Here is a 57,159-nt window from a genome sequence, read left to right on the forward strand (position 1 = left end):
TGCCGACGCTGCAGCCATCCCGCATCGAGGTGCTGACCACGCCCGCACCGCGACTCTCTCCCCTGGTTCTCACCTCCCCACCCGATGACTGGGCGGCGTTGGCCGGCCGCTGGGTGCGCATCGATGCGCCGCTGACCCTGACCGGCCAGCACGATCGCGCACGGCGGGGAACGTTGATCGCGAGCTTCGACGGCCGGCTGTACTCGCCGACCGAGATTGCGCGGCCCGGACGCGACGCGGCGATGGTGCAGGCCGCCAACGCCCTCAACCGCGTGCTGCTCGACGATGGCCGCGACGCGGCGCCCGACGCCGGCCTGCCCTGGTACCTGCCCGCGCATGCGCGCGCGCTGCGCACCGGCAGCGTCCTGACCGGCGTCGAAGGCATCGTCGACCATCGCGAGGGCGCATGGCGGCTGCAACTGACCGCGCCACTGCAGGCGCAGCCGGCGCCGCGTCCACCGGCACCGATGGTCGAAGGCGATGTGCGTCTGGCCGCCTTCAATCTGGAAAACCTGTTCAACGGCGATGGCCGCGGCGGCGGCTTCCCCACGCCACGCGGCGCGCGCACACCGGCCGAACTGGTGCGCCAGATCGACGGCCTGGTCGCGACGATCAGCGCGCTGGATGTCGATGTCGCCGCGCTGATGGAACTGGAAAACGACGGCTACGATGCGTATTCGAGCATCGCGCAACTGGTCGATGCCCTGAACGCTGCAGGCCCGGCGCGCGACTGGCGCTTCGTCGACACCGGCACGGGCCCCGGCACCAATCCGGTCCGGGTCGGCCTGATCTACCGCAACACCCGCGTGCGCCCAGAGGGCGCGCCGGCCATGCTCGAAGGTGGGCCCTTCGTCGAACTCAGCCGCGTGCCGCTGGCGCAGGCCTTCGTGCCGCTGCGCGATGGCCGCGCGGATGGCGCCGATTTCAGCGTCGTCGCGGTGCACCTCAAATCCAAGGGCTGCCGCGATGCCGCCGGTGCCGATACCGACGGGGGCGACGGCCAGGCCTGCTGGAAGGCAACACGCACCGAATCGGCGCAGCGCCTGCGCGATTGGCTGGCCACCGCACCGACCCCGGCCGCCGAGCGCATCGCCGTGGTCGGCGACTTCAACGCCTATGCGATGGAGGATCCGGTGCGCGTGTTCATCGATGCCGGCTGGCGCGACCCGTTCGCTCGTGCCGAGCCGCCTGCCCACAGCTTCGTGTTCGACGGCCAGGCCGGTCGCCTGGACCATGTGATGCTGAGCCCGGCGCTGGCCACGCGCCTGGCCGGAGCTGCGAAATGGCACAGCAATGCCGACGAGCCGGTCGACACCCGCGAGCGCGAGGCGAGCGGCCCGTGGCGCAGCTCCGACCACGATCCGCTGGTGATCGGGCTGCGCCTGCGTGCGCACTGACGCACGCGGCGAATGTCGGGGGAGCGCCAGGCATGCGGACATGCGGGCTGCGCATGTCCGCCACAGTGCCATCGCGGCGGCCCCGGTATCATCAGCGCCATGATCTCCCCCACGTTTCCCACGCAGTCCGGCCCGCTGACGCTGGCCGGCCCGGTCGGCGCACTCGAGGCCGCCCTCGATCTGCCCGACGCCGATGTCCCTGCGCTGCCGCTGGTGGCGGTGGTCTGCCATCCGCTGCCCACCGAGGGCGGCACGATGCACAACAAGGTCGTGACCATGGTCGCGCGCTCGCTGCGCGAGCTCGGTGCGACGACCCTGCGCTTCAATTTCCGCGGCACCGGAACCTCCGAGGGGCAGTTCGACCGCGGCGATGGCGAGACCGACGACCTGACCGCGGTGGTCGAATGGGTGCGTCGGGAGCGGCCCGGCGATGCGCTGTGGCTGGCCGGTTTCAGCTTCGGCGCCTACGTGTCGCTGCGTGCCAGCGCTGACTTGAAGCCCGACCTGCTGATCTCGGTCGCACCGCCCGCCGGTCGCTGGGATTTCGACCGCATCGTGCTGCCCGACTGCCCGTGGCTGGTGATCCAGGGCGAGGCCGACGAGATCGTCGACCCCGAGGCGGTCTACCGCTGGCTCGAGGAACGCGACGCCCAGGCCGAGCTGGTGCGCATGCCGGACACCGGCCATTTCTTCCACCGCCGGATGATCGACCTGCGCGGCGTGGTCAAGAACGGCGTCCGCGGCTATCTGCCCACTGCACGATGAGTCGGGTCCGCCATGCCCGGCCCGGCCACGCACTGACGCGAGGCCGGCGATGAGCCTGCCGCCGCTGCCTTCCGAGCGCTACGCCGCGGGCGTCGCGCGCGGCGACTGGCAGCACGACCCGGCGCAGCAGCCGGCGCTGGCCGAGCTCGACCGGCTGCACCGGGCCCTGCACGAGCCGCCGCCCAGGCGCGGCCTGCTCGGTCGCCTGTTCGGCGGTGAGGGCCACAGCGACGGCATTCCCGGGCTGTACCTGTGGGGCGGCGTGGGGCGCGGCAAGACCTTCATGATCGACCTGTTCCACGATGGCCTGGCGCTACGGACACTCAAGGGCGAGGCGCGCGCCGACGCGCCGGCGCCGACCGCGCCGCGCGATCCCGAACGCAGCCCCGAGCCCGATCCCCGGCTGGGCGGCAAGCGGCGCACGCACTTCCACCGCTTCATGCGCGAGGTCCACACCGCGCTGCGCGCGCATGCCGGCGAGCGCGACCCGCTCGCCGCGATCGTGCGCGGCTGGCGCGACGCCGGGTTGCGCGTGCTCGTGCTCGACGAATTCTTCGTCAGCGACATCGGCGATGCGATGCTGCTGGCACGGCTGCTCGAACGCATGGTCGCCGACGGCATCGTGCTGGTGACCAGTTCCAACGCCGCGCCCAGCGACCTGTACAAGGACGGCCTGCAGCGCGCGCGTTTCCTGCCGGCGATCGCCCTCATCGAGCAGCTTTGCCATGTGGTGTATCTGGAGAGCGACACCGACTATCGCCTGCGCGCGCTGACCCGCTCGCCGGTCTACCGCGCGCCACTCGATGCAGGCGCCGACGCCTGGCTCGACACACGCTGGCGCGAGCTCGGCGGCGACGATGCGCATCGCGATGCCGGCATCGAACTCGACGGCCGCCGCATCCCGGTGCGCGCGCGCTGTACCGGCATGGCCTGGTTCGATTTCGACGCACTGTGCGAAGGCCCGCGCGGCGCCAGCGACTACATCCAGATCGCGACCGAGTTCCACACGGTGCTGCTGGGCGGCGTGCCGACGATGGACGGCCGCCGCGACGATGCCGCGCGCCGTTTCGTCACGCTGATCGACGAGCTCTACGATCGCAGCGTCAATCTGGTGTGCACCGCCGACACCGAACCGCCACAGCTCTACACCGGCGAGCGGCTGTCGGCGGCCTTCGAACGCACCGCCTCGCGTCTGATCGAGATGCGCAGCGCCGAGTATCTGCTGCGGGCACATCGCACATAGTGGTCACCGCCCGCGGTGTCGCGCGGGCCCCATCGGATCACCCACGCGCCCGACTGGCCAGCCGGCCCGGGCCGGCGTGCTGCGCGCGGACATTCCATCTCGCCATACCGCCAGTCCGGATGACCATTTCTGTCGCTCCCGCGGCCATGGCCCACTGCCTGCCCCTCCCCGTATTGCAGTGCAGCAGATGTCCAGCCCCTCGCGCCTTGCGGCCGCCCTCCTGGCGGCCCTGTCTGTCCCCTCTCTCGCCGCCGCACAGGACGCGGACGGTCATGCAGACGCCGGAGCGCACACGCTGGGCACGGTGACCGTGACCGGCTCCCACATCCGCCGTGCGGACGCCGAGACGGCGAACCCGGTGCAGGTCATCGACCGGCAGGCGCTCGAAACCTCGGGCAAGGTCACCGTCGCCGACGTGCTGCGGTCGATCTCGGCCCACACCGGCAACGCCGCCAATGAGACCAGCAACAGCGGCTGGGCGTCGGGCTCGGCCGGGATCGGGCTGCGCGGCCTGTCGCAGAAGAACACGCTGGTGCTGCTCAACGGCCGCCGGCTGGCCAACTACGGTTTTCCGGCCGGCGGGCTGTCGGACACCTTCGTCAACCTCAACGCGCTGCCGCTGGTCGCGGTCGAACGCATCGAGGTGCTCAAGGACGGCGCCTCGGCGGTCTACGGCTCGGACGCGGTCGCCGGCGTGGTCAACATCATCACCCGCCAGAACTTCCAGGGCCTGGACGTGGGCGGCAGCCTGGGTACGTCCGATGCTGGCGGGCTGGACACGCAGCGTGCGCGGCTGGTCGGCGGCATCGGCGACCTCGACACCGACGGCTACAACCTGCTCTTCAGCCTGGAGGCCTACGACCGCGACCGGCTCGACCAGGACCAGCGCGCGCTCACCCGTTCGGGCATCTACACCGACAAGCCCGGCGGCCGCTGGAACGGCTGGTCGGCCAAGGGCGCGCGCTTCCTCGTCAACGGGGCCTCGGTGCCGCTGCTCGATGCCGCGGGCCACTGCCCGCAAGGCATGGTGCTGACCGCGAGCGCGCCGATCGACGGACTCGCCGGCGACACCTGCGCGATCAATCTCGCGCACTACACGACGCTGATTCCCGCAACCGAACGCTACCAGGCTTACGTCAACGGGACGGTCCGCATCAACGACACCACCGAGGCATTCGGCGAACTGGTGGTGAGCCGGATCCGCGGCGCATCGCTGTTCGGCTCCAGCCCCTACTTCACGCTCGAGGGCGGGCGCTTCGCGCTCAACGCGCAGAGCGGACTGGCCGAGCCGGTGTCCAACCTGCTGCCGGCCGGCAACCCCTACAACCCCTACGGCGTCGCCACGCCGATCGAGTACACGTTCTTCGACCTGGGCCAGTCGCTCAAGACCAACCGCTCGACCGCCTACCGCGTGCTCGGCGGCGTGCGCGGCCAGCTCTCCGAGACCTGGGACTGGGAGGCCGCGGCCTTCGCGGCGCGCAGCAAGGAGGAAGAAACCGTCGCCGGCGGCTTCGCCAACCGCTGGACGCTGGCGCAAGCGCTCACCGATGGCAGCCTGAACCTGCATGCGCCCTCGACGACGCCGCAGGCGGTGCTCGACGCGATCGCGCTCAGCACGCTGCGACCGGCCGACTCGCGGCTGACCGGCGTCGACTTCAAGGTTTCGGGTAGCCTGTTCGAGCTGCCGGCGGGCACCGTGGGCTTCGCGGCCGGCGCCGAATGGCGGCACGAGTCGCTGGTCTCGCGCAACCCGTGGCAGATCGATGCCGGCCTGCAGGTGCGCCCGGCGATCGCGGCGGTCGACGGCGACCGCGATGTCGCCGCGCTCTACGCCGAGGTCAACGTGCCGGTGACCCCGACGCTGGAACTGCAACTGGCCGGACGCGGCGATCATTACAGTGACTTCGGCAGCGCGTTCTCACCCAAGGCCGGGCTGCGCTGGCAGCCGCTCGATGCGCTGCTGGTCCGCGCCTCGGCCTCGCGCGGCTTCCGCGCGCCCTCGCTGTCGGAAAACTCGGCCTCCACCAGCATCGCCTACGGCTCGGTCGTCGATCCCTATGATCCCGATGTTGCCGATTCGCGCCAGACGCCGACGTTCTTCACTGTCGGCAACACCGATCTCGATCCCGAGCGCACGCGCAGCTACAACCTGGGCGTCGTCGTCTCGCCGTGGGCCGACACCAGCCTGAGCGTGGATTGGTACCGGGTGGAGCTCGACAACCTGGTGGGCACCGGCAACACCACCACGATCGTGCAGACCAACGACCCGGCCGATGTCGTGCGCGACGCCCGCGGCAAGCTGGTGGCCGTCTACAACCGCTACCAGAACTTGAGCGAGTTGCAGACCTCGGGCCTGGATGCCGAGCTGCGCCAGCGCTGGCACACCGGCAATGCGGGCAGCTTCGGGCTGTCGAGCGTGTTCACCCACGTGCTCGACTACAAGCGCCCGCAAACGATCGGCGGTCCGCTGGTCGACTATGCCGGCAGCAACCTCGGCCCCTCGCTGCCGCGCAACAAGGCGACGACGACGCTGGACTGGAAGATCGGCGATTTCGACACCGGCCTGACCTGGTACCGCACCGGCGGTTACGACCAGAAGGCCAGTGCCGCGGCGCGCGCGGCGCAGTCGCGGGTCGACGCCTATGACCAGTTCGATCTCTACCTCGCCTGGTCGGGCATCGAGCGGCTGACGCTCTACGCCAAGGTCGAGAACGTCAGCGATGAGACGCCGCCGCATGACGCGTCCTTCCCCGGCATCCGCGCGCCCTACGACTTCAGCCAGTACGACCTGCGCGGGCGCTACTTCCAGGTGGGTTTCGACTACCGCTTCTGACCGTTCGCCGCCGATCTCACCGCACCCGCTCCCCGCGCCCCGACGGCGCTCCCGCAACGCGCGCTTGCGCGTTGCGCAGGCGCCGCCCCACACCGGATACGCCGATGCCCGACGCTCCCCTCCACCGCGCCCCCGGGCGCGGCCGTCTCTTCCGCAGTGCGCCGATGCGGCTGCTGCTGGCCTTGCTCGCGCTGCTGCCGCTGGTCGCGGTCGCGCAGAACGCCTACTACTTCCCCCAGGCCCAGGCCGCGGACTTCGACCCCGACGTGCCCACGCCCGAGCAGTTCCTCGGCTATCCGCTGGGGACCCACTACACGCGGCACGACCGCATTGTCGATTACTTCCGAGAACTGGCGCGCGTGTCCGATCGGATCACGCTGCAGCAGACCGGGCGCAGCTACGAGGAGCGCCCATTGGTCGCCGCGATCGTCACCTCGGCCGCCAACCACGGCCGGCTCGAGACGCTTCGGGCCGCGCACGCGACCCAGCGCGATCCCGCGGCGGCCGTGCCCACGCAATTGCCGGTCGTCGTCGGCCTGTACTACAGCGTGCACGGCAACGAGACCTCGAGCGGCGAGGCCGCGCTGCTGACCGCCTACTACCTGGCCGCGCACCGCGGCGCGGAGACCACGCGCTGGCTCGACGAGGCGATCGTGCTGATCGACCCGGCGCAGAACCCCGACGGCCGCGACCGCGCGGCGAACTGGCACAACGCGTGGAAGTCGAACCCGCCGGTCGCCGACCCGCTGGACAAGGAGCACGTCGAGCCGTTCCCGATGGGCCGCACCAACCACTACTTCACCGACCTCAACCGCGACTGGCTCGCGGTCACCCAGCGCGAGACCCGGCCCAAGATCGCGCTGTTCCACCAATGGACGCCGAACGTGCAGATCGACTTCCACGAGATGGGCGCCGGCAGCACGTACTACTTCGAGCCGTCGCCGTCGAGCATGCACAGCCCGCTGCTGCCGCAGGCCTCCTACGATTTCAACGTCACGTTGGCGCGCTACCACGCGCAAGGTCTCGATGCGCTCGGCTCGCTGTACTACACGAAAGAGAACTTCGACAACTTCTCGCCGGTCTACGGCTCGACCTATCCCGACTTCCACGGCGGGGTCGGCGTCACTGTCGAGCAGGGCAGTTCGCGCGGCCTGGTGCAGGACACCGCCGGCGGCCCGCTGGAATTCCGCTTCACGATCCGCAACCAGGTCGCGACCGGGCTGGCGACGCTGCGCGGCGCGGTCGCCGAGAAGCCCGGGTTGCTGGCGCTGCAGAAGGACTTCTTCCGCTCGGCGCTCAGCCAGGGCCGGCGCCACGACGCGGCCGCGTTCGTATTCGGCGACGCGCACGACCCGTCGCTGACCCGGCGCCTGCTCGACCTGCTGCTGCTGCACCGCATCGAGGTCCATGCGCTGGCGCGCGAGACCACGATCGACGGCACCACGTTCTCGCCCGGCAGCGCCTACGTCGTGCCGTCGGCGCAGCCGCAGTTCCGGCTGGTGCATTCGATCTTCGAGACCACGCCCGAGGTGAAGGAGAGCGTCTACGGCAGCACCTCGTACGCGATCGCGCACGCCTACGGCATCGCATTCGCACGCGCGCGCCGCGCACCGGCGCTGGGCGAGCAGGTGCAGGCGTTGCCGCCAGTCGAGGCCGGCATCGTCGGTGGCCAGGCGCGCTACGCCTATGCGATCGACTGGCGCGACCAGGCCGCACCGCGCGTGCTCGCCGCGCTGCTGGCACAGGACATCCGCGTGCGCAGCGCGTTCCAGCCATTCACCGCGCGCACCGCGGACGGCGAGACCGCGTTCTCCTACGGCACGCTGGTGGTGCCGCTCGCCGGCCAGACGCTCGCGGCCGAGGCGCTGCACGCCGCGGTCGATGCCGCCACGCGCGAGGCCGGGGTGCGCGCGCATGCGTTGTCGACCGGGCAGAGCGTGGCCGGCATCGACCTGGGCAGCGACAGCGTGCGCCCGCTGCGCAAGCCCAGGATCGCGCTGGTCATGGGCCAGGGCGTCAACGCGACCGAGATCGGCTCGACCTGGTTCGTGCTGAGCGAGCAGTTGCGCTGGCCGGTGACCCGGCTCGATCCGACGCAGCTGGCGCGTGCACCGCTGGGCGACTACACCAGCCTCGTGCTGGCCGGCGGCCATTACGAAGACTGGAGCGAGGCGACGATCGAGACGCTGCGCGGCTGGATCCGCGCAGGCGGCTCGCTGGTGACCTTCGGCAGTGCCTCGCAGTGGGCGATCGATCGCAAGCTCGTCGACGGCCTGGGCCCGGCCCCGGCGCGCGACGCGGACGACACCGCGCGCGCGGATTTCGGCCAGCGCCGCGACCTGCTGGCCGAGGACCGCATCTCCGGCAACCTGGTCTCGGCCGATGCCGACATCAGCCATCCGCTGGCCTTCGGCGTGCCGCGCCGCGCGCTCTTCGTCAACAAGGAGACCGCGGTGGTCCTGCCACCGGCGCGCGACCGCTTCTCGACCGTCGTGCGCATCGACGATGCGCCGCTGGTCAACGGCTACGTTTCGGCGCGCAACCGCGCCCGGCTCGGCGGCGCGCCGTGGGCGGTCGTCGCCGCGACCGGGCGCGGGAGCGTCGTGCTGTTCGCCGACGACCCGGCGCACCGCAAGTACTGGCACGGCACCGAACGGCTGCTGCTCAACGCCTTGCTGCTGTCCGACCAGTTGGTGCCGGCCGGGCGTCGCTGAGCCGCCTGCGATGGGCGGGGCGCGGCGCGGCCCGCTTCGCCTGATCGCGGTACACAGTGTTGTCGCCCATGGGACATGCCGGTCGCCGCCGCGGGCGACCATCGGCCATCCGGCTTTTTTTGTCCCTCGCATCGGCCAGGCATGACCCTCACCCAACTGCGCAGCTTTGTCGCCATCGTCGAGTGCGGCCATAACATCACGCTGGCCGCCCGCCGCCTGCACGCGACGCAGTCGGGTCTGTCCAAGCAGCTCGGGCAGCTGGAGAACGCGCTGGGGTTTCTGCTGTTCACCCGTCGCCAGCGGGCCCTCGCCGCGCTGACCGACGAGGGCCGGCAGGTGCTCGCGCACGCCCGCCGGCTGCTGGCCGAGGCCGGCAACATCCAGGCGCTGGCCGACAACCTGCGCCGCGAGGCCCAGGGCCTGCTGCGCATCGCCGCCACCCACACCCAGGCCCGCCACGCGCTGCCGCCGGCGCTGCAGGCACTCAAGCGCGACTGGCCCGAGGTCGCGGTGCATGTGGTGCCCGGCGGCGATGCCGAGTCGCTGCGGCTGCTGGCCGAACACCATGCCGACCTGGCGATCCTCAGCGGCACCGGCGCCCCGCCCGCGGGCCTGGTGGCGATTCCGCTCTACCGCTGGGGCCGGCGGGTGCTGGTACCGGCCGGTCATCCGCTGGCCGCGTTGCCGCGCCCGATCGGCCTGCGCGATCTGGTCGGCGTGCCGCTGGTGAGCTACGAATCGAGCCGGCAGCCCGCTTCGTCGCTGCAGCGCGCGTTCGCGGCCGCCGACCTGCGCGCCGAGCTCGCGGTGACCGCGCGCGATGGCGCACTGATCCGCACCTATGTGCACGCCGGCCTGGGGGTCGGGATCGTCGACGAGATGGGCGCCGACCTCGACGACGGCCTGGTCGCGCCGCCGGTCGAGGACGGCCTGCTGCCCGAATGCATCACCTGGGTGCTGCTGCGCCGCGACCGGGTCCTGCGCGATTTCGGCTTCGCGCTGGTCCAGGCACTGGCGCCGCACTACGCCGCGGTGGACCTGCGCCGGCTGCTCGATCACGACCAGCCGCTGCCGATTCCGGCCCCCGACTGGCGGCGCTGGTCGCGGGCGACGGCGACCGCCGGGGCGGCCCGAATGGCGGTCGCCGAGGCTGAATAGGCGTCTTGCAGGGTTGCCTGGCGCAGCCGGATCTGCATCGCCCCGCACCCGGCCGGCTGCTGAGACCGCGCGATTGCCGGCCTGACGCGGCTCCGCGCCTTCGCCCCACATTTAGCGTTGACGCTGCGGGGGGACCCCACTATCTTGGGCCCGTCGGTTCCGCGGCCCACAAAGCCTGTGGATGAAAAACGGGAAGCCGGTGACGCCCCACGCCAGTCCGGTGCTGCCCCCGCAGCGGTAATTGGGAACGTCCCCGCCCAGCACCGGAGCGATCCGGTACGCGGTGGGACCGAAGGCCTGCCTTCGCCCATGAGTCCGTACCCTGCCGACAGCCGCGCGAAAGCACGACGCGCGGTTCGCGGCTGTGGACGCTCTGCACAGGGGCGGGTCCGCGGCGCGGAACCCGACGGCACCGCCGTCGCCGTTTCGCGACGCACCCGTCGCAACCGAGCCGTCCGCAGCCACCGGACCCGACGCGGGCGGGCCGGGGCGTGCGCGAATGCACTGGACACCAAGAGAGAGGACGCATGACCAGCCACGACACCGTCTCGACCGCCCCTTCGACGCCCGCAGACGCGCCCCCGACCCCGATCGCCTCCCCCACCCCTGTGGCGCCGTCCGCCGTCGACGCCGACGACGTGGTGCCGCCGCCCCCGAGCGCTGCCATGCATACCGCAACTGCTGAAACCCCCGACGTCGACACCGACGTCTCCACCTGGATCACCAAGGAAGCCGGCAACCGCCGGATCCCGTACGACCGCGCGCGCCTGGAGCGCAGCATCGACCGCGTCCATGGCGAGTTCCCGCAGCTCGACATCACCGACTACAAGCGCAGCGTGTTCGGCTTCGTCGAGCGCAAGGACGCGGTCAACGCCGACGACCTGGTGGACCATCTGATCCGCGAGGCCGAGGCCCGCGTCGATGTCACCGCACCGGAGTGGGAGTTCTTCGCCGCCCGCCTGTACCTGCACCGCCTATACAAGCGCGCCAGCCGCAACCGCTTCTACGACGCCGAGCAGAAGTACGGCTCCTACGTCGGCCTGCAGGAGTCGCTGGCCGACCGCAACATCTATTCCAACGACATCCTGCGCGCCTATTCCAAGGAAGAGCTGCAGGAGGCCGGGCGCATGATCGAGCCCGAGCGCGACAAGCTGTTCGCCTACAACGGCCTGTACCTGCTGGCCACGCGCTATCTGGCCACCGACACCTCGCGCGCCGTGTTCGAGCTGCCGCAGGAACGCTGGCTGACGATTGCGCTGTACCTGATGCAGAACGAGACCCGCGGCGGCCGCGAGCGCCGCATGCAGCTCGTCGGCGAGGCCTACTGGGCGCTGTCGAACCTGTACATGACCGTCGCGACCCCGACGCTGCAGAACGCCGGCAAGGTCGGCGGCCAGCTGTCATCGTGCTTCATCGACACCGTCGACGACTCGCTGCAGGGCATCTACGACTCCAACACCGACATCGCCCGCGTCTCCAAGGGCGGCGGCGGCGTCGGCGCGTACCTGGGCTATGTGCGCTCCTCGGGCTCGGCGATCCGCGGCGTGCCCAATTCCTCGGGCGGCGTGGTGCCGTGGATCAAGCAGCTCAACAACACCGCCGTCTCGGTCGATCAGCTCGGCCAGCGCAAGGGCGCGGTCGCGGTGTACCTGGACGTGTGGCACCGCGATATCGAAGCGTTCCTGGACCTGCGCCTGAACAACGGCGACCAGCGCCTGCGCGCCCACGACGTGTTCACTTCGGTGTGCATCCCCGACGTGTTCATGGAGGCGGTCGAGCGCCGCGGCGACTGGTACCTGTTCGACCCGCACGAGGTCCATCGGGTCAAGGGCTGGTACCTGCAGGACTTCTTCGACGAGAAGAAGGGCGAGGGCACGTTCCGCAAGAAGTACGAGGAAGTCGTTAGTGACGAGCGCATCTCGCGCAAGACCGTCAAGGCGATCGAGATCTTCAAGCGGATCATGGTGTCGCAGCTCGAGACCGGCAACCCGTTCATGTTCTACCGCGACGAGGTGAACCGGAAGAACCCGAACAAGCACGTCGGCCGTGTCTATTCGTCGAACCTGTGCACCGAGATCCTGCAGAACATGAGCCCGACGAAGATGATGCAGGAGATCATCTCCGGCAATCAGATCGTCACCACCAAGCAGGCCGGCGACTTCGTCGTGTGCAACCTGTCGTCGGTGAACCTGGGCCGGGCGATCGTGCCGCAGGAAGGCCAGAGCGATCTGATCACCGACGTGCTCGAGCGCCTGATCCCGATCCAGGTGCGGATGCTCGACAACGTCATCGACCTCAACCAGTTGCCCGTCCCGCAGGCCACGATCACCAACCAGAAGTACCGCGCGATCGGCCTGGGCACGTTCGGCTGGCATCACCTGCTGGCGCAGAAGGGCATCCACTGGAACACGCCCGAGGCCGAGGACTTCAGCGACACGCTGTATGAGCGCATCAATTTCCTGACCGTGCAGGCGAGCATGGAGCTGGCCAAGGAAAAGGGCGCCTACTCGGTGTTCGCCGGCAGCGACTGGCACACCGGTGCCTACTTCCGCGACCGCGACTACAACTCGCCCCCATGGCTGGAACTGGCCGCCAAGGTCGGCGTCAACGGCATGCGCAACGGCTGGCTGATGGCGGTCGCGCCGAACATGTCGACCGCGCAGATCGCAGGCTCCACCGCGTCGATCGATCCGATCTACTCGGCGTTCTACTACGAGGAGAAGAAGGACTACCGGCGTCCGGTCGCCGCCCCCGGGCTGTCGCTCGAGACCTGGCCGTTCTACGAGAAGGGCGCCTACAAGGTCGACCAGTTCGCGTCGGTGCGCCAGAACGCACGCCGCCAGCGCCACGTCGACCAGGCGATCAGCTTCAACCTGTACGTGCCGAGCACCATCCGCGCCAGCACCCTGCTCGACCTGCACATGACCGCCTGGCGCGAAGGCATCAAGACCACGTACTACGTGCGCTCCAACGACATCGACATCGCCGAATGCGAGTGGTGTTCGAGCTGACAGCGCATTCGCGCTATCAGCTTCCACGGTTTGCGTTGCAAACCGTGGACCCTACTCATCAGCACCCACACCCCTGCGCCTTCGGCGCGCCCCCCTGACTTAAGGGGGGCTTTCCACCCGATGAAAACCGGGGTCAGAGTGCATTTTTCACCCACTGACCCCGGCTCGAGAGTGCACCGGAAAAATGCACTCTGACCCCGGTTCTGCCGATCGCCCGCGACACGAAACACGAGAAACGAACATGGCCACGACTTCTACGCCCCTCGATCGCATCAAGATCCTCGAGCCGCGTCACCCCAACCGCTCGACCGGCATCATCAACGGGCGCACGTCCGGCATCCTCAACTGGAACGACATTCCGTATCCGTCGTTCTATCGCGCCTACAAGGAGCTCTCGACCAACTTCTGGATTCCCGACGAGGTCGACATGAAGGGCGACGCCAAGCAGTACGGCGAGCTCTCGGCGCGCGAGAAGAACGCCTACGATTCGATCATCGGTCTGCTGGCCACGCTCGACTCGCCGCAGACGCGCTTCATCTACAACGTCGCCGAGTACATCACCGATCCGGCCGCGCACGCCAATGCCGCGATCATCGGCCAGCAGGAAGTGATCCACAACGAGAGCTACAGCTACGTGCTGGCCTCGATCACCGATCTGTCGAACCAGAACCGCGTGTTCGAGATCGCGCGTACGCATCCCACGATCCAGAAGCGCAATGCGCCGATCATGGAGTCTTACGACGACTTCATGCGCGAGAAGACCGCCGAGACGCTGCTGCGCTCGCTGATCCAGTCCTCGATCCTCGAGGGCATCAACTTCTATTCGGGCTTTGCGTACTTCTACAACCTGGTCCGCCAGAACCGGATGACCGGCACCGGCAAGATCATCAGCTTCATCAACCGCGACGAACTGGCCCACACCAAGTTCATCAGCGAGGTGATCCGCGCCATCGTCGGCGAGAACCCCGAGCTGCAGACCAACGAGCTCACCGACTACGTGCACAAGGCCTTCGCGCACGCGATCGAGCTGGAGACCCAGTGGACCGGCGAAGTGCTCGACGGCATCGATGGCATCGACGTCGACGAGATGATCCGCTACGTGAAGTACCGCGCCAACAAGATGGCCGGCATGCTCGGCATCGAGAAGCTCTACACCGAGACCACCGACAACGTCATGCCGTGGATCAAGGCCTACGCCGACAACTTCACCGAGACCAAGACCGACTTCTTCGAGATGCGCAACGCGTCGTACAAGAAGACAAACTCCGATAACGGCTTCGACGATCTTTGAGGCATTGCAAAACCAGGGTCAGAGTCGATTTTTTGTGTCCGGCGGCCTCGCCGTCTGACCATCCGATGATCGAAAATCGACTCTGACCCCGGTTACCGAGTCTGCTCCTGTGCGCATTCTGCTCGCCTACTGCTCGCTCAGCGGCAACACCCGCGACGTCGCCCGGATGGTGCGGGCGCGGTGCGAGGCGCTGGGACACGAGGTGACCTGGGTCGAGACCGACATCCAGACCCTGGCCTCGGTCTGCCCCGAGGGCGCCGCGCACGATCTGTATGTGCTCGGCGCCTGGACCGACAACGCCGGCCGCACGCCGAGCGAGATGAAGCGCTTCATCGCCGATCTGGTCGACGCGGTCGGCAAGCCCGAGCACGTCGCGGTGTTCGGCACCGGCGAGACGCAGTGGGGCGCGGAGTACTACTGCGGCGCGGTGCATCGCATTGCGACGTTCTTCGCCAGCCCCTATCCGCGGCTGGAGATCGAACAGATGCCGCACGGCGAGCGCGACGCGCTGAAGATCGAACGCTGGACCGATACCATTGTGAGCCGCCACGAGATTTCGCCCCATGCAGACCCTGCACGCCTCCACGCCTGACGACTACGCCGCGGCCCTGGCCGCGCATCCGCGCCTGCTCGTCGACTACTACAAGGACGACTGCCCGGGCTGCAAGATGCTGGACATGTCGCTGGCCAAGTTCGCCGCGACCGACGACGCGAACGGCCTGGTCCTGCTGAAGGTGAAGCTGGAGATCGTTGGCGAGGACTTCTTCCGGGGCCTGGGGCTGCGGCAAACGCCGACGCTGGCGCTGTTCCGCGACGGCGAGGAAGCCGCGCGCCTGCCGGGCTTCCAGGCGCCGGGTCAGATCGCCCAGGCCGCCAGCCTGCATCTGGGCTGATGCGCCGTGACATCGACGATCCGCGTCGCCTCGCACGCTGAGGCGGATTGGGTCGCGGCCCGCCTGTTCGCGTTCAACCGCACCACCGTGCCTGCACTGGAGATCGTGCCGCTGCAGTGGGTGATCGAAGACGCGGGCGTGTTGATCGGCGGCCTCTCTGCGGAGCTCTATCTGGGCTGGCTGTCGATCCATGTCCTGTGGGTCGATGAAGCAGTGCGTCACCGCGGCCTGGGCACACGCCTGCTCCGGCACGCCGAAGACGCCGCGCGCGCCCAGGGCGCCCACTCGGCGTTCCTCGACACCTTCGACTGGCAGGCGCTCGCGTTCTACCGGCGCCACGGCTATGCCTGCTTCGGCACCCTGGACGATTTTCCGCCAGGCCACGCGCGGCACTTCCTGCGCAAGTCGCTCGTTGCGGTCGACGCGCCGCTATGAGCCGGGCGCGACGTTCTTACAGCAGCCCACGCCATGGCAGTCGCCAGGGCCTGTGATGCCATCGCGCTGCATGGGGAGCGGCCACGCTGGAACGTGGCCATCCGCATCACCAGGCGCCAGCACATGACCAGACCGGTGCCGCTTTGGTGCGATCAACCGCCGCCGACCACGTCCTCGCGAGGAATCCGCAGGTCGTCGAGCGAGTAGATCTGGATCTCTTCGAGCGGCTCGGTCTTGTCGCGATACTTGTCCGCGCCGCTTTCGTGCGTGATCCAGATCTCGCCGTTGATGATGTTGAGCTCTTCCCCGTAGTACGGCACGTCGGCGGCGACTTTCGACGCGCCGTCGGTCTCGAAGCGGGTTGCGGTGTCGATGGTCGGCTGGAACACCAGCTGCGCGGTCGCCACCCCCGGCACCGAGCCATAGGACGTGGAGAACAGCACGCCGGTGTCGGTCACTGCCGCGCCCTGCGCATTGTGGGGCGCATCGATCGAGTCGAAATCGCTGGCGTTGAACAGCCCGGTCTCCGGATCGATCTCGTAGCGCCGCAGCTCGGCATCGTGCGTGGGGAAGTCGTTGGTGAACGAGGCAGGATCGAGCGGATCCTGCGTGAACTGGCCCACGTACAACTGGCCCTCATGCACGGTGACGTAGCTGGCGCCGAACGGACCGTTGCCGCATTCGCCAATCGCGATCTTGGCGATCGCTTTGACCGGAGTCTCGGGCGTGGTGTAGGCCTCGAACACGGGCTCGCCGTCTGGACCGACGACCGGCTCCCCGGCGTCGAGATAGGGCGTGGGCACCGTGGCCTGGACCTCGTTCGCCGCGACCGCCGCGTCGACATCGGCGCGGTTGTAGACGTACACCTCCCCGCCGTCGGCGACATAGAGGTAATCGCCGTGCACGGCCACGCCACCTGCCTTGGTCGGGGCGTCGGCATAGAGATCCTGCGCATCCGTGCCGCCCAGGAATACCGAGCGTTCATGCTGCGAGGCGCTACCGACTTCGGCACCCTGCACCGACAACAGCACGCGCTTGCCGCCGTCGACTTCGCCGTTGTAGCTGGTCAACAGCTCGTTACGCGACGCATCGTAGCCCTGGCCCTGCGGAATCCACGGCGAGCCTTCGCCCGCATGCACCAGGCGCGGTCCGCTGCGGCCATCGATGACGCCGCGCAGAAAGTCGCTGGCCGAATCGACGCGGTCCAGTGCGACATCGCGCACCTGGCCTGCCGCTTCCTTGATCTGGTTCCACGACGGGGGATCAAATGGAAGGTCGATGCGCATCGGGCTTGCCTCTCGTATGGTCGGTCGAGCGCCGGGCAGGGCCGGGACGCGGCGATGGCGTCAGTGTCCGCGGTCGTCGCCGTTCGCAGGACTAGGGTAGACCCGGGGCGCGCGACAGGCGTTCAGCCACCATCCGTTTTGCCGCCGGCCAGGCCACCGACGAAGCGCCCCAGGGCCACGGCTCGCGACGCACACCACGCGGTTCTCGGCAGGTACGCTGTAACGCATTGCGCCCCCCGCCGGCATTCCCCATTCAGCGTTGGGGCGTCACCCTGTCGCCCCTTTTCAGGCGTGCCGCCCTCAGCTTGCTTGCGGCGCGGCCCCACGCATTCCTTCATATCGGACGCCCTCATGCCCACCGCCGTCACATCCGCCCCCTCCACCGAAGCCCGGATGCTGGAGATCGTATTCCCCGACCACACCAACCACCTGGGCACGCTGTTCGGCGGCCAGGCGCTCGCATGGATGGACAAGGCCGCATTCATCGCCGCCTCGCGCTATGCGCGCCTGACGGTGGTCACGGCGCGCTCCGAACAGGTCGACTTCAAACTGCCGATCCGTCAGGGCCAGTTGGTGGAGACCATCGCGCGCGTGGTCGAGGTCGGACGCACCTCGATGCAGGTCGAGGTCGAGGTGATCGCCGAGGACCTGCTCAGCGGCGAGCGCGAACTGTGCACGCGCGGGCGCTTTGTGATGATCGCGCTCGACTCGCGCGGTCGGCCCGCCCAGGTCCGCCCACTGCCCGGCAACGGCTGACGGCAGGCACCGAGGGCGCCGATTGGCGACAATGGGCATTGCGCGATTGTCCGTGAGCCCCGTCGTATGGCCCGATCCCCACGCGGCGCCCGCCCGGCCGCCCCCCTGCTCGAAGCCGACGTCCAGGCCGAGAGTTTTCGCCAGGTCCGCAACGCGCACCGCATGGAGCTGGCCGAGGACTACGTCGAGCTGATTTCCGACCTCATCGCCGATGCCGGCGAAGCGCGCCAGGTCGACATCGCCGCCCGGATGGGCGTGGCCCAGCCGACGGTCGCGCGCATGCTGCAGCGGCTCGTCCGCGACGGCCTGGTGGTCCAGCGGCCGTACCGCGGCGTGTTCCTGACCGAGGCCGGCGAGGCGCTGGCCGCGGCCAGCCGCGAGCGGCATCGGGTGGTCGAGGCCTTCCTGCTGGCGCTGGGCGTGCCCGAGGCCATCGCGCGACGCGACGCGGAAGGCATCGAGCACCACGTCAGCCCGGAAACCCTGGCGATCTTCGCCGCGTTCACGCAGGCCCAGGCCGGCTGAGCGCGTTTGGCGGGCGATTGTCGGGCCGCCATTGCCGCGCGCCACATCGCGGCAGCGGCCCCAGCCTGCTAGCCTGCACGCCGGTTCTTGCGCAGCGCAGCACGTGATCCGTTTCGAAGGCATCCACAAGTCCTACCCGGTGCACGGGCGCGAGGTCGTCGCGCTGCATCCGCTCGACCTCACGATCCAGGCCGGCGAGGTGTTCGGCATCGTCGGCCATTCGGGCGCCGGCAAGTCGACCCTGCTGCGGCTGATCAACGGGCTGGAGACCCCCAGTGGCGGCACGCTGACCGTCGACGGGCAGGCGCTGGGCACGCTCGATGGCGACGGCCTGCGGCGTCTGCGCCGGCGCGTGGGCATGATCTTCCAGCACTTCAACCTGCTCTCGGCCCGCACCGTGCTCGACAACATCGCCTTCCCGCTGCGCCTGGCCGGCGTGTCGAAGGCGCAGGCGCGTGCCCGCGCACAGGATCTTCTGGTGCGCGTCGGCCTGGAGGCGCACCGCGACAAATACCCCGCGCAGCTGTCGGGCGGGCAGAAACAGCGCGTCGGCGTGGCGCGCGCGTTGGCGACCGAGCCCAAGATCCTGCTGTGCGACGAGGCGACCAGCGCGCTCGATCCGCAGACCACCGCCTCGGTGCTGCAACTGCTCGACAGCATCAACCGCGAGCTGGGCCTGACGATCGTGCTGATCACCCATGAGATGGATGTCGTGCGCCGGGTCTGCGACCGCGTCGCGGTGCTCGATGCCGGGCATCTGGTCGAGAGCGGCCCGGTCGCCGAGGTGTTCCTGCACCCGCAGCACCCGACCACGCGCCGGTTCGTCGCCGAATCCGAAGCGATCGACGAGGGCGCGCTGCAGGAGGACATCGCGCATGTGGAGGGGCGCCTGCTGCGGCTCACGTTCACCGGCGAGGACACCTGGCAGCCGCTGCTGGGCCGGGTCGCGCGCGAGACCGGTATCGACTACACGATCCTGGCCGGGCGCATCGACCGCATCAAACGCCTGCCCTACGGTCAGCTGACGCTGGCGGTGACCGGCGCCCAGGCCGACGAGGCGCTGCGCCGGTTTGTGCAGGCCGGTGTGCACGTCGAGGAGTTGCCGCGATGAGCACCCCACTGCTGCCCAACGTCGATGCCGCCAAGTGGGCCGAGATCGGCCAGGCGACCATCGACACCTTGCTGATGCTCGCCGGCTCGCTGCCGCTGACGCTGCTGATCGGCCTGCCGCTGGGCGTGCTGCTGTTTCTCACCGGCCCGCGCCAGCTGCATGCGCGCCCTCTGCTCTATGGCAGCCTGGCGCTGGTGGTGAACCTGCTGCGCTCGGTGCCCTTCATCATCCTGATGATCGTGCTGATCCCGATCACCCTCAAGGCGATGGGCACATCGCTGGGCGTGCGCGGCGCGATCCTGCCGCTGGTGGTCGGCGCGGCGCCGTTCTACGCGCGCCTGGTCGAAACCGCGCTGCGTGAGGTCGAGCGCGGGGTCATCGAGGCCAGCCTGGCGATGGGCGCCACGACCCGGCAACTGGTGCTGCGGGTGCTGCTGCCCGAGGCCCTGCCGGGCCTGATCGCCGGCGCCACGGTGACTACGATCGCGCTGATCGGCTTCACCGCGATGGGCGGCGCGATCGGCTCGGGCGGCCTGGGCGACCTCGCCTACCGCGACGGCTACCTGCGCTCGCGTACCGATGTGGCGGTGGTGACCGTGGTCGCGCTGCTGGTCATGGTGCAACTGCTGCAGATGCTCGGCGACCGGCTGGTGGCGCGCTTCAGCCGGCGCTGATCGCGTCGCACACTGATTTCCACGCGTGGACTCGATCCGCACGCGCGCCGCCCGATACTGGGCGGCCCACGTCGCGCCGGAATGTCCATGTCCCCTCTGCTGCCCCGCCTCGCCACCGCCGTCCTGCTGCTGGCCGGCCTCGCCGCGTGCGGCAGTGCCGACAACGGCGCCGCCGCGGGCCGCGAGCGGCTGACCGTCGCCGCGACCGCGGTGCCGCACGCCGAGATCCTCGAGGTGGTCAAACCGCTGCTCGCCGAGCAGGGGGTGGACCTGCAGGTGCGCGTGTTCAACGACTACGTGCAGCCCAACGACCAGGTCGTGCAGGGCCAGATCGACGTCAACTACTTCCAGACCGAGCCCTATCTCGACGCTTACAACCGCGACCGGGGTACGGACCTGGTGACCCTGGCCGGCATCCACATCGAGCCCTTCGGTGCGTACTCGCGGCGCTACGACAGCCTCGACGCAGTGCCCGCCGGCGCCGAGGTCGTGATCCCCAATGACCCGAGCAACAACAGCCGTGCGCTGATCCTGCTGCACCACGCCGGCGTGATCACGCTCGACGACCCGACCAATGCGCTCGCCACGCTGCGCAACATCACCGCCAACCCCCGGCAGCTCAAGTTCCGCGAGCTGGACGCGGCGATGCTGCCGCGCGTGCTCGATCAGGTGGATCTGGCGTTGATCAACACCAACTACGCGCTCGATGCCGGCCTCAACCCGGCAAGCGATGCCTTGGCGATCGAAGGCAAAGACTCGCCGTATGTGAACTTCCTGGTCGGGTTGCCAGACAAGCGCGAGGATCCGCGCGTGCGCAAGCTCATCGACGCGCTGACCGGCGAGCAGGTCCGCGCGTTCATTGCGCAGCGCTATCACGAGGCGGTGCTGCCCGCGTTCTGATCGCTCGGGCGCGGCCTTTGGCGTGCCCAAGACGCGGCATACGACACCGATCGCAGGCGGTCGCGATGGTCGGAGCAGCCAACCGCGCTGTCCGATGACCGCCAAACGGCCTGCTGAATAGGCGATATCGCATCCACCCTAGGGTGCGCACCAGCTGTTGCGCCGCCGCTGCACGCCTATGGTCGGGGTATCCGACTGCGAGGTGCGCGTCATGAGCCTGTCCCCGGTTTCCGGCAACAGCCACCCGATCGACACCTGGCGCGACCACGCGCTCGACCCCGCGCTGCGCGCCCAGGGCGGCCAACCGGCCAATGCGCCGCGCAGCCACGTCGACACCAGCGTCGGCTTCCCGCGCGGCGACGGCAGCTTCGCCAACGAGGTGAGGGGCACCGCGCCGCAACCCTTGCGCGACCTGCACTTCTCGCTGATGGCCAACGACAGCTACACGCTGAGCGGCCCCAACGGCGTCACCGGCACGGCTGCCGAAGCCGAGCTGCAGGCCGCGGGCTGGCAGCGCCTGGTGCCCAGCGAGGACGGCAGCCATCTCGTCGATGCCCAGGGCAATCAGATTCCGATCTCCGCCGACAAGCTGCACGACGCGCAGACCGGCTTCGACGCGGCGATCTACCAGAACGCCGACGGCCAGTACGTCGTCGCCTACCGCGGCACCGACAACTGGGGCCTGGGCGAGGGCGGCGATTCGCGCGCCAATGGCGGCCAGGGCCTGGGCATGGAGACCGCGCAGTACTCGCAGGCCATGGAGCTGGCCCAGCTGGCCATGGACACCTTCGGCGATGGCAACGTCGCGATCACCGGCCATTCGCTGGGCGGCGGCTTGGCCTCGGCGGCGATGCTCGCCACCGATGCGCCGGGCGTGACCTTCAATGCGTCGGGGCTGAGCAACAACACCCTTGCCTCGCTGGGCTTCAATCCCAACGGCGCCCGCAGCGACCTGGCCGACAGCGGCCAGATCCGCCGCTACGTGGTCGACGGCGATCCGTTGACGCTGGCGCAGCAGGACCTGCCGGGAATCCTCGGCGTCTCGCCGCCCGATGCGGTCGGCCATGAACTGCGCATCGATCCGCCCGCCGGGATGGGGCGCTTCGATCTGCTGGGCCTGCATGGCGGTGGCGGCGACCATCCGTCCTATGTCGAGTCGCTGCGCGAGAACACCGCGCGCGAACCCGCGGACCGCTCGGGCACCAACCTCGGCCTGGCGCTGAGCACCGTCGAGAACATCGGCGAGCACAACCTCAATCAGCTGGGCTCGCTCGCCAACGGCATCGGCGGCCTGTACCGGGATGGCAGTGCGACGGTGTCCGGCACGATCGACGGCATCGGCGAGACGATCCGGACCGACTTTGGCGAAGGCCGCTATGTCGCGGGCGGTCTGTCGATCGCCGGCGATGTGGTCGACGGGGTCGTCGGGCTCGGCGGCGACGTGGTCGCCAACACGCTCGATACCGCGGGCGATGCGGTCGAGCACGTCGCCAACCTCGGCGGCAGCGTGCTGCGCGATGTCGGCGACCGCGTCGGCTTCGACGCACCGTTCGATGCCGTCGCCAGCGGCATCGAGTGGACCGGGCGGGCCGTCGACAATGTCGCGGATGCGACCGGCGGCGGCGTGCAGTGGGGCCTGGACAAGCTGGGTGACGGCGCCGGCTGGCTGCTGGACAAGGCCGGCGACGGTGCGCAGTGGGCGACCGACCGCGCTGTCGAGGGGGCAACCTGGCTGGGCGAGCGCGCAGTCGACGGGGCGCTGGCGGTGCGCGATGCGGCGGTGTGGACCGGCGACCGCCTGGCCGACGGCGCGCGCGCCGTGGGCGATGCTGCGGCCTGGACCGGCGATCGCCTCGCCGAGGGCGGCCGCTGGGTGGCCGAGAAGGCCAATCCGCTCAACTGGTTCCGCTGATGGGGCTGCGCGCATGGCGGCGGGCCGATGATGTTGTCACGCCCCGTTCGACGCCAAGGCGCTAGCCTGCGCGCTTGTACCGCCAACGGGGCGCCGTCATGATCGAGCCGCTCTTGCCGTTGACTGCGACCCGCACGCGCGCATGGGTATGTGCGCTGCTGTTCGTCGCCGCCCAGAGTGCCTGCGCCCGACAAGGACCGAACATGTCCCACGATCCGTCCCCCAATCCCGGCACCGCCGCGCTGGCGCGCGCCGCCCACAGCGGCGACCTGGCCGACGCCAAGCGGCTGATCGCCGATGGCGCCAATCCCGACGCGACCGATGCCGATGGCACACCGCTGCTGCAGGCCGCGATCCTGCGCGGCGACCGCCGCGGGTTCGAGACCCTGCTGGAGGCCGGCGCCGACCCTGCCGCCGCAGCCACCAACGGCAACACCGCATTGCACGTCGCCGCGATGCAGGACGATCCGACGTTTCTCAAGGCGCTCTTGGCGCGCGGGCTGTCGCCCGACACGCCCAATGCGCGCAACGACGAGACGCCGCTGTTCAACGCGCTCGAAGCGCGCAACGACGATGCCATCCGCACCCTGCTCGCGGCCGGCGCCAAGGTCGACGCCGCCGACCGCTACAGCGCAACACTGCTGCACAAGGCTGCGCGCATCAATGCGACCGGCTGGGTGGTCCGTTTCCTCGAGGCCGGTGCCGATCCGACCGCACGCGACCGTGTCGGCGCGACCTTCCAGCCGTCGTTCTTCCGTGCACGCGACGCGGTGCTGACACCGCAGGCGCGCAGCGACCGCGAGAAGGTCCGCGCCTGGTTGGTCGAGCGCCGCATTCCGGTCGAAGACAAGCACTGACCCACTGCCGAGCGCATCGGCACGCACACCGCCGCAGAGACCTGCCCTAGCGCCGCCAGACCACGCAGCGGTTGTGCGCCGGCATCGCGATGTCGTCGACACGGCGCAGGCCGATCCCGGCCGCCAGCGCATCGACTGCCGCCAGTTCGCGCAGGCCCGACGCGGGGTCGCGTGCCTTGAGCCAGGCATCGAAGGCGGCATTGCTGTCGCTGGTGAAGCGGCCATCGATGTTGAACGGGCCGTAGACGACCAGTGTCGCCTTGGATGCGAGCACCCGGTCGAGCCCGGCGAAGCAGGCCTCCACCGCCGGCCACGCCATGATGTGCAGCGTGTTGGCGGTGAACGCGGCATCGAAGCGGCCGTCGGCCGCATCCGACACCGGCCACGGCCCGGTGCTCACATCGAGTGCGACCGGCGATGGCGTGTTCGGCAAGCCGGCCTCGCCCAGCCACTGCGCAATGCCCGGCAACTGCTCGACACGGTCGGAGCACTGCCAGCGCAGGCCCGGCAGCGCCGCGGCGATATGCACCGCATGCTGTCCGGTCCCACTGCCGATCTCGAGCACATGCGCATGCCTGGGGAAGGCGTCGCGCAGCACCGCGAGGATTGGATCGCGGTTGCGTTCACAGGCGGGCGAGAACGGTTTGTCGGTCGACGGCATGGACGGCGTCATTGCGGGGCGCTCCATCGTAGGGCGCTCAGCCTGGCGCCGGCCAGCGTGGCCCGCGCCGCAGACGCACCGGCCCTGGCGGCGGCGCGTCGGCATCGACGATCGCGCCGTGCTGGGTGACCGACACCACGCCGTCACGGGCCAATGCGGCGGCCACATTGCGGATGCCCGGCATCAGCACGCGCCAGTCGCCGCCCGGCCGTGATGCACGCGCAACTTCCGACGGACAGATCGACGCCTCGGCCGCACGTGCGCTCAGCAGCGCAAGCATGCGCTCGCGCAGCATCGTGGCCTCTGCGTCGGGCATCGCGTCAAACCGGCTGCAGCAGCCGCAAACCGAACCAGTCCTGGGGGTCGTTCCAGCCATGCGTCACGCGCAGGCCGGCCGCACGCGCGAGCGCGGCGAACGAGACATCGGTGTACTTCTGGCTGACCTCGACGTCCATCGCCTCGCCGGCCTGGAACGCGAACGCCTGGCCGCCGACGTGCACCGTCTGCGCCCGCTCGCTGACCAGCGCGGTTTCGATGCGCAAACGCTCGCGCACGTAGACCGCGCGATGGCGGAACGCCTGGAGGTCGAAGTCGCTGCCGATCTCGCGGTTGAGCCGCGCCAGCAGGTTCAAGGTGAAGGCCGCGGTGACCCCGGCCAGGTCGTTGTAGGCCGCCTCGATCACCGTCGGGTCCTTGTCCAGGTCGATACCGATCAGCGCACGGCCATCCTCGCCCATCGTACGGCGCATCGACGCCAGCAACCGCACGGCCTCCTCGTCACCGAAGTTGCCGAGCGTGGAGCCGGGGAAGAACACCAGCGTGCGACTCGCACCGCGCGCGGCGGCCGGCAATGGCACCGGCACGGTGAAATCGGCGCACACCGGCAGCATCTCGACATCGGGATGGTGTTGGGACAGTCGCGTGACGCTGTCCATCAGCGCGGTGCGCGAGATCTCGATCGGGGTGTAGGCGACCGGATCGTCGAGCCCGTCGAGCAGCAGTTCGGTCTTGCGCCCGCTGCCGCTGCCGAACTCGACCACATGCACGCCCGCGCCGATCGCCTGGGCGATCGTGTCCATGCGCGCCTCGAGCAGTGCCAGCTCGGTGCGCGTGAGGTAGTACTCGGGCTGGCGGGTGATCGCCTCGAACAGGCGCGAGCCTTCGGCATCGTAGAAATACTTGGACGGCAGCCGCTTGGGCGTGCGCGACAGGCCGGCGATGGCATCGGCAGTGATGTCGTCGGGACGCGGACGCAGGTCGGTCAGCGCGGCCTGCGCGCGGGCACGGGCGGTGGCGGCGTTCATGGAGAATCCTTGGCCAGGCGCAGACCGGCGAACTGCCAACGCGCATCGGAGGGGAAGAAATTGCGATAGCTGGCGCGCACGTGATCGGCCGGGGTGGCGCAACTGCCACCGCGCAGCACCCACTGGGCATCCATGAACTTGCCGTTGTACTCGCCCAACGCGCCGGGCCACGGCCGGTAGCCGGGATAGGCGGTGTAGGCGCTGTGAGTCCATTCCCAGACATCGCCGAACAGCTGCTGCAGACCGGTGTCGGAAGGTGCCGGCGCGCAGGGGTGCAGACGGCCGGCATCGACGAAATTGCCCTCGACCGGCACGCCGGCGGCGGCCTGCTCCCACTCGAACTCGGTCGGCAAGCGCGCACCGGCCCAACGCGCGAACGCGTCGGCCTCGTAGTAGCTCAGATGGCAGACCGGCGCGCCGGGGTCGAGCGTGCGCCAGCCACCGAGCGTGAACTCGCGCGCCAGCGCCTGATCCCAGTACAGCGGCCGCTGCCAGCCCTCGGCCTGCACCCGCGCCCAGCCGGCGCTCAGCCACAGACCGACGGTGCGATAGCCGCCGTCCTCGACGAATGCCAGGTACTCGGCGTTGCTGACCGGCCGGCTGGCCAGCGCATGCGCCGGCACCAGCACACGGTGCCGCGGCGACTCGTTGTCGTAGGCAAAGCCCGCCATGCCCGGCCAGCCGGCGTGGCCGATCTCAACCACGCGCTCCTCGCGCGCCATCCAGCGCAGCGGCGCCGCCGTGCCGCATGCGGCCGGCAGGTCGGTGCGATAGGCCGGTGCGATCGGGTTGGACCAGAACGCGTGCTTGATGTCGGTCAGCAATAACTCCTGGTGCTGCTGCTCGTGCTGCAGGCCCAGTTCGATGATGTCGAGCCGGGCATCGTCGAGATCGCCCGAGGCCAGCCGCGCCCGCAGGCGCGTGTCGACCGCCTCGCGGTAATCACGCACCTGCGCAAGCGTCGGCCGCGACAGCAACCCGCGGTGCGGACGCGCATGCATCGGCCCGACGCTCTGGTAATAGCTGTTGAACAGGAAATCCCAGGCCGGGTCGATCTCGCGATACCCCGCGTCGGCGGCCAGCACGAAGCGCTCGAAGAACCATGTCGTATGTGCCAGATGCCACTTGGTCGGGCTGGCATCGTCCATGCTCTGGACCATCGCGTCCTCGGCTCCGATCGGCGCGGCGAGCGCGGCCGTACGGGCGCGGACCTGGTCGAAGCGGGCGCGCAGGCGCGCGGCGCGTTCGCCGGTCGGCACGCGGGTGGGAAGCGCTTGCGGGGACGGCGGCGGCGACATCCGCACAGCTTAGGCACCGGCCGTGACGGCGCCGTTGAGCCGCGTGCGGGCCGCCGTGTCTCGCATGCTGCGAACCCGCTGCGGCAAGATGGCGCGATGACCGCAGCGCCCGCCGACTTCCGCCTCTACCCGTCCAACGCGCTGGAGGTGCTGGCCGGGCTGCTGGCCGCCGAGTTGCGGCAGCCGGTGGCGGGCGGGTCGATTCTCACGCCCGAGGTCGTGCTGATCCCGCAGGTCGCCATGCGCCGCTGGCTGCAGGCCACCTTGGCCGCCGAGCACGGCGTGGCCGCCAACCTCGAGTTCCTGACCCCCGGCGAGTTCGTCGCCCGCGCGCTCACGGCCAATCTGGGCCCGGCGCAGGACGAGCTCGACGCCGCCAGCCTGCGCTGGCGCCTGTACGCCGCCCTAGTCGATCCCGACGTGCTGGCGCAGCCGGCGCTCGCGCCGCTGGCCACGTATCTGGCCGGCGACGATGCGTTGCGGCCGTGGGCACTGGCGGGCGAGTTGGCAGGCGTGTTCGAGAAGTACCAGGCCTGGCGGCGCGACTGGCTGCTGCGCTGGGAGGGCGGCGCCGACCCCGACGATGCGCAGGCCGCGCTGTGGCGGCACGTGGCCGCCGGCCATGCCACCCGCGCGCGTCGCATCCAGACCTATCTGGACCGTTTCTCGGGCGAACACGCCGCGTTGCCGCAGGGCCTGCCGCCCCGGATGTTCGCGTTCGCCACGCTCAACGTCTCGCCCGATGTGCTGCGCGTGCTGGCGACCCAGGCCCGCGTGGGCACGCTGCACTTCTACCTGCCCACGCCCGCACGCGGCTACTGGGGCGATCTGCAGGCGCTGGCCCCGCGCCGGCGCGCCCGTACGGATGAAGCCTTCGACGCCGCGCTGCTGGCGGGTAACACCGACGACAACCGCCTGCTACAAGCCTGGGGCGCGGCCGGCCGGGACTTCATGGCGCTGCTGGGCAGCTACGAGGTCGTGCACCCGCGCGCCGAGATCGAGGTCTACGCCGATCCGCTCGAGTCGGGCCAGCGCCCGCTCGATGCCGGCGGCCTGGGCGACACCTTGCTGCGACGGATGCAGAGCGACCTGTTCCGCCGCGCCCCGCCGCCGGTGCCCGCACCCCGCGCCGCACCCGAGCTGCGCGACCCCAGCCTGCAGGTCCACGCCTGCCACACCCGCCTGCGTGAACTCCAGGTGCTGCACGACCAGTTGCGCGGCCTGCTCGAGGACCCGCGCTTCGACCCGCCGCTGCAACCGCGCGAGATCGCGGTGCTGGCCCCGGACATCGACCCCTACGTGCCATACCTGGAAGCCGTCTTCGGCGAATCAAAACCGGGGTCAGGGTCGGATTTTCACGGAAAATCCGACCCTGACCCCGGTTTCGGGAGAATGCGCATTCCGTATGCGCTCGCCGACACCAGCCCGCTGGCGGGTGAGCCCCTGGCCGAGGTCTTCGTGCGCCTGCTGGGCCTGCCGGTGTCGCGCTTCGGGCTCAACGAGGTCCTGGACCTGCTCGCCAGCCCGCCGTTGGCGCAGGCCGTGGGGCTGGATGCGGCCGCCTTCGAGCGGCTGCACGGCTGGCTGCAGGCCGCCGGCGCGCGCTGGGGGCTCGACGGCGCGCATCGCGCCGCGCACGGTGCGCCCGACGACGCGGCCTACACCTGGGCGTTCGCCCTCGATCGCCTGTTGCTGGGCCATGCGAGCGGCAGCGACGACACGATCGCAGGCGTCGCCCCGTGGCCGGCGCTCGAAGGCAGCGCGCTCGATGCGCTCGACACCCTGATCCGGCTGCTGCACGTGCTCGGCGACGCGCGGCGCGAGCTCGGCGAGGCGCTCACCGCTGCGGCGTGGCGCGAGCGCCTGCTCGGCCTGCTCGATGCGCTGCTGCCCGGCACGCCGGCCGCGCCGGCTACCCAGCGCGCACTCGAGCGGCTGCGACGGCTGATCGACGCTTTCGCCGCCGACGCCGCACGCGCGGGCGTCGAGACGCCGGTCCCGGCCGAGGTCGTGCGTGCGCACTTTGCGCAGTTGCTGGCCGAGGCCGACACGCGCGCGCCACTGCTGACCGGCGGCATCAGCGTCGGCCGCATGGTGCCGATGCGCCTGCTGCCGTTCCGGGTGATCTGCCTGCTCGGCATGAACGATGGCGACTTCCCGCGCCGCGACACCGCTGCCGGGATCAACCGGCTCACCGCGGAGCTGGGCACGACGCGGCGTCGCCATGGCGACCGCTCCACGCGCGAGGATGACCGCTTCCTGTTCCTGCAGCTGTTCGCCTCGGCGCAGGACGTGTTCTACGTCAGCTATCTGGGCGCGGACGCGCGCGATGGCAGTGTGCGCGAGCCCTCGCCGCTGGTCGCCGAATTGCTCGCCACCGCCGCGACCTACCACGCCGACCCGCAAGCCGCCGCCGCGGCACTGACGGTGCGCCATGCGCTGCAGCCGTTCACGCCAAGCGCGTTCGGAGCTGATGGCGACCCGCGCCGCTTCAGCTATCGCGCGCAATGGCAGCCGGCGGCAGCACGCATCGGCGGCGCACGCACAGAACTCGCGCCATGGTGCGCAACGCCGCTGCCACCGCGCGCCGATGCCGCCACGCTGTCGCCGGCCGATGCCGCACTGTCGCTCGATGCACTGCGCCGCTTCCTGGTGGCCCCGGCCGCGCAGTTCCTGCGCGAGCGCCTGGACCTGCGCCTGGCCGACGAGGCCGAGGTCGGCCAGGACGTGGAGCCGCTGCTGGTCGCCGGCGGCGGCCTGGAGCGGGCGGCGCTGCACCAGCAGGTATTGGAGGCCCTGCTCGCCGGCCGCGAGGCCGGGCTGTTCGAGCACCTGCGCGCGCGCGCGCTGCTGCCATCCGGTCCGTTGGGTCGACGCCAGCTCGATGCGCTGGTGACGTCGCTGCGGCCCTATGCGCAAGGCTTTGCCGATTGGCGCGGCGACACCACACCCGACACCCGGCACATCGACGTCGTGCTCGACGGCATCCATCTCCAGGGCCGGCTCGACAACGTGTACCCGGCAGGCATCGCCCATGTGCGTCTGGGTCCGCTCAACGGACCGGCCGCGATCCGGCAGGGCCTGGACTGGCTGCTTGCGAGCGCCGCGGGCCTCGATCTGCCGCTTGTGCGCTTCCACGACACCCAGGACCTCGGTATCGGCCCCTTCGAGCGCGCGCCGTTGCCGCCGGACGCGGCGCGCGATGCGCTGCGGGCCCTGCTCGCGCTGCGGGCCGACGGCCTGCAGGCGCCGCTGCCGTTCGGCCCCTACAGCGGCTGGGAGTACTTCAGCGCCGTCGATGCCGACAGGGCAGCGAAAGCCGCAACCGCGAAGTGGCGCGGCGGCGACCGGCAGTGGGGCGAGGGGCGCGGCGATGCGTATCGACTCGCGCTGCGCGGTCGCGACCCGTTCGCCGATCCGGCCCTGTTCCAGCACTTCGCCCAGATCGCCTTCACCGTGTTCTCGGCCGTCGAGCAGGGCCGCGTGCATACCGGCTTCGAGGACGGCCGCCGCTTCGAGGTCGAGACCGACGCGGAGGTCGAGGCATGAGCGCGCCCGTCTCCCCTGCGGTCGATCCGTTCCTGACGTTGCCGCTGGGCGGCACACAGCTGATCGAGGCCAGCGCCGGCACCGGCAAGACCTTCACGCTGGCCACGCTGGTCACCCGGCTGGTGGTCGAGCGCGGCCTGCGCATCGGCCAGATTCTCGCCGTGACCTTCACCGAGGCTGCGACGCAGGAACTGCGCAAGCGCATCCGCGAACGCCTGGTGCTGGCCGCGCGGCTGGTCGACGCCCCGCCAGACGACGACGACGCGCCCGACACCGCGCTCAGCCAGGCGGTGATCGCCGCACACCTGGCGACCGGCGACGAGTCCGCCGCCGCTTTGCAGCGTCGGCTGCAGCAGGCCGCCGACGAGATCGATCTGGCCGCGATCTTCACCATCCACGGCTTCTGCGCCCGTGTGCTGCGCGAGCACGCGCTTGAGAGCGGGCAGAGCTTCGCCGCGCCCGAACTGCTGGCCAACGACCGCGCGCTGCGCGAGGAACTGGCCGCCGATCTGTGGCGCAGCACCGCCGCCGATGCAGACGACGCCGCGTTGTTGATGGACCTGTGGAAAGGCGGACCCGGCGATATGGCGCGCGATCTTGGGCCGTTGATCCGGGAGCCGGTGCTGCGACCGGCCGCCACGCCGCCGCAACCCGATCCGCGCCCGGCGCGCGACGCGGCAGCGCAGGCGCTGATCGCCGCGATCGATGCGCACATCGACGCTGCGCAGGCAGCGGTCGCAATGGCATTCGACGGCAAGGTCTTCGACGGCCGTCGCGCGCGGCGGCCCAGTTTCGACAAGGCCTTCCAGACACTGCGCGACGGCCGCGCGCTTTCGCACTGGGTCCTGGACGACAAGACCCATCTCGACAAACTGCTGCCAGCCCGGCTGTTGGACTTCTGCAAGGACGACACGCAGTCGAAGGTGCCGTGCTCGCCATTGTTCGATGCCCTGCACACCTGGTCCAACGCCGATCGTGTTGCACAGGATTGGCTCGAGCAGGCCAAGACGCGGCTGCTTCACCGCCTGCGCAACGCGGCACGTGCACGCCTCGCCCAGCGCAAACAGCAACTGCACGTGCAGACCTACGACGATCTGATCGACGGCGTTGCCGATGCACTGCACGGGCCGCATGCACAGGCGCTGGTGCAGCGTCTGCGTGCGCAGTACGCGGTCGCGCTGGTCGACGAATTCCAGGACACCGACACGCGTCAGTGGGACATCTTCCGGACGGTGTTTGGCGAGTCCGAGGCTGCGCGTGAGGCCGGGTTCGAACCGGCCCTGTTCCTGATCGGCGATCCCAAGCAGGCCATCTACGGCTTCCGCGGTGGTGATGTGCAGACCTACCTGCTCGCGGCACGCGACGCCATCGCCGCGCCGCCGCTCGACCGCAACTTCCGTTCGCGCCCGTCGCTGCTCGCCGCGATCGAGGCGCTGTACGCGCAGGCCGGTGAGGCCGCGTTTTTTGATCGGCAGATCCGGTTCCATCGCGTGCTGCCAGGCACGAAGCGCACCGATGCCGATTTCCAGCGCGCCGGCGCCCCTGCGCCCGCCCTGATGCTGTGGCAGGCACCGGCCCCGCCGGCCGACGACGCCGGCAAGCGCAGGCCCCACAGCGCCGGTCGCGCGCGCGAACTCGCGACCCAGGCCTGTGTCGCTGCGATCCACGCGGTGCTGATCGAAGCGCGCACCGGCACCGCCACGCTCGATGGCGCGCCGGTGCAGCCGGGCGACATCGCGGTGCTCGTGCGCAAGCACAGCGAAGCCACGCAGATCCAGCAGGCGCTGGCCGCGGTCGGTATTCCCGCAGTCGCCGCCGGCAAACAGAGTCTGTTCGCCACGCCCGAGGCGCACGAGCTGCTCACGCTGTTGCTCGCGCTGCTGCACACCGCCGACGACAGTCGCCTGCGCGCGGCGCTGGCGACGGTGCTGCTGGGCGTGGACGCGGCCGGCATCGCCGCGCTCGACCACGATGCCGACACGCATCGCGGCTGGCAGTTGCGTGCGCTGGCCTGGCGTGAGCGCTGGCAGCGTGGCGGTCCGCTGGCGCTGGTCGCCGACCTGTGCGCCGACAATGGACCGCGCCTGCTTGGCCTGCTCGACGGCGAGCGCCGTCTGACCAACTACCTGCAACTGGGCGAACTGCTGCAACAGGCCAACGCGCGCGCATTGGGGCTGCAAGGCCTGGTCGACTGGCTGGGTCAACAGATCGCTCGCGCCGACGCCGATGACGAGACCCAGTTGCTGCGCCTGGAATCGGACGCGCGCCGGGTGCAGATCGTCACGCTGCACAAGAGCAAGGGCCTGGAGTATCCGCTGGTATTCCTGCCGTTCGTCGGCATCGGCAGCCGCGCCCCCGACCCCGGCCGTGCCTGCGTGGTCGCCGATGCGACCGGCGGTCGCGCGCTGCACTGGAAGCTGCGAGCCGACACGTCCGGCTGGGACACCGCACGCACCGTGTGGATCGAAGCGCAACGCGCCGAGGACGCGCGTCTGCTCTACGTCGGCCTGACCCGCGCCGAGCACGCGCTGTGGATCGCCACCGGCGATTTCTACAACGCGCGCCAGACCGCACTGGCACCGATGCTCGATGGCCTGCCCGACACGCCCGGCATCGTGCGCGACGCGACCGTGCCATCCACGCTGCCGTGGTTGCCGCCAATCGAGGCCGGCGACCGCCCCACCGCGCGGTCCGCCGCACGCGCGATCGCACCGGACTGGTGGGTCTACAGCTTCACCCAGCTCGCCAATGCCGACAGCGGCGCGCAGGATGCCTCCACGCGCGCAACCGTCGCTGCCGCCGGCGGCCAGGACGAGCCCGAGGGCGAGCCCGCGCCCGAGGCGCCACGCGCGGACGATCACGATCCACGCTTTGCCGGCAATCGCTTCGGCGTGGTGCTGCACGAGGCACTGGAACTCGGCGACTTCGCCGCCTGGCGCGACTGGCGCCCGGGCGACCCGGCGCCGCCCGGACAGCGCGCGATCATCGAGGCGGCATTGCGCGGCGGTGGCTATGCGGCCGAGGACGTCGACGACGGCGTCGCGGTACTGACGACGCTGATCGGCCCCACGCTCACCGTCGTGTTGCCCGAGGGCGTGCGGCTGTGCGATGTGCCCGCCGATGCGCGCCGGGCCGAGATCGAGTTCCAGTTCGCGCTGCAGCCCACCGCGGTCGAGGCGATGCTCGCGTTGCTGCATGCCCACGGGGTTTCGACCGGCCGCAGCGGCTTCGGCCTGCGCCGCACGCTCGAAGGCCTGATGACCGGCCTGATCGACCTGACCTACACCGTGGACGGCCGCTGGTACGTGCTCGACTACAAGTCCAATCGCCTGCCCGGCTACGACGCGTCCTCGCTGCAACGCGCGATGGTGCACAGCGAGTACGACCTGCAGGCGCTGATCTACACGCTCGCCCTGCATCGCTGGCTGCGCTTCCGCCTGGGCGCGGGCTACGACTACGCCCGCGATTTCGGCGGCGTGCGCTACCTGTTCTGCCGGGGCCTGGACCCCGAGCGTGATGCGTCGGCTGGCGTGCACGCACAGCGCTTTTCCCCGACGTTGGTGGATGCGCTCGATGCACTGTTCGCTGGCGGGCACCGGACCGGATCCCGAGGTGCGCACGCATGACCGCCAGGACCGATGCCATGCGCGACGCCACCGCATCCGCGCCGACCAAATCGCGCACGCCCGATCTGCTCACCGCATTGCAGCGCAGCGGCGCGTTACGCACGCTCGACCTCGAGCTGGCGCAGCGCCTGCAGCGGCTCGCGCCTGAGACACCGGCCGCAGTGCTCGTCGCAGCGGCACTGGCCTCGCGGGCAGTCGCCAACGGCCATGCCGGCTTCGATCCTGCGCGCCCGCAGGTGCTGCTCGACGCCGAGTTGGACTGGCCCGCGCCGGACGCTTGGCACGCGCTGCTGCGCGACGCGCGCTGGGTCAGCCGACCGACGGACCCGCTCGCCCCCTCGGCGACCGATGCACCGCTGGTGCTCGAGCCGGCCGAGGCGGCAGGCGGCCTGCTGTACCTGCGCCGCTATCGTGAGTACGAGGCCAGCCTGGCGGCCGGCCTGCGGCGCATCGCGGCACACCGGCTGAATGCGGCCAACGCCGACGCCATCGCCGACACGTTCGCCGTGCTGTTTCCCAACGCGCAGGCCGGCGAGGACCGTCAGGCGCGTGCCGCCGCGCTGGCGCTGCGCCGTGCCCTGCTGCTGGTCACCGGCGGGCCCGGCACCGGCAAGACCACCACCATCGCCCGCCTGCTGGTGCTGCGCATCGCCCAGGCCTTACGAAGCGGACGGTCACTGCCTCGCATCGCGCTGGCGGCGCCCACCGGCCGCGCCGCCGAGCGCATGGCCGAGAGCCTGCGCCGCGCGGTGCAAGGATTCGTCGGCGACCTCGATCCGGACCTGCGCGCCGCACTGCCCGGCGCCTTGCCTGACACCGCCAGCACGCTTCACCGCCTGCTCGGCACGGTGCCCGACAGCCCCACGTTCCGCCACCACGCTGGCCATCCGCTGCCGCTGGACGTGCTGGTGGTCGACGAGGCCTCGATGGTCGACCTGCCGCTGATGGCCAAGCTGGTCGATGCCGTCGCCGACGGCACCCAGCTGATCCTGCTCGGCGATGCCGACCAGTTGCCGTCGGTGGAAGCCGGCGATGTGCTGGCGGCGATTCTCGCCGCCGCCGGCCCCGGTCACGCGTTGCAGGCCGAGGACGCGCGCGCGCTGCAACCGCTGCTCGGTGCCGCCACGCCCGTCGACCGCGTGACCGGCGGCCTGCATGGCCATCGCGTGCAGTTGCAGCGCGGCTACCGCCAGGACGCCGATTTCGACCTGGCGCCACTGGCCGACGCCGCGCGCGAAGGCGATGCCGAATCCGTGCTGTCGCTGTTGCGCGGCGGCCGGTTGCGCGGCGTGCACTTCCACGAAGACCTGACCGATGCGCTGGACGCACAGCAGGACACGCTGCTCGCGCACTGGCGCAGTCTCGCCGAGGCCCCCGATCCCGCGACCGCGCTCGCGCAGTCGCAGCGATTGCGCCTGTTGACCGCGGTGCGCGAAGGTCCGCAGGGCGCACGCGGCCTCAACGCCCGCATCGAAGCGCTGCTGTCGGGCCGCCGCATCGGGCCAGCGCCGGCCTGGTTCCATGGCCGCCTGCTGCTGATCACCGAAAACAGCTATCGCCATCGTCTGTTCAACGGCGACATCGGCATCTGCTGGCGTGACGGCGCCGACACACCGATGGCCTGGTTCGCCAGCGATGTGCCCGGCGAGGTCCGCGCATTTCATCCTGCGGCGTTGCCCGCGCATGAGAGCGCGTTTGCGATGACCGTGCACAAGGCGCAGGGCAGCGAGTTCGATGAGGTGTGGCTGCAATTGCCGCGCCACGACAGCCGCGTGCTCTCGCGCGAACTGATCTATACCGCGATCACCCGCGCACGCAGCCGCCTGCACATCGCCGGCAGCGCGCAGGTGCTGCGCGACGCACTCGCGCGGCACGCGGTGCGGACGTCGGGGCTGGCATGGCGGCTGGGGGCGGCGAGCCTCCAACCGAGCCCGGAGCGAGCACACGAGTCCGGCCGTGATCCCGATGCCGCTGCCCCGCCGTCCCAGGGCACGCTGTTCTAACGCGCAAGCGCGCTTCCCTCGCATTCACCCAGTCGTCGCCCAAGGGTCTACCCCAGCTTGCCGGTGTCTGCGACGTCCGTGAACCTGCACGTGTCCAGAGACAGGTGCGCACGATGAGCGTCAACTCCATCGCCGGCGGCGCTGCCGCCGCCCTCAGCGCGGTTGCTCCACCCCAGACACGCGACGACCCGCGCTACCTGCAGGTCGTCGACACGCTGGTGTCGCCCGACGCCACGCCGGCGCAACGCGAGCACGCCTACGATCTTGTCGCCAGCCTCGAGAAGGCGGGCGATACGCCGTTGACCGACGAAGTGCTGACCGAGCAGGCCGCGCAGGCGATCGCCGACGACCGCACCATCCCGGTCGCCGTCTCCGCAGTCGCGCCGTTGGTGCCGCCGGGCACCACGCTCGGGCCTTTCCCATCCAGCGACGCGGCCGCCATCGAGATGATGACCTACTCCAATCCGTTGTCGATCGCGGCCAATCTCGAGAACGGCGGGCTGATCTTCCGCGATCCCGACAGCCATCAGTTCTTCGTGACCACACCCATGGGCGGCACACTCGACGGATTCAATCCCGGACAAGTGCCGCAACCCGATGGCATGTCGTTGGTCGCGTGCTATCACGGCCACGCCGACTATTCGAAGGCCGACGGCTCGCGGACCGACAAGGCGGGCGACGAGTTCAACAGCGACCACTTCTCGGCGCAGGACAAGAGCCTGGCCGATCGCGGCGTCTGGGGATCGGAGATCTACGTGTCCACGCCGAGTGGCGATTTCCGCAAGTATGATGCGGCCACGCGCCAGGACACCGTCATCAACTGACCGCGCGATGCGGGCCTCCGGGCACCGCCACCCGACTGCCGGAGGTCGCCCCATGGTCTTCAACAGGATCCTGCTCATGAGCACGCTCGCGTTCGCTTCTCTCGCCCACGCCGGCTCGACCGGCGGCGCCCCCGTCGAGATCGTTCTGGACGGCGCCCGCGCCGCCGCGCTGGCCGCGGCCATCCCGGTGTTCCGGGACAAGCAACCGGAGGCCGATCTGACCAAGTTCCGGGTTCACGTCCATCCGGCCGACCACGGCACGTTCCAGGTCGTGTTCGAACCGCAGCAGGCCGACGAGGGCGCGCCCACGCTGGGCGGGCGCACCGTACACGGCCGCGAGCTCAATATCTGGATCAACGCGGCCGACCATACGCTCGACCGAATCGCTTTCGCACGTTGAGGTGCCGTAGAGTTACCGACGCACAAAGACCTGCATAGACGCGGCCTCAATTCGATACAGGCAGGCCCGATCGGCGGTTCCACGGCATGCGCGCCAACAGCCGGGCGAGCCCACAGAATCCGCTGATACCGGCGAACGTCAGGCCGGCGCCGATGCCGCCCGCCAGCAGGTGGAACCAGGGCGAAACACCGAAACCCAGGGCGGTCGCCAGCAGCACGAGGCTGCCGGCCGCAATCTGGACCTGGCGGTTCAATTCCAACGGCTGCGTCCGGTCCTTCAGTACCGGCAGGCCGGCCTGTTTCCAGGCATCCAGGCCGCCTTCGAGCGTGCACACCCGGACATGCGCACCCGCAGTGGCAACGAGCCGCGCCGCATGCGCGCCGGTCCGCATCCCCGAGCGGCAATGAAACACCACCACTGTGGCCTCGCCCCGCGGCAGTGGCGTGGTGCCCAGACGCGCCAGCGGGTGGGACACCGCACCGGGAATCCGTTCGCGTCGATGTTCGTCATGATCGCGGATGTCGATCAGGCAGGCGCCGGCCTGTACGAGCGCAAGGGTGGCGCGGGCATCGAGCATGTCCATCGGAGGGGTCCTCATGGGCAGAACAGGTCCTTGAGCGTGGCGATCAACCGCTCTACACGGGGATCGGCGATGCGGTAATGCAGCGTCTGCGCCTCTCGGCGAAAGCACACCAGCCCGTCCTCGCGCATCCGGGCCAGGTGCTGGGACAGCGCCGACTGGCTCAGCTGCACCTGGGCCTGCAGCGCGCCTACGCTGGCCTCGCCGTGCTCGATCAACAGGCACAGCAACAGCAGCCGCTGCGGGTGGCCGAGAATGCGCAGCATCGAGGCCGCCTGCTCGGCGCCTTGGTGCATGAAATCCAGGGAGTCGTCTGTTGACATGGCGCCATCATATTAGTTTTTGCTAAATTAGCAATTGCTAATATGATCATGCGGCCGGCGTCGTGCCGGCTTCTCTGGAATCGACCATGCACGCCTCGACCTATACCGAACTGACCCGCGACATCTCGCGGAATCTCACCGATCTGCGCAGCCACCACGCCGACGTGATGCGCGGCTTCAATGCGCTGAGCAAGGCGGCGATGGCGCCCGGCGCCCTCGACGAGAAGACCAAGGAGCTGATCGCCATGGCCATCGGCGTGGCCAACCGCTGCGACGGCTGCCTCGGCTTCCACGCCAAGGCATTGGTGCGGCTGGGCGCGACGCCACAGGAGTTCCGGGAGATGCTGGGGGTGGCTGTCTACATGGGCGGCGGGCCGTCGCTGATGTACGCCGCCAATGCGCAGGCGGCCTACGACGAGTTCATGGGCGCTGCCGGCTCGGCCTGACGCCCCCGACCAAGAACGGCGGCGCTGCTGCCACAACGGCGATGTCGTTGGCTGCGCCGTACAAGGCCCCGCACGCGCGCTTGACCTTCCCACGATAGGAAGGCTTAGGCTGGCCGCAGCTGTCAGCCTTTGCGGAAGTTCCCATGACCTCTCCCGGTTCCCGGACACCCCCGGACGCGGCGATCGATCTGCCGATCACCGGCATGACCTGTGCGAGCTGTGTCGGTCGAGTGGAAAAGGCCTTGGCCAAGGTGCCCGGCGTGGCGCGCGTGTCGGTCAACCTGGCGAGCGAGCGCGCCCAGGTCGTGCCGGCCGGACCGGTCGACCGTGCGGCGCTGGCGCAGGCGGTCGAGAGGGTCGGCTATGCGGTGCCGGCCGCCACGCTGACGCTTGCGATCGAGGGCATGACCTGCGCGTCCTGCGTGGGTCGCGTCGAGAAGGCACTGGCAGCGGTGCCGGGCGTCGAGTCCGCAGCGGTGAACCTGGCGACCGAGCGCGCCACCGTGCGCGGAACAGCGGGCCTGGATGCATTGCTCGCGGCGGTCGACCGGGTCGGCTACACGGCCCGGCCGGTCGGGCAGGAACGCAACGACGATGCCGGCGCGGCGCGCAAGGACGAGGAACGCGCAGGCCTGCTCCGGGACCTGATCCTGGCCGCCGCGCTCGCATTGCCGGTGTTCGTGCTGGAGATGGGCGCGCACACGATTCCTGGCATGCACGACTGGGTCATGACCCATGTCGGCATGCGCACAAGCTGGTACCTGCAGTTTGCGCTGACACTACTGGTGCTGGCGGTGCCGGGCCGCCGCTTCTATCGCCACGGCATCCCCGCGCTGCTGCGGCTGGCGCCGGACATGAACTCGCTGGTCGCGGTCGGCACGGCGGCCGCGTTCGGTTACTCGGTGGTCGCCACGTTCGCCCCCACCCTGCTGCCCACCGGCACGGTCAACGTCTATTACGAGGCCGCGGCGGTGATCGTCGCGCTGATCCTGCTCGGGCGCTTCCTGGAGGCGCGGGCCAAGGGCCGCACGTCCGAGGCGATCCAACGTCTGGTCGGCCTGCAGGCGCGCGTCGCGCACGTACAGCGCGCAGGCGTGGTGCATGACATCGCGGTCGAGGATGTGATGCTCGGCGATGTGCTCGAGGTGCGGCCCGGCGAGCGGATTCCGGTCGACGGCGAGATCGTCGAAGGACGCAGCTACGTCGACGAATCGATGATCACCGGCGAGCCGGTGCCGGTGGAAAAGACCGTCGGCAGCGCGGTGGTCGGCGGCACCGTCAATCAGCAGGGGGCGTTGACACTGCGCGCGACGGCCGTCGGTGCGGACACGACGCTCGCGCAGATCATCCGCCTGGTCGAACAGGCGCAAGGCGCCAAGTTGCCGATCCAGGCGGTCGTGGACCGGGTGACGCTGTGGTTCGTGCCGGCAGTGATGCTCGCGGCGCTGCTGACCTTTCTGGCCTGGCTGTGGCTGGGTCCGACGCCGGCGCTGGGCTTCGCACTGGTCAACGCGGTGGCCGTGCTGATCATCGCCTGCCCCTGCGCGATGGGCCTGGCGACGCCGACCTCGATCATGGTCGGCACCGGCCGCGGCGCCGAACTCGGTGTGCTGTTCCGCAAGGGCGAGGCGCTGCAACTGCTCAAGGACGCCCGCGTGGTGGCCGTAGACAAGACCGGCACGCTGACCGAGGGACGTCCGGTGCTCACCGATCTCGTCGTCGCCAACGGCTTCGAACGCGACCGTGTGCTCGCGCAGGTCGCGGCGGTCGAAGCGCGCTCCGAGCATCCGATCGCGCGCGCCATCGTCGATGCGGCGATCGGGCGCGATCTCGCGATGGCCACCGCCGACCGATTCGAGTCGATCACCGGCATGGGCGTGCGTGCGCAGGTGGGCGGCGCACGCGTCGAGGTCGGCGCCGACCGCTTCATGCGCACGCTCGGCCTGGACGTCGCCGTCTTCGCCGACACCGCGCAGCGCCTGGGCGATGAAGGCAAGTCGCCGCTGTACGCCGCCGTCGACGGCCGCTTGGCCGCCATCGTCGTGGTCGGCGATCCAATCAAGCCGAGCACGCCCGCGGCCATCGCTGCGCTGCACGCGCTCGGCCTGCAGGTGGCCATGATCACCGGCGACAACGCACGCACCGCGCAGGCCATCGCGCGGCAGTTGGGCATCGACGAGGTCGTGGCCGAAGTGCTGCCCGCGGGCAAGGTCGAAGCCGTGCGCCGGTTGCGGGCGCAGCACGGCCGCATCGCCTTCGTCGGCGACGGCATCAACGACGCCCCTGCACTGGCCGAGGCCGACGTGGGTCTGGCGATCGGTACCGGCACCGATGTTGCGATGGAATCGGCCGACGTGGTGCTGATGTCGGGCAATCTGCAAGGCGTGCCCAACGCGATCGCGCTGTCGCGGGCGACGCTCGGCAACATCCGCCAGAACCTGTTCTGGGCCTTCGGCTACAACACCGCGCTGATCCCCGTCGCTGCCGGCGTGCTCTATCCGGCCTACGGCGTGTTGCTGTCGCCGATCTTCGCCGCCGGCGCGATGGCGCTGTCGAGCGTGTTCGTGCTTGGCAATGCGCTGCGGCTGCGCCGCTTCCAAGCACCGCACGCCACGGCCACCGGGGCCGCATCCGCAGGCGCGGCGCCATGAACATCGGCGACGCCGCTCGCGCATCCGGGGTCTCGGCCAAGATGATCCGCTACTACGAGCAGACCGGCCTGATCCCGGCGCCCACCCGCACCGCCGCCGGTTATCGCGCCTACGGCCAGGACGATGTCCACCGGCTGCAGTTCGTCCGCCGTGCCCGCGACCTCGGGTTCTCGGTCGCCGAGATCGCCGACCTGCTGGGCCTGTGGCACGACACCGCGCGCCACAGCGCCGACGTCAAACGCCTGGCGCAGGACCGCATCGCCGAACTCGAACGGCGCATGCGCGACCTGCAGCAGATGACCGACACGCTCCGCACGCTGGTCGACTGCTGCGCCGGCGACGACCGGCCCGACTGCCCGATCCTCGAGCAACTGCAGCAGCCCGTTCCCGGCCCGGCGGACGACCGTCCGCGGACGGGTGCCGTCTTGCGGCGCCCGACGCGATCGGCAACGAAGCGGACGCGGATGCGCTAACGCAGACGGTGGGCATCGCGCGATCGTCTGCCTGCGCAGCAAGTCAGAGCGCCGCAACCTGTCGATGCAGGCCGCAGTGCGCGAGGCAGCAGATCAGCCTTCGCGTGGTGGGAAACCGGCCTCGCGCAGCGCCGCGACAACCGCCTCACGCGCAGCCGAGGTCTGCACCACCACCGTGCGGTTCGGCGGATCGGCCTCCACGCTCGCCTGCGCATCGACCGACTGGATGGCCTTGGTCACCGACCGTGCGCAGCCGCCGCAGGTCATGTCGTCGAGATGGAACTGCATGGCGGACTCCTTGAGATAGGTTGCCGGCAGTGTGCGGCTTGCCACCGTGGGAAGGTCAAGCGCGACCGCGCGCCGTCGACCCCATCGGGCGCCTCAGTTCGTTCGCGCGCAGGCTGGTGACGTCGGGCCGCCGATGCGGTTCGGTCCGACACCAATCCAGGCGATCACAAGGGAGTGCATCCAATGAAGCATCCAGGCATGTTGTTCGTCGCCGGCGCCGCGGTCGCGATGCTGGCGGCCTGCTCGTCGAACGTCGACGCCCCCGCAGGCACGTCCGGCGATCGCCCCACGGCGCAACCGTTGCTGATCCGCAACGCCGAGCGGGCCACAGTCGCCCACCAAGCCCTGATCGAAGGGCGTCTGCACGCAGATCCCGCCGGCTGCCTGCGGATCGGCGACGACAGCGGCCCGCTGATCGTCTGGCATCACGACAGTCGCCTCGAGCAGAGGGCGGACGGCCGCGTCCAGGTGATCGACGGCTTCACTGGCCACGCGGCTTCGATCGGCGACGACATCGCCCTTGGCGGTGCGGGCGGGCCGGATGCACCGGCCCGCGTCATCCCGGAGATTCCGGCGGCATGCGCGACCGGCGAGTACTGGATGGCCGGAGCGCTGATGACTGCGGCCGAGTACCAAGCGCTGCGTGCGCGGCAGGCGGATCAGGCGCCGCCCGGACCGCCAAAATAAGCATGCGCGTCACATCTCCCCGTGCGGGATCGGCGTACGGTCGGGGCGTCACGAGAACGTGACATTTTCCCGCAATCCCTCAGCGGGGGCCTGTGCGTCTACGCCAGCACGGACTACGCCTACTCGTCGCTGGGATTGAGCCTGGTCTACTGACGCGCTGCCTGTCTGCACGTGTGCCCCAGGCCGACCTCGGCTGAGGTCCCGATGCCTCGACGCTCTGCGTCGGGGCGTCGCTTCTCCTGGCCTCTTCTTGCCGCTATCGTGCGCCGCAGGACAGAGGGGGACGCATGGGACGCGGACGCGACAATCCGTTCGATGGCCTGGCCGCATTGCCGTGGCCGGTCGCGCTCGTGGTCGGGCTGCTCGGTTACGCGGCGATCCGGCATGGCGTGCCGGCCTACGTCGCACGGCTCGACGGTCCACTCGCCCAGGCATTGGCGATGCAGCGCGATGCCCTCGCGCCGATCGCCTGGCTGTTCCTTGGCGCCTGCAGTATCGCGTCGCTGGCCGCCTTCGTTCGCGCGCGCCGACGCCGGCGCCTGCTCGATGCCTGCACGCAGCTCGATCATGTGGCGGCACTGGGATGGCGCGATTTCGAGCGTCTCGTCGGCGAGGCGTTCCGGCGTCAGGGCTACGGCATCGAGGAGACCGGCCTGGGCGGCGCGGACGGCGGCATCGATCTGATCCTGCACAAAGGCGGACAACGCACCCTTGTGCAATGCAAGCAATGGCGCCGCCGGCAGGTGCCGGTCGGCGTCGTACGCGAGATGTACGGCCTGCTCGCGCACCATGGCGCGCAAGCGGTGCGCATTGCTGCACTGGGCGGGTTCACCCGGGATGCCGCGCGCTTCGCGCAGGGCAAGCCGATCGACCTCATCGACGGCCCCACGCTGCTGGCGATGATCCGCAGTGTGCAAGCCGCCGAACTCAGCTGCGCCGACACGCGCGATGCGCCGGTGGTGTCGCAACCCACTGGCCCCGTCGAGCACGATCCCGATCCCGGTCACCAGGCCGGCGCATCGCCCGACTGCCCACGCTGCGGCGCCACGATGGTCCGGCGCGCCAACCGCAGGACTGGCGCCACGTTCTGGGGATGCTCGGGCTATCCGGCGTGCCGCGGGACACGATAGCGCGCGATTTCCAGGTGTCCGATGTCGCGTGTCGCGACGATGCCATCGGCAACCCGCGCAATCACGCTGCCCAGTGCGGTCAGGGCGTACCCGAGCCCGACGCGCCTGCCAGGCACACGCCCGCCGCATTCGCCAGCACGTCGACGCGTCCGTGGCGCAGCGCGTCGATGCCCAGGATCACCGCCGGGCGCTCGGCCAGTCCCAGCACCGAGAACACCGGCAGCGCGCTGATCCGCACTTCGGTGGACGGCAGCGACCAGTCGTCGATCGACAGCTGCGGCAGGGTGTAGAGCCAGGTCTCGACCACCTGGTCGGCGATGCCGCGGGTGCCGGCGTCGCGGCGACGCAGCCGGGCATCGTCCTCGGTCACGCCCAGCCCGCGCGCGGCCGGCAGGTTGAGCACGGTCTGCGCGGCGCCGGTGTCGACGACCGCGATCGCGTCGACGGCCTGCGCGCTGTCGCGCAGTTGCGTCGGCACGAAGGCGAAGCGCTGCAGGCCGGCGGCGCGTTGCGGCAGCGCGTTGTCCAGGCAATCGGCACGCGACAGGCTGCCGGGTGGGGCAAGCAGCAGTTCGCCGGCCGGCAGGTCGAAGCGAAGGTCGAAGCGCGCCATCAGATCGTTGCCCAGGATGCCGTCGATCGGCGGTGCATCGCCCTCGGCGATCTGCGACAGGTCCATCGCCAGCAGTTGCGCCTTCCAGGCGAAGTCGCCGGCCGACAGGGCCTGCAACGTGGTCACCCGGGTCGCAGCCGCACTGCCGCCTGCGCCCTGGATCGTCATGTCGCGCGCCGTGGCCTCGAGCAAGCCGAAGCGCTCGGCCAGCGCGAGGTCCACAACGCTGGCACCGGCGGCGGTATCGACGACGAAGCTCAGCGGACGCGTGGCGCCTTCGATCTGTACCTCCACGCGCGGGTGCTTGCCGACGAAGCGCATGGCGATACGATGGGCCTGGCCTTCGGAGATCGAAGGCGATGCGGTGGCGGCGCAGGGTGCGCCCAGGGTCAGCGACAGCAGACAGGCAGAGAGCAGGACGCGGAGCGACATGACGGTACCTCGATGAAGGAGCCGCCATTGCAGCGGGCGCAGGTATCGCGACGATGTCGGCGACGGCGCGGGGCGGGCATCGCCGATACGAACGCGATACAGAGGCAGGCGACAATGGCCGCATGACCGCCGAAACCGCCCGCATCGTCGTCGTCGACGACGACGCCAGCATCCGCGATGCGCTGTGCGATTACCTCGCACGCCACGGCTACGCCGTGCGCGGTGCGGACGGCGCCGCCGCGATGGACCGGTTGCTCGCACAGGCGCCGGCCGACCTGGTGGTGCTGGACTGGATGATGCCCGGCGAGGACGGCCTGTCGGTGTGCCGGCGGCTGGCCGATGCCGACGTCGCGGTATTGATGCTCAGCGCGCTCGACAGCCCGCCCGACCGCGTGATCGGGCTGGAGGTGGGCGCCGACGACTACCTGGCCAAGCCGTTCGATCCGCGCGAGCTGCTGGCCCGCGTGCGCGCCTTGCTCCGACGCGGTGCGCAGCTGCGTCGGCAGGCAACACGCCCGGCCGAGGGCTACGGCTTCGACGGCTGGATGCTGCGGCTCGATATCCGCGCCCTGTGCACACCCGACGGCACCGAGGTGGCGCTGACCGCGGGCGAGTTCGCGCTGCTGCGCGCGCTGGTGGAACGCGCCGGCCGCGTGCTCGACCGCGAACGCCTGATGGCACTGACCCATGGCGACGCGGCCGAGCCCTTCGATCGCGCCGTGGATCTGGCCATCAGCCGGCTGCGCCGCAAGTTGGCGCAGGCACGGCCGGGCGCCGACGCGCTGATCCAGACGCTGCGCGGCGAGGGCTATCGCTTCGCAGCCACGGTGCGCCGCCTGTGAGCCGGCCGCGCGGCATCCTGGTCCTGGTCGGCGGGCTGGCGCTCGCGACGCTGGTACTGGCGCAGGCGGTGAGCTTCGCCGTGGTCGGCTGGTGGCCGGCACCGCCGATGCCGACGATGGTGCCGGCCGACGCGATCGAAGCCTTGTCGGGTACGCAGCCGCCGGCGCCCGGACTGCAGGTACGCACGCAGACGGCCGCACCGACCGGCACACCGGTGCCGTGGCTGGCCGAGCTGGCCGCCGAGCGTCTACAGCGTCCCGCCGCGCAGGTGCGCGCGACCTGGCAGCGCAAGCCGGACGTCGCGCTGCAGGTCGTCGACGACGGCCAATTGGCGATGGCCGGACAGGCCGACAGCGCGCGTCGGGCGCGCGTGCGCGCTGCGTTGCTGGCGACCGGGTTGCAGGTCCCAGCGTTCGAGCTGGCGGTCGCGCAGCCGGACGGGACCTGGCGCGTCGTGAGTGCGGTCGACGCCGGACGCGGACAGTGGCGCCGCCAGGTGCTGCTGGCGCTGGCGCTGGGCGCGCTGCTGATCGCGCCACTGGCCTGGTGGATGGCGCGCCGGCTGACGCTGCCGCTGCGGCGGCTGGCCGAGGCCAGCGCCCGGATGGACCTGGCCGCGCGCGCGCCGCCGGTGCCGGTCGAAGGCGCCACGGAAGTCCGCATGCTGGGCCGGGCGATTGCCGACGCCCACGCCCGCCTGCGCGCGCAGGCCGATGATGTCACTGCGATGCTCGCTGCCGTGGCGCACGACCTGCGCACGCCGCTGACCGGTCTGCGGCTGCGCGCCGAGACCGCGCCATCGCCGGATCGCGAGCGCATGGTTGCCGACATCGCGCGGATGCAGACGATGATCGCGCAGGTGCTGGCCTATGCACAGGGCGAGGTCGCGCCGCTGCAGCGCGCGCCGGTCGACATGACCGCGCTCGTCGGCGAGTTGGCTGCGGCCGCGCAGGCGCTGGGCCAGTCGGTGCAGGTGCATGCGCACGCACCGGCCATCGTGCAAGGCGATGCGCTGGCGCTGCGTCGCGCGCTGTCGAACCTGATCGACAACGCCGTGCGTTATGCCGGCGCGGCCGAGGTCGAGATCCGCGGGCAAGACGGCCAGCTCTACGTCGACGTGGCCGACCGTGGCCCCGGCATTCCAGCCGACGCGCGCGCGCGACTGGTGCAGCCGTTCCAGCGTCTGGAACACTCGCGCAGTCGCGACACCGGCGGTGCCGGCCTCGGCCTCGCCGTCGCGCGCTCGACCGCGCAGCGCCACGGGGGGGCACTGGAGCTGCACGATCGCGACGGCGGCGGCCTGCGAGCGCGGCTGGTGTTGCCGATCTCGGCGCCCTGAGCCGCGCGTTGGACGTGGATCAGTAGGCAGTCCACGGCGCGTCGCCGCGGAGGGTATACGTCAGTGCGTCGTCGATGTCGGCGTATGCGGTGGCGGTATCCGTGCCGACCCCCTGCAACACCGGCCAATGGAACGTGAAGCTGCGCAGATACAGCGGCAGCACGAGATACCGACGTGCGGCGATGTCGACGACGAGGGTCTTGCGCGCGTAGCGCGTCGGCATCCAGCCGCCGATGAAGAAGCGCGAATCGGCCGAAAAGCCCAGCGCGCCGGCCCAGAAGAAGCCCGGAACGGGCACGCCATCGATCCGCCCCTCGTAGAAGCTCGCGCCGTGCGGCGGCTCGCCCGCGTAGCGCAATGCGACCACGTGGCGGCCATCGGGCGATTGGAGATCGGCATCGCCCCACCACATCAGCTGGCTCCGGCCATCGGCTGCGAACGCCAATCGTGGCACCGCGGTCACGCCGCCGCCCCTACGCATGGCCGGCACGCACGATGCTGCATCACGCGCCGCGGCGGCCTCACCACATCAAGTCGTCGGGCACCTTGAACTGCGCATAGTAGGCATCGTCCTCGGCGTTGGACTCGGCCGGCGGCGCCTCGGCGGCCTGGCCGTGATCGACCACGATCAGCCCGGCATCGCGTTCGCGCACCTTGTCGGCCGCCGCTCGCGGCAACAGCGCGTAGCCCTCGCCCAGCCGTGCGACGACCAATGTGCCTGCGGCCAGTTGCCTGCGCTGGGCCTCGTCGACCAACAGGCTGCGGATCGCGCCGTCGGCGGTGAACCGATACTCCAGTTGCCCGGCACGCGGCACCTGTTTGTCGTGGATGATCTGGCGCGCCTGCGCGGCCAACTCGGCCGCGCGGGCCCGGGCCTTGTGCTCGGCGGCCAGCGCGCGGTCGCGTTCGACCTTCTCCGCGCGCACACGCTCGGCCTCACGCTGGCTGTCCGTCGGCGCCGGCGCGCCCTTGCCATGTCGCGCCTTGTGCTGCTCGCGCGCGACCTCGGCCACCTTGCTCTTCTTGACCAGGCCTGCCTTGAGCAACTGTTCCTGGAGCGGGTTCGCCTTCGCCATGTCCGAAACGTCGTGTGGAATGTCGGGCCCCATGATACGGGCGACCACGGCCAGTCAGCGCTCCGGGTCGATCACCGCCTCCATCGCCGCGATCTCAGTACCACGTGCCTGGCAGTGCCTGGCTTGGTCCCTCCAGCCGCGCACCGCCACCCGTACCTCCTCGACGATCGTGCGCGCCCGCGTTTTGCTCAGACGGTAGTAGGCGCAGCTCACGACGTACTCACGCGACGTGCGGCGGGGCGACGCAGGCGACTGTCCTGCAGTTCGCGGCCGAGTTCGTCGTTGCGGGCCAACAGATCGATGTCCTGCTCCAGCCCCAGCGCCGTGAGCACGCGCAACATCGTGGCCAGGCTCGTCGCCGGATCGCCGCGCTCCAGCTTGCCGACCGTCGGTACGCTCACCCCGACCCGCGCCGCGAGCTCGCCCTGGGTCATCTGCCGGCGCATGCGCGCCGCGCGCAGCCGCGCGCCCAACGCATGGATCTGGCGTTGGGCGCGTGGCATCGTCGGCGGCGTTCGCTTCGGCATGGAAATTAAATTACATCTTTCCGGCCCGTAATGTAAATTAATTTACTCATCGTCCGAACCGTCAGTAGTTCACGTTCAACTTCACCCACGCGGTGCGGCCGGGCTCGTTGATCCGTACCGGGTCGGCCGGATAGCCGAAGTCGGCGCTGCCGGTCAGGTTGAGGTGTTCGCTGTAGGTCCGGTCGAAGACGTTGTCGATGCCGGCCGTCAGCTGCAGACGGTCGTTGATGCGATAGCCGCCGTTGAGGGCGAGTGTCGCGAAGCCCGCGCTGGCATCGAGGTCGCGCCCGACCACGTTACCCTGGCCAACCGCGATGCGGTCCTGGCTGGCGACCGCGCGCACCAGCGCCCCGAAGCTCCAGCGCTTGTCGTCGTAGCCTGCCGACAGGCGCGCCTCGAGCGGCGGCATCTGCGGCAAGGCCTGTCCGGTGGTGCGGTTCTCGCCCCAGGCGTAGGCCAGCGTGCCGCCGAACTTCCAGTGGGTCCACGGCCGCACTTCCACGCCCGCCTCGGCGCCGCGGATGTCGGCATCGACATTCGCCGCCGACGAGGTCATGCCCATCATGCCGCCGGCCGAGTAAGTGAACAGGATGTAGTCCTCGATGCGCCCCGCATAACCGGACACCCACGCATCCAGTTTCCGCGTGCGGTAGCGCACGCCGATGTCGAGCTGCGTGGTCTTTTCCGGTGCGATACCGGCAAAGGCGTTGGCCGCGCCCGTCGGTCCACGTCCGGGCGAGAACAGCTCCCAGTAGTCGGGCATGCGCTCGGTGTGGCCCAGGCCGGCGTACCAGCTGACCGGGGTGTCCTTGAGTTCCTGCTCATAGCGCAGGAACCCGGCGCGCAGCGTTTCCTCGCGCGTCTGCCCGGCGGTTGGATTGGGCATGCCCATCATGCCGGCCGTGGTCCGTTCGTCGGTGGCCTTGGCGCGGTCGATGCGCACACCGCCGGTCAGGTGCCGGCCCGGGGGCAGGTGGCGCGTGCCCTCGGCGAACACGCCGGCGGTCTCGAAGCGCGCGTCGGTGGTCCAGGGCTGCGCTGCGTACGTGCCGCGGCCCATGCCCTTGCGCGCACGATGCCGGCTTTGCTGCGTATCCACGCCGGCCTGAAGGTCCCAGCCGGTCCACTTCCAGCCCAGCGCGACGCGCCCGCCAGTCGTGCGCCGGTCGACATTGGACGCCATCGCCATCGGCATCGCACTGGCGGGGTTCGGGTCGCGCAGGGTGTAGTTGTCCATCACATGGTCGGCGTGGTTGTAGAACACGCTGCTCTCGATCGCGTCGAGTGCGCCACCGAGGGCATGCTTCTCGAACCGTAGGCTGTAGCTTTCGCGCCGGAACTGCGCGCCGTCCATGCCACGACCGGCGTAGCGCGCCTGCCCGTCGCCGACGCCGGCGTTGAGTTCGAGCACAGTGTCGGCATCCGGCGTCCAGCCCAGCGCAACGTCACCGTTCCACTTCTTCCACGACGAGGGCACCACGACGCCGTCGCCGTCCTGGTAGTCGTCGGCTTCGGAGCGGTTGCCGCTCACGCGCACATAGCCCTGCGGCGCGCCGGCCACGACATCGAGCACCTGGTCGTTGCGACCGTTCGAGCCGCCCAGCAGGCTGCCGTTGATGCGCACGCCCGGCGCATCGAACACCGGCGTCTCGCGCTCGAAGCGCACCGTGCCGGCCGAAGCGCCGGGGCCCCACAGCACCGTCTGCGGCCCCTTGATCACGACCAGGCTGTCGAAGGTCTCGGGCGAGACGTAGGACATCGGGTTGTCCATGCGCGACGGACAGGCACCGGGCATGCTGCCATCGTTGGTGAGCAGGTTCAGGCGGGAGCCGAACATGCCGCGCAGTACCGGATCGCCGTTGGTGCCGCCGTTGCGCAGTGCGGTGAAGCCGGGAATGGTCTTGAGGTAGTCGGCGCCATCGCTGGCCGGTACCGGCTGGCGCGGCAGGCGCGGATCGATGTCATAGGTCAGCGGCGAAACCGGCGCGGCGGTCACCAGCACCGCTTCGAGGTTGACGGGTTCGGGCAGGTCGTCGGCCTGGGCGGCGAGCGGCAGCGCCAGCGCGCAGGCGATGGCCAGGGCGATGCGGGAGGCGCGTTGCGCCTGGGGACGTGTGGACAGCATGGGAGATCTCCGGATCGAACGTCGCCGGGCGGGCCGGTGACGCGTGCGGCTTCATCGGACGCAGGCCTGGCGGCCGGTCGCGACATCTGGATTCGGAATGCGGGCGTAAGCGGGCCCTGCGCCCTGCGTCACGCCGTCGGGGCGCGCGCATGGACGGTGCGCTTCAAGCCGGGATTCCGCGGTCAGGCGGCGAGGGTGTGCGCTGGCGGGCCCTGCCCACCGAGGCCGCGGAGATTGGTCGCGGCGATGCGCCGGACCGAGTGAAACCGGAATGCCGGTGCTGCCGCCCATGCGGTCGGGGGCACCACGACCGGCAGCTTGGACAGCAGCGTGAGATGTGAGGCAAGCGGACAGTAGCCGCAGTGGCCATCCGCACCCGCGTGGTCCCGCGCGCCCTCGTGCGGGTGGTCGTCCGGGGCAGCATGTCCTGCTGCATGCCCGGATGCGGCCAGGGCCATCGACATCTGCTCGGGATCGACCTGCACGCTGGCCTGGAACCGGCTGATCCCTGGCGCCACCGCGAGCAGCAGCATCGCCAGCAGTGCGAGCCAGTGCCACGCCGAGGGCGTGGTGGCAGACCGGCCCCGTCGCTTGCGCAATGCGGTCGCGCGAGACCCCGCCGCATCGCACCGACGCGAGACCGGCAGTGCGGATCGCAGTGGACGAGGGCGGTGCGTGTGCATGGCTGCAGTGTCCGTGCAACCCGTCTCGCCCACCTTGACCACGATCAAGTGCGCACTGGAATCACGCGACGATGGCAGACGCGGCGACGGCGCCGGCACGCGCAAGCCCTCGGTCGCGACCCGACCGATTCAGGGCAGCGCGACGGGCCGCTCGAGCTTGACCGCCAACGGCCGCAGGAAGCGCTGGGTCAACGGACCGACCCCGAACGCGAACACCAGCGTGCCCAGACCCGCGGTGCCGCCGAGCAGCACGCCAACTGCCAGCGCGGTCAGTTCGATCCCGGTGCGCACGCTGCGGATCGACCAGCCGGTACGGCGGGCCAGGCCGGTCATCAGCCCGTCGCGCGGGCCGGGCCCCAGCTGCGCACCCACGTACAGCGCAGTGGCGAAGGCGCAGGCCACCACGCCGCCGAGCATGTAGGCCCAGCGCAGTGTCAGGCCTTCGGGCACGGGCAGCCACAACAAGTGCAGGTCGGCGAACGGGCCCAGCAGGAACGTATTCGCCAACGTGCCGAGCCCCGGCATCTGCCGCAGCGGGATCCATGCCAGCAGCACCGCCAGCGCGGTGACGACCATCACCATGCCAAACGACATCGGCACATGCCGCGTAGCGCCGAGGTGGAACACGTCCCAGGGCGAGGCGCCCACCGCGGCACGGATCATCAGCGCGATCGCCAGCCCGTAGATCCACAAGCCGATCAGCAACCGGCCCAGACGTTCTGGCAGGCGCCCGGCGCGCAACTGCGCAAGCGGGCCGAGGTTGGCAAGGGTCGGGGCGGAAGGGACGGACATTAGGGCCACGATGTCGGCAATTGGCCCTTTGCGATAGAGCCATTCGTGGGATAGTGGCCCCGCATGCAACGCAGCCTCGCCCCCGAACGCCTCGCCGCCTTGGTCGGCCGCCTCGATGCCGCCCCGGCTTACCGCGCGCTGTGCCAAGCGCTGCAGGAACTGATCGGCGACGGGCGCATCCCGATCGACACTCGACTGCCCAGCGAGCGCGCCGTCGCCGGTGCGCTCGGGGTGTCGCGCAACACCGTCACGCGCGCCTATGCCGAACTGGCATCGGCAGGGTTTGCGACCGCGCGCCAGGGGGCGGGGACCTTCGCTGCGGTCCCCATCACCCGGCGACGCGCGCACGACCACACCCTGGGCGCGTCGAAGTTCGCCGACGACGCGATCGACCTCACTCGCGCGGCGGGCTCGGCCACGCCGGGCACCGCGGCCGCATATGCGCGCGCGCTCGCGGCGCTGCCGGCCTACCTGTCGGGCGACGGGTATCTGCCGTCCGGCCTGCCAGCCTTGCAGGCGCGCATCGCCGCCACGTACACGCGGCGCGGGCTGCCGACGACGCCGGGCCAGATCATCGTCACCGCCGGCGCGCTGTCGGCGCTCGCGATCGTTGCGCGCACCCTGTCGCGTCCGGGCGACCGCATCGCGGTGGACACCCCGGTCTATCCCAACGCGATGGGCGCGCTGACGCTGGGCGGCGCGCGGCTGGTCGCCGTGCCGATGGGCGATCCGCTCGGCGACGCCGGCTGGGACCTCGACGGTCTGGAGGCGACGTTGCGGCAAGCCCGGCCACGGCTGGCCTACGTCATCGCCGATTTCCACAACCCGACCGGCCTGCTGATGGACGCGGCCCAGCGCGCGCGCTACGCCGCCGCGCTGGCGGCCACCGGCACCCAGGCCATCGTCGACGAGACCTTGCAGGCAACCGGGTTGTCCAACGCGCCGATGCCGGCGCCGTTCGCCACGTTCGCGCGCGATGCGATCAGCATCGGCAGTGCCTCCAAGCTGTGCTGGGGCGGCCTGCGCGTGGGCTGGATCCGTGCGCCGCAGCCGCTGGTCGAGCGCCTGGTCGCCACGCGCGTACAGCTCGATCTCGGCGGTTCGTTGTTCGATCAACTGGTCGCCGCCGAACTGCTCGAAGACGGGCCGATGCTCGCGGCCCGCCGCGAGCAGGTCCGCCGCCAGCGCGACTCGCTCGCACAGGCGCTGCAGCGCCACCTGCCCGACTGGCGCTTTCGTCTGCCGACCGGCGGCTTGAGCCTGTGGCTGCGGCTGCCGCACGGCAGCGCGACCGAACTGGCCGCGGCGTTCGAACGCGACGACGTGCATCTCGCGCCGGGGCCGGCGTTCGCCGTCGACGGCGGCTTCGACCGCTGGCTGCGAATGCCCTACGCGAAGTCGGAGGCGCAACTGCTCGACGCGGTGCAGCGGATGGCGCGCCGCTGGGCAGCACCGGCGCATGCCGGCGCGCGGGTACGGCGCACGGCGTCCGCGCCGCCTTTGATCGCCTGAGTCAGCACACCTCGACGGGTGCACCGCGCCGGGTCTGGCAAGCTCTCCCGCTCCTGCCACGCCCTGTCCCCCGCATGACGCTCACGCTCGACGCTTACATCACCCTGTGCGATCCGCCGCCACTCGATGTGCCGCATGTGCACCACGCCCGCTGGGGGCGCAACGATCCGGCGCTGGCCGCGCATCTGCAGACGCGCATCGCGAACGTCATGCACGTCGCGCGCGAGCAGATGACGGCGCAGCGCTATCACACGTTCCGTCATCTGCAACGGACGCACTGGCACCATCGGGTGGAGATCGCACGCGATGCGTTGCCGGCGTTCCAGCAGTGGGCGGAGGCGGCGAACGCGATCTACGCAGACGCCGATGGCAATGTCTATGCACCGAACGGCCAGCGTCTGGTCGGTCATGCCGGGGCCGATCCCGATGCCGAGGTGCCCTATCCCGCAGATGCGCGCCATCGCCGCGCACGCACCTTGGAGGCCCTGGCCGCGAGGTCGCTGCGCGTGCCGGCCTCGCTGCCGCCCGTGATCGGCGAGGGCGAGGTCGTCCTGCGCAGCCCCGACGAAATGGCGGGCCGCATGCTGGCGCTGATGGCGGTAGCGATTCGCGGCGAAACACTGAATGAAGGCGACCCATTGCCGCTGGCCGACATCCGCGCACGCCTGGCAGCCGGCTGGCCGGCGCTGTCACCCAAGGAGGCGGCCTTCCTGCACGACGAGGCACCGACGCGCCAGCAGACCATCGATGCGGTGTGGCGTTACGAGGCACTGGCGGTCCTGCAGTGGGCGCTGGGGCTGTCGGAGGCGCTGCCGTTCCCGGACCGGATCTGCGATGTCCCGCAGTGTGCGCAACGGGCACTCGCCTGGGCCGACGGCACGCTACCGACACTGCCGACGCCGCGCCCGGCCGCCGAGATCCTCGATGCCCTCGACCTGCACCTGCGGTTGCACTGGCTGGTCCGCCAGGCACAGCTCGACAACCAGGCACCGGCCGGCGGCCTCATCGGCGGCGTGGTGACCGAGCGCCATCACGCGCTCAACTGGCTGGTGCGGTTCGAGGACGCCGACTGGGACGACGTCGACACACCGACCTGAGCCGGGCTGCGGCGCAAGGCCGCGCGGAACTCAGCGATACGGCCCGGGTCCCCGCCAGACCGGCTCGCCGCGGCGATACACCTGCTGCATGTTGATGACCTCGCGCGCATCGCCGATCTTCGCCAGCGCCGGGTCTTCCGGATCGAGCAGTCGGCACGGCCCCGAATCGCGCCGCAGCGCGGTCTCCAGCGGGCAGGCCATCAGCTTGCGCGTTCCCGGCAACGGCAGGAACACCTCGGTCATGCCCTGGTCGCGCCAGGCCTGCAGCCGGGTTTCGCTGCGCAGGTCGTAATAGACCTGGTAGCCGCCCACTTCCAGGCTCGGATGCTCGGCGTCGGAATCGTGGCCGCGCGTGCGTCCAGCGGTCGGGCTGCGGGTCATGCCGGCATTCACCGGCGCGGTCTCGGTAGGCAGCATGCCCGGCGGCTGGCCCCAGGTGTGGTCGCGTCGCGGCGGCGCCGGCGGACTGGCGGCCTGTGCCTGCGCAGGCGCGGGTGTCGGGGGCGGCATCGCCTGCGGCGGCGCGGACTGCGGTGTCGGGCGCGGTGGGTCCACCGGCACGTCCGCAGGCGCCTGTCTGTCCGGCGGTAGGGCCAACTCCGCACGTTCGACGCGCGTGGTCTGCAGGCGCGAGGCCGCCGGCGGCGGCACGACCGGCGGCCGCGTGGGCGGCGGCGGGCTGGGCGGCGCCTCGGCGGCCTGCGGCGGCGGGATCCCGATGAAGTCCACGACCATCCGGCTGCCGGACGAAGCGCCTTGCGGCGACGTCACGGTCACCGGCGTCGACGCCAGCAGAAGCAGCACCGCGAGCACATGCACCAGCAGGCTGCCCAGCGCGGCGAACCACGGCTGCAAACGTTCGATACGGGGTTCGATTCGGGCGTCCGCGCGCCGCGCTGCACTGCTCATGCCGCCGGCGAGGCGTCGGGGAAGCGGACCTTCATGCGGATGCCAGGAGGGACGACCGGGGAGTGCGGCATCCTAACGCGAGGCGGCCCTTTGTCGTCGCCTCGTCGTACTGCCATCGCGCACTGGGGTGGCGCTGGGCACCGCACGACATCCCGGCAGGCCGGCGCCGCAACAACTGGGCGGCGGTCCGGCATCCGCGCACCGGACCGCCGCCACGCAGATGGGTCAGTCGCGCAGTTCGGCCGGCACCTTGCCCCCGTTTTCGGCCAGCTTGCGCATCACCGCCTTGTGCAGCGCGATGTTCTGCTCGGCGCTGCCGTGCGCGCCGGCGTTGACGCCCAACTCGGTCGCCAGTTCCTTGCGAGCATCGAGGCTGGAATCGAGGTCGAGCAACTTCAGCAGGTCGACGATCGAATGCCGCCAGTCGGACTTGCCGCCCTTTTCCTGCGCGATGCCGGTCAGCACCGCTTCGACATCGACCGGCTCGGCAGCGGGTACCGCAGGCGCCGGGTTGCGCGCGGGCGGCGACACCTTGGGATCGTCCTCGCTGCCGGTGAACACGACGGCCTTGGGCTGCTTGGTCTCGGCCGGCGGCGCAGGCGTGGCCTTGCGGCCGAAGATGCGATCAGTGATCTTGGAAAACAGGCCCATGGACATCGCTCCTGATGAGGGAACCGCGAGTGTGCGGCCGCGATCGCAAAGATCGTATGAAAGCGGCATGCCGGGCGCCGCCTGCCCACGATGCCGCGCGCATCGGCATCGGCGCGCGATGGAAGTGAGCATGGACGGACCTCGTCGCGCTTGACGCCCGATGCGCAATCGCCGATGGTCCTGCCGCGCATGCAGGCGCCGGGACAACGGGAGCGCCCCGCAACGGGCCGCCAGCGCACACAGGGGACATGGAATGACGACACGCATCATCGTGGGCTGGCTCCTGGCGTGCGTGCTGGGCACACCGCTGTCAGCCAGCGCAGGTCTGCCCGCGATTGGCCAACCACCACCCGATGTGATCGGTCTCATGCCCGATGGTGCGACCTATCGCATCAGCGAACAGCGCGGCAAGGTCGTCGTGATGGCCTTCTGGGCCTCCTGGTGCGGATATTGCCGAAAGTACACGCCCGTACTCGAAGGGCTGCAGCGGCAAGTCGGCAAAGACCAGTTGGACGTCGTCCTGGTGAACTTCAAGGAAGACGCCCGCACCTATCGC

At 70.4% G+C, this 57,159-nt stretch carries 51 protein-coding genes and 1 riboswitch (2 of these 52 cut by a window edge); of the genes, 33 read left to right on the plus strand and 18 right to left on the minus strand.

From position 1 onward, the window contains the following. From WAF18_RS00535 to WAF18_RS00585, 11 genes are all read left to right on the plus strand, one after another. On the plus strand, positions 1-1,397 hold the 3' portion of the coding sequence (locus tag WAF18_RS00535; protein WP_337243369.1) for an ExeM/NucH family extracellular endonuclease. Its footprint begins 316 nt before the window's first position; the window shows 1,397 of its 1,713 coding nt (coding positions 317-1,713); its start codon lies off the left edge, out of view; its stop codon occupies positions 1,395-1,397. 99 nt (positions 1,398-1,496) lie between these two features. Next, on the plus strand, positions 1,497-2,162 hold the full coding sequence (locus WAF18_RS00540) for an alpha/beta fold hydrolase (RefSeq protein WP_337243370.1): 666 nt from the start codon (positions 1,497-1,499) through the stop codon (positions 2,160-2,162). Between the two features lie 49 nt (positions 2,163-2,211). After that, a complete protein-coding gene (gene zapE / locus WAF18_RS00545; RefSeq protein ID WP_337243371.1) occupies positions 2,212-3,405 on the plus strand; it encodes a cell division protein ZapE in 1,194 nt (397 codons plus the stop codon). A 187-nt stretch (positions 3,406-3,592) separates the two neighbouring features. After that, entirely contained in the window at positions 3,593-6,238 is a 2,646-nt protein-coding gene (locus WAF18_RS00550) for a TonB-dependent receptor (protein ID WP_337243372.1), read from the plus strand. Positions 6,239-6,342: 104 nt separating this feature from the next. Beyond that, positions 6,343-8,952 carry a M14 family zinc carboxypeptidase gene (locus WAF18_RS00555; protein WP_337243373.1) on the plus strand — a complete coding sequence of 870 codons (2,610 nt, stop codon included), beginning with the start codon at positions 6,343-6,345 and terminating at the stop codon, positions 8,950-8,952. Between the two features lie 141 nt (positions 8,953-9,093). Further along, positions 9,094-10,110 carry a LysR substrate-binding domain-containing protein gene (locus tag WAF18_RS00560; protein ID WP_337243374.1) on the plus strand — a complete coding sequence of 339 codons (1,017 nt, stop codon included), beginning with the start codon at positions 9,094-9,096 and terminating at the stop codon, positions 10,108-10,110. Positions 10,111-10,247: 137 nt separating this feature from the next. After that, positions 10,248-10,455, plus strand: a riboswitch (cobalamin riboswitch). 182 nt (positions 10,456-10,637) lie between these two features. Continuing rightward, positions 10,638-13,121, plus strand: coding sequence for a ribonucleoside-diphosphate reductase subunit alpha (locus WAF18_RS00565; RefSeq protein ID WP_337243375.1), 2,484 nt, complete (start codon positions 10,638-10,640; stop codon positions 13,119-13,121). Between the two features lie 241 nt (positions 13,122-13,362). Then, positions 13,363-14,412 (plus strand): ribonucleotide-diphosphate reductase subunit beta, encoded by a 1,050-nt coding sequence (locus WAF18_RS00570; protein ID WP_337243376.1) that lies wholly within the window; start codon positions 13,363-13,365, stop codon positions 14,410-14,412. 109 nt (positions 14,413-14,521) lie between these two features. Further along, a complete protein-coding gene (locus WAF18_RS00575; protein ID WP_337243377.1) occupies positions 14,522-15,004 on the plus strand; it encodes a flavodoxin in 483 nt (160 codons plus the stop codon). Then, entirely contained in the window at positions 14,976-15,305 is a 330-nt protein-coding gene (locus WAF18_RS00580; RefSeq protein ID WP_337243378.1) for a thioredoxin family protein, read from the plus strand. The genes WAF18_RS00575 and WAF18_RS00580 overlap by 29 nt, the downstream gene beginning before the upstream one ends. Before the next feature lie 6 nt (positions 15,306-15,311). Next, positions 15,312-15,740, plus strand: a complete 429-nt coding sequence (locus tag WAF18_RS00585; protein WP_337243379.1) for a GNAT family N-acetyltransferase — start codon at positions 15,312-15,314, stop codon at positions 15,738-15,740. 152 nt (positions 15,741-15,892) lie between these two features. Here WAF18_RS00585 and WAF18_RS00590 read toward each other — a convergent pair whose 3' ends face one another. Continuing rightward, positions 15,893-17,026: a hypothetical protein gene (locus tag WAF18_RS00590; protein WP_337243380.1), complete on the minus strand. Its 1,134-nt coding sequence runs from the start codon at positions 17,024-17,026 to the stop codon at positions 15,893-15,895. A 351-nt stretch (positions 17,027-17,377) separates the two neighbouring features. Between WAF18_RS00590 and WAF18_RS00595 the strand changes: the two genes are divergently transcribed. The 7 genes from WAF18_RS00595 (at position 17,378) to WAF18_RS00625 (ending at position 23,761) form a co-directional block, all read left to right on the plus strand. Continuing rightward, positions 17,378-17,782 carry an acyl-CoA thioesterase gene (locus WAF18_RS00595; protein WP_337243381.1) on the plus strand — a complete coding sequence of 135 codons (405 nt, stop codon included), beginning with the start codon at positions 17,378-17,380 and terminating at the stop codon, positions 17,780-17,782. A 66-nt stretch (positions 17,783-17,848) separates the two neighbouring features. Beyond that, complete coding sequence (mntR, locus tag WAF18_RS00600; protein WP_337243382.1) at positions 17,849-18,307, plus strand: manganese-binding transcriptional regulator MntR; 459 nt, start codon at positions 17,849-17,851, stop codon at positions 18,305-18,307. Between the two features lie 103 nt (positions 18,308-18,410). Beyond that, positions 18,411-19,418, plus strand: coding sequence for a methionine ABC transporter ATP-binding protein (locus tag WAF18_RS00605; RefSeq protein WP_337243383.1), 1,008 nt, complete (start codon positions 18,411-18,413; stop codon positions 19,416-19,418). Continuing rightward, positions 19,415-20,092: a methionine ABC transporter permease gene (locus tag WAF18_RS00610; protein WP_337243384.1), complete on the plus strand. Its 678-nt coding sequence runs from the start codon at positions 19,415-19,417 to the stop codon at positions 20,090-20,092. Before WAF18_RS00605 ends, WAF18_RS00610 begins: the two co-directional genes overlap by 4 nt. Positions 20,093-20,173: 81 nt before the next feature. Then, positions 20,174-20,992 (plus strand): MetQ/NlpA family ABC transporter substrate-binding protein, encoded by an 819-nt coding sequence (locus tag WAF18_RS00615; RefSeq protein ID WP_337243385.1) that lies wholly within the window; start codon positions 20,174-20,176, stop codon positions 20,990-20,992. A 211-nt stretch (positions 20,993-21,203) separates the two neighbouring features. Further along, positions 21,204-22,904, plus strand: a complete 1,701-nt coding sequence (locus WAF18_RS00620; RefSeq protein WP_337243386.1) for an Mbeg1-like protein — start codon at positions 21,204-21,206, stop codon at positions 22,902-22,904. A gap of 203 nt (positions 22,905-23,107) precedes the next feature. Then, positions 23,108-23,761: an ankyrin repeat domain-containing protein gene (locus WAF18_RS00625; RefSeq protein WP_337243387.1), complete on the plus strand. Its 654-nt coding sequence runs from the start codon at positions 23,108-23,110 to the stop codon at positions 23,759-23,761. Positions 23,762-23,807: 46 nt separating this feature from the next. Here WAF18_RS00625 and WAF18_RS00630 read toward each other — a convergent pair whose 3' ends face one another. From WAF18_RS00630 to egtB, 4 genes are read right to left on the minus strand one after another with little or no spacing between them, the layout of a single operon-like run. Then, on the minus strand, positions 23,808-24,434 hold the full coding sequence (locus WAF18_RS00630; RefSeq protein WP_337243388.1) for a DUF938 domain-containing protein: 627 nt from the start codon (positions 24,432-24,434) through the stop codon (positions 23,808-23,810). 25 nt (positions 24,435-24,459) lie between these two features. Further along, complete coding sequence (locus WAF18_RS00635) at positions 24,460-24,738, minus strand: DUF3253 domain-containing protein (protein ID WP_337243389.1); 279 nt, start codon at positions 24,736-24,738, stop codon at positions 24,460-24,462. Between the two features lie 4 nt (positions 24,739-24,742). Then, entirely contained in the window at positions 24,743-25,726 is a 984-nt protein-coding gene (egtD, locus tag WAF18_RS00640) for an L-histidine N(alpha)-methyltransferase (protein WP_337243390.1), read from the minus strand. Further along, positions 25,723-27,024, minus strand: a complete 1,302-nt coding sequence (egtB, locus tag WAF18_RS00645; protein ID WP_337243391.1) for an ergothioneine biosynthesis protein EgtB — start codon at positions 27,022-27,024, stop codon at positions 25,723-25,725. The genes egtD and egtB overlap by 4 nt, the downstream gene beginning before the upstream one ends. Before the next feature lie 96 nt (positions 27,025-27,120). Here egtB and recC point away from each other — a divergent pair, with 96 nt between their 5' ends. The 5 genes from recC to WAF18_RS00670 all read left to right on the plus strand — a co-directional run bounded on the left by recC (position 27,121) and on the right by WAF18_RS00670 (position 37,426). Then, positions 27,121-30,573: an exodeoxyribonuclease V subunit gamma gene (gene recC / locus WAF18_RS00650; protein WP_337243392.1), complete on the plus strand. Its 3,453-nt coding sequence runs from the start codon at positions 27,121-27,123 to the stop codon at positions 30,571-30,573. Further along, the gene (locus WAF18_RS00655; protein ID WP_337243393.1) at positions 30,570-34,199 is read left to right on the plus strand and encodes an exodeoxyribonuclease V subunit beta; all 3,630 of its coding nucleotides are present in this window, start codon (positions 30,570-30,572) and stop codon (positions 34,197-34,199) included. The genes recC and WAF18_RS00655 overlap by 4 nt, the downstream gene beginning before the upstream one ends. Positions 34,200-34,216: 17 nt before the next feature. Next, positions 34,217-36,202 carry an exodeoxyribonuclease V subunit alpha gene (gene recD / locus WAF18_RS00660; RefSeq protein WP_337243394.1) on the plus strand — a complete coding sequence of 662 codons (1,986 nt, stop codon included), beginning with the start codon at positions 34,217-34,219 and terminating at the stop codon, positions 36,200-36,202. Between the two features lie 113 nt (positions 36,203-36,315). Then, entirely contained in the window at positions 36,316-37,026 is a 711-nt protein-coding gene (locus WAF18_RS00665; protein ID WP_337243395.1) for a DUF4329 domain-containing protein, read from the plus strand. 52 nt (positions 37,027-37,078) lie between these two features. Next, positions 37,079-37,426, plus strand: coding sequence for a hypothetical protein (locus WAF18_RS00670; protein WP_337243396.1), 348 nt, complete (start codon positions 37,079-37,081; stop codon positions 37,424-37,426). Between the two features lie 46 nt (positions 37,427-37,472). On the opposite strand, the gene WAF18_RS00675 is transcribed toward WAF18_RS00670, so the two are convergent. Together WAF18_RS00675 and WAF18_RS00680 are read right to left on the minus strand one after the other, a co-directional pair. Next, positions 37,473-38,009: a rhodanese family protein gene (locus WAF18_RS00675; protein ID WP_337243397.1), complete on the minus strand. Its 537-nt coding sequence runs from the start codon at positions 38,007-38,009 to the stop codon at positions 37,473-37,475. 11 nt (positions 38,010-38,020) lie between these two features. Then, positions 38,021-38,329, minus strand: coding sequence for a metalloregulator ArsR/SmtB family transcription factor (locus WAF18_RS00680; protein ID WP_337243398.1), 309 nt, complete (start codon positions 38,327-38,329; stop codon positions 38,021-38,023). A gap of 86 nt (positions 38,330-38,415) precedes the next feature. Between WAF18_RS00680 and WAF18_RS00685 the strand changes: the two genes are divergently transcribed. The 3 genes from WAF18_RS00685 (at position 38,416) to cueR (ending at position 41,899) form a co-directional block, all read left to right on the plus strand. After that, positions 38,416-38,775, plus strand: coding sequence for a carboxymuconolactone decarboxylase family protein (locus WAF18_RS00685; protein ID WP_337243399.1), 360 nt, complete (start codon positions 38,416-38,418; stop codon positions 38,773-38,775). Positions 38,776-38,918: 143 nt separating this feature from the next. Beyond that, positions 38,919-41,426: a heavy metal translocating P-type ATPase gene (locus WAF18_RS00690; RefSeq protein WP_337243400.1), complete on the plus strand. Its 2,508-nt coding sequence runs from the start codon at positions 38,919-38,921 to the stop codon at positions 41,424-41,426. Then, a complete protein-coding gene (gene cueR / locus WAF18_RS00695) occupies positions 41,423-41,899 on the plus strand; it encodes a Cu(I)-responsive transcriptional regulator (RefSeq protein ID WP_337243401.1) in 477 nt (158 codons plus the stop codon). Before WAF18_RS00690 ends, cueR begins: the two co-directional genes overlap by 4 nt. A 93-nt stretch (positions 41,900-41,992) precedes the next feature. Here cueR and WAF18_RS00700 read toward each other — a convergent pair whose 3' ends face one another. After that, positions 41,993-42,187, minus strand: a complete 195-nt coding sequence (locus tag WAF18_RS00700) for a heavy-metal-associated domain-containing protein (protein ID WP_337243402.1) — start codon at positions 42,185-42,187, stop codon at positions 41,993-41,995. Positions 42,188-42,388: 201 nt separating this feature from the next. On the opposite strand from WAF18_RS00700, the gene WAF18_RS00705 reads away from it, so the two are divergent. Then, the gene (locus tag WAF18_RS00705) at positions 42,389-42,874 is read left to right on the plus strand and encodes a hypothetical protein (RefSeq protein ID WP_337243403.1); all 486 of its coding nucleotides are present in this window, start codon (positions 42,389-42,391) and stop codon (positions 42,872-42,874) included. Positions 42,875-43,161: 287 nt separating this feature from the next. Beyond that, positions 43,162-44,004, plus strand: a complete 843-nt coding sequence (locus WAF18_RS00710) for a restriction endonuclease (protein ID WP_337243404.1) — start codon at positions 43,162-43,164, stop codon at positions 44,002-44,004. A gap of 79 nt (positions 44,005-44,083) precedes the next feature. Here WAF18_RS00710 and WAF18_RS00715 read toward each other — a convergent pair whose 3' ends face one another. Next, positions 44,084-45,049 (minus strand): aspartyl protease family protein, encoded by a 966-nt coding sequence (locus tag WAF18_RS00715; protein ID WP_337243405.1) that lies wholly within the window; start codon positions 45,047-45,049, stop codon positions 44,084-44,086. 122 nt (positions 45,050-45,171) lie between these two features. On the opposite strand from WAF18_RS00715, the gene WAF18_RS00720 reads away from it, so the two are divergent. Together WAF18_RS00720 and WAF18_RS00725 are read left to right on the plus strand one after the other, a co-directional pair. After that, positions 45,172-45,891, plus strand: coding sequence for a response regulator (locus tag WAF18_RS00720; RefSeq protein WP_337243406.1), 720 nt, complete (start codon positions 45,172-45,174; stop codon positions 45,889-45,891). After that, positions 45,888-47,231: an ATP-binding protein gene (locus tag WAF18_RS00725; RefSeq protein ID WP_337243407.1), complete on the plus strand. Its 1,344-nt coding sequence runs from the start codon at positions 45,888-45,890 to the stop codon at positions 47,229-47,231. The genes WAF18_RS00720 and WAF18_RS00725 overlap by 4 nt, the downstream gene beginning before the upstream one ends. Positions 47,232-47,250: 19 nt before the next feature. Here WAF18_RS00725 and WAF18_RS00730 read toward each other — a convergent pair whose 3' ends face one another. From WAF18_RS00730 to WAF18_RS00760, 7 genes are all read right to left on the minus strand, one after another. Then, positions 47,251-47,712, minus strand: a complete 462-nt coding sequence (locus tag WAF18_RS00730; RefSeq protein ID WP_337243408.1) for a hypothetical protein — start codon at positions 47,710-47,712, stop codon at positions 47,251-47,253. Between the two features lie 40 nt (positions 47,713-47,752). After that, the gene (locus tag WAF18_RS00735) at positions 47,753-48,307 is read right to left on the minus strand and encodes a DUF2058 domain-containing protein (protein ID WP_337243409.1); all 555 of its coding nucleotides are present in this window, start codon (positions 48,305-48,307) and stop codon (positions 47,753-47,755) included. A 54-nt stretch (positions 48,308-48,361) separates the two neighbouring features. Next, on the minus strand, positions 48,362-48,520 hold the full coding sequence (locus WAF18_RS00740) for a hypothetical protein (RefSeq protein ID WP_337243410.1): 159 nt from the start codon (positions 48,518-48,520) through the stop codon (positions 48,362-48,364). Then, positions 48,517-48,810 (minus strand): helix-turn-helix transcriptional regulator, encoded by a 294-nt coding sequence (locus WAF18_RS00745; RefSeq protein ID WP_337243411.1) that lies wholly within the window; start codon positions 48,808-48,810, stop codon positions 48,517-48,519. The genes WAF18_RS00740 and WAF18_RS00745 overlap by 4 nt, the downstream gene beginning before the upstream one ends. 85 nt (positions 48,811-48,895) lie before the next feature. Then, positions 48,896-50,959, minus strand: a complete 2,064-nt coding sequence (locus WAF18_RS00750; protein ID WP_337243412.1) for a TonB-dependent copper receptor — start codon at positions 50,957-50,959, stop codon at positions 48,896-48,898. A 182-nt stretch (positions 50,960-51,141) separates the two neighbouring features. Next, the gene (locus WAF18_RS00755; RefSeq protein ID WP_337243413.1) at positions 51,142-51,642 is read right to left on the minus strand and encodes a DUF2946 family protein; all 501 of its coding nucleotides are present in this window, start codon (positions 51,640-51,642) and stop codon (positions 51,142-51,144) included. A 129-nt stretch (positions 51,643-51,771) separates the two neighbouring features. After that, a complete protein-coding gene (locus WAF18_RS00760) occupies positions 51,772-52,434 on the minus strand; it encodes a hypothetical protein (protein WP_337243414.1) in 663 nt (220 codons plus the stop codon). Positions 52,435-52,497: 63 nt separating this feature from the next. On the opposite strand from WAF18_RS00760, the gene WAF18_RS00765 reads away from it, so the two are divergent. Next, entirely contained in the window at positions 52,498-53,946 is a 1,449-nt protein-coding gene (locus WAF18_RS00765; protein WP_337243415.1) for a PLP-dependent aminotransferase family protein, read from the plus strand. A gap of 74 nt (positions 53,947-54,020) precedes the next feature. Continuing rightward, positions 54,021-55,043, plus strand: a complete 1,023-nt coding sequence (locus tag WAF18_RS00770) for a DUF4272 domain-containing protein (RefSeq protein ID WP_337243416.1) — start codon at positions 54,021-54,023, stop codon at positions 55,041-55,043. Positions 55,044-55,073: 30 nt separating this feature from the next. On the opposite strand, the gene WAF18_RS00775 is transcribed toward WAF18_RS00770, so the two are convergent. Continuing rightward, positions 55,074-55,952 carry a type II toxin-antitoxin system RelE/ParE family toxin gene (locus WAF18_RS00775; RefSeq protein ID WP_337243417.1) on the minus strand — a complete coding sequence of 293 codons (879 nt, stop codon included), beginning with the start codon at positions 55,950-55,952 and terminating at the stop codon, positions 55,074-55,076. Positions 55,953-56,177: 225 nt separating this feature from the next. Next, positions 56,178-56,603: a DUF3597 domain-containing protein gene (locus tag WAF18_RS00780; RefSeq protein ID WP_337243418.1), complete on the minus strand. Its 426-nt coding sequence runs from the start codon at positions 56,601-56,603 to the stop codon at positions 56,178-56,180. A 253-nt stretch (positions 56,604-56,856) separates the two neighbouring features. Here WAF18_RS00780 and WAF18_RS00785 point away from each other — a divergent pair, with 253 nt between their 5' ends. Beyond that, positions 56,857-57,159, plus strand: the 5' portion of a protein-coding gene (locus WAF18_RS00785) for a TlpA disulfide reductase family protein (RefSeq protein WP_337243419.1). 276 nt of this gene lie beyond the right edge of the window; the window shows 303 of its 579 coding nt (coding positions 1-303); the start codon lies at positions 56,857-56,859; its stop codon lies off the right edge, out of view.

This window comes from Luteimonas sp. gir (assembly GCF_037198055.1).
GTDB classification, from domain to species: Bacteria; Pseudomonadota; Gammaproteobacteria; order Xanthomonadales; family Xanthomonadaceae; genus Luteimonas; species Luteimonas citri_A.

Coding starts and splice junctions, on each gene's coding strand:
- WAF18_RS00765 (WP_337243415.1), top strand. CDS start 52,498: ATGCAACGCAGCCTCGCCCCCGAACGCCTCGCCGCCTTGGTCGGCCGC.
- WAF18_RS00615 (WP_337243385.1), top strand. CDS start 20,174: ATGTCCATGTCCCCTCTGCTGCCCCGCCTCGCCACCGCCGTCCTGCTG.
- recD (WP_337243394.1), top strand. CDS start 34,217: ATGCGCGACGCCACCGCATCCGCGCCGACCAAATCGCGCACGCCCGAT.
- WAF18_RS00620 (WP_337243386.1), top strand. CDS start 21,204: ATGAGCCTGTCCCCGGTTTCCGGCAACAGCCACCCGATCGACACCTGG.
- WAF18_RS00675 (WP_337243397.1), bottom strand. CDS start 38,009: ATGGACATGCTCGATGCCCGCGCCACCCTTGCGCTCGTACAGGCCGGC.
- WAF18_RS00670 (WP_337243396.1), top strand. CDS start 37,079: ATGGTCTTCAACAGGATCCTGCTCATGAGCACGCTCGCGTTCGCTTCT.
- WAF18_RS00770 (WP_337243416.1), top strand. CDS start 54,021: ATGACGCTCACGCTCGACGCTTACATCACCCTGTGCGATCCGCCGCCA.
- zapE (WP_337243371.1), top strand. CDS start 2,212: ATGAGCCTGCCGCCGCTGCCTTCCGAGCGCTACGCCGCGGGCGTCGCG.
- WAF18_RS00680 (WP_337243398.1), bottom strand. CDS start 38,329: ATGTCAACAGACGACTCCCTGGATTTCATGCACCAAGGCGCCGAGCAG.
- WAF18_RS00690 (WP_337243400.1), top strand. CDS start 38,919: ATGACCTCTCCCGGTTCCCGGACACCCCCGGACGCGGCGATCGATCTG.
- cueR (WP_337243401.1), top strand. CDS start 41,423: ATGAACATCGGCGACGCCGCTCGCGCATCCGGGGTCTCGGCCAAGATG.
- WAF18_RS00570 (WP_337243376.1), top strand. CDS start 13,363: ATGGCCACGACTTCTACGCCCCTCGATCGCATCAAGATCCTCGAGCCG.
- WAF18_RS00755 (WP_337243413.1), bottom strand. CDS start 51,642: ATGCACACGCACCGCCCTCGTCCACTGCGATCCGCACTGCCGGTCTCG.
- WAF18_RS00685 (WP_337243399.1), top strand. CDS start 38,416: ATGCACGCCTCGACCTATACCGAACTGACCCGCGACATCTCGCGGAAT.
- WAF18_RS00565 (WP_337243375.1), top strand. CDS start 10,638: ATGACCAGCCACGACACCGTCTCGACCGCCCCTTCGACGCCCGCAGAC.
- WAF18_RS00580 (WP_337243378.1), top strand. CDS start 14,976: ATGCAGACCCTGCACGCCTCCACGCCTGACGACTACGCCGCGGCCCTG.
- WAF18_RS00630 (WP_337243388.1), bottom strand. CDS start 24,434: ATGACGCCGTCCATGCCGTCGACCGACAAACCGTTCTCGCCCGCCTGT.
- WAF18_RS00560 (WP_337243374.1), top strand. CDS start 9,094: ATGACCCTCACCCAACTGCGCAGCTTTGTCGCCATCGTCGAGTGCGGC.
- WAF18_RS00700 (WP_337243402.1), bottom strand. CDS start 42,187: ATGCAGTTCCATCTCGACGACATGACCTGCGGCGGCTGCGCACGGTCG.
- WAF18_RS00625 (WP_337243387.1), top strand. CDS start 23,108: ATGTCCCACGATCCGTCCCCCAATCCCGGCACCGCCGCGCTGGCGCGC.
- recC (WP_337243392.1), top strand. CDS start 27,121: ATGACCGCAGCGCCCGCCGACTTCCGCCTCTACCCGTCCAACGCGCTG.
- WAF18_RS00760 (WP_337243414.1), bottom strand. CDS start 52,434: ATGTCCGTCCCTTCCGCCCCGACCCTTGCCAACCTCGGCCCGCTTGCG.
- WAF18_RS00665 (WP_337243395.1), top strand. CDS start 36,316: ATGAGCGTCAACTCCATCGCCGGCGGCGCTGCCGCCGCCCTCAGCGCG.
- WAF18_RS00735 (WP_337243409.1), bottom strand. CDS start 48,307: ATGGCGAAGGCGAACCCGCTCCAGGAACAGTTGCTCAAGGCAGGCCTG.
- WAF18_RS00555 (WP_337243373.1), top strand. CDS start 6,343: ATGCCCGACGCTCCCCTCCACCGCGCCCCCGGGCGCGGCCGTCTCTTC.
- WAF18_RS00610 (WP_337243384.1), top strand. CDS start 19,415: ATGAGCACCCCACTGCTGCCCAACGTCGATGCCGCCAAGTGGGCCGAG.
- WAF18_RS00780 (WP_337243418.1), bottom strand. CDS start 56,603: ATGGGCCTGTTTTCCAAGATCACTGATCGCATCTTCGGCCGCAAGGCC.
- egtD (WP_337243390.1), bottom strand. CDS start 25,726: ATGAACGCCGCCACCGCCCGTGCCCGCGCGCAGGCCGCGCTGACCGAC.
- WAF18_RS00730 (WP_337243408.1), bottom strand. CDS start 47,712: ATGCGTAGGGGCGGCGGCGTGACCGCGGTGCCACGATTGGCGTTCGCA.
- WAF18_RS00550 (WP_337243372.1), top strand. CDS start 3,593: ATGTCCAGCCCCTCGCGCCTTGCGGCCGCCCTCCTGGCGGCCCTGTCT.
- egtB (WP_337243391.1), bottom strand. CDS start 27,024: ATGTCGCCGCCGCCGTCCCCGCAAGCGCTTCCCACCCGCGTGCCGACC.
- WAF18_RS00710 (WP_337243404.1), top strand. CDS start 43,162: ATGGGACGCGGACGCGACAATCCGTTCGATGGCCTGGCCGCATTGCCG.
- WAF18_RS00595 (WP_337243381.1), top strand. CDS start 17,378: ATGCCCACCGCCGTCACATCCGCCCCCTCCACCGAAGCCCGGATGCTG.
- WAF18_RS00775 (WP_337243417.1), bottom strand. CDS start 55,952: ATGAGCAGTGCAGCGCGGCGCGCGGACGCCCGAATCGAACCCCGTATC.
- WAF18_RS00655 (WP_337243393.1), top strand. CDS start 30,570: ATGAGCGCGCCCGTCTCCCCTGCGGTCGATCCGTTCCTGACGTTGCCG.
- WAF18_RS00635 (WP_337243389.1), bottom strand. CDS start 24,738: ATGCCCGACGCAGAGGCCACGATGCTGCGCGAGCGCATGCTTGCGCTG.
- WAF18_RS00720 (WP_337243406.1), top strand. CDS start 45,172: ATGACCGCCGAAACCGCCCGCATCGTCGTCGTCGACGACGACGCCAGC.
- WAF18_RS00715 (WP_337243405.1), bottom strand. CDS start 45,049: ATGTCGCTCCGCGTCCTGCTCTCTGCCTGTCTGCTGTCGCTGACCCTG.
- WAF18_RS00750 (WP_337243412.1), bottom strand. CDS start 50,959: ATGCTGTCCACACGTCCCCAGGCGCAACGCGCCTCCCGCATCGCCCTG.
- WAF18_RS00745 (WP_337243411.1), bottom strand. CDS start 48,810: ATGCCACGCGCCCAACGCCAGATCCATGCGTTGGGCGCGCGGCTGCGC.
- mntR (WP_337243382.1), top strand. CDS start 17,849: ATGGCCCGATCCCCACGCGGCGCCCGCCCGGCCGCCCCCCTGCTCGAA.
- WAF18_RS00540 (WP_337243370.1), top strand. CDS start 1,497: ATGATCTCCCCCACGTTTCCCACGCAGTCCGGCCCGCTGACGCTGGCC.
- WAF18_RS00590 (WP_337243380.1), bottom strand. CDS start 17,026: ATGCGCATCGACCTTCCATTTGATCCCCCGTCGTGGAACCAGATCAAG.